This window comes from Nitrosospira multiformis (genome assembly GCF_900111585.1).
Classification (GTDB): domain Bacteria; phylum Pseudomonadota; class Gammaproteobacteria; order Burkholderiales; family Nitrosomonadaceae; genus Nitrosospira; species Nitrosospira multiformis_B.
This window is the reverse complement of record NZ_FOHI01000007.1, coordinates 115343-173013: the sequence shown is the minus strand read 5'-3', so window position 1 is coordinate 173013 and position 57671 is coordinate 115343. Positions and strand designations below refer to the sequence as shown.

The following is a 57671-nucleotide window of genomic DNA, read 5'->3' as shown; positions in this document are numbered from 1 at the left end:
CAGGCGGTGAGGGAGATTACACCCTTGAGACAGTCGAGAAATCTGGGCGCGGCACCGAGGTGACCTTGCATTTGCGCGAAGGAGAGGATGAACTGCTCAATGGATGGCGGCTGCGCTCCATCATCCGCAAGTACTCGGACCATATTACCCTTCCCATCGTGATGAAAAAAGAGGAATGGTCGCAGGAAAAAAATGAAAATACCGTCACGGAAGAAGACGAAACCATCAACCAGGCAAGTGCCTTGTGGGCGCGGCCGAAAAACGAGATCAGCGAAGAGCAGTACAACGAATTCTACAAGCATGTCGCGCACGATTTCGAACCTCCGCTGGCGTATGTGCATGCCAGGGTAGAGGGCAAGCAGGAATATACACAACTGCTCTACATTCCCTCCCGCGCTCCGTTCGATCTGTATGATCGCGAATCCCGCCACGGCATCAAACTGTATGTCAGAAGAGTATTCATCATGGATGATGCCAAACAGTTGCTGCCCAATTACCTGCGTTTCGTACGAGGAATAATAGATTCGAATGATCTGCCGCTGAATGTTTCCCGCGAGATATTGCAGGAATCGAAGGACATTGAAGCCATGCGGGCCGGCTCGGTGAAAAAGGTGCTGGGATTACTCGACGACCTGGCGCAAAGCGAAACCGACGAAGAGAAGGCCAAATTCAAGACCTTCTGGAAGGAATTCGGACAGGTGATGAAAGAGGGGGTGGCGGAAGACTATGCCAACCGCGAGCGCATTGCCAAGCTGCTGCGCTTTGTTTCTACCCATTCCGATTCGGAAGAGCAGGACGTCTCCCTGAGCGATTATGTGGGGCGCATGAAGGATGGGCAGGAGAAGATCTACTATGTCACGGCCGACAGTCTCACGGCGGCTAAAAGCAGTCCGCACCTCGAAATTTTCCGCAAGAAAGACATTGAAGTCATTCTGCTGTTCGAGCGCGTGGATGAGTGGCTGGTTGCAAATCTGCCTGAGTTCGAGGGTAAACATCTGCAGTCCGTAGCAAAGGGCAGTCTCGATCTGGGTAAACTGGAGGACGAGGCGGAGAAAAAGGAACAGGAAAAAGAAGCGGGTGAATACAAGGAACTCACCGAGAAAATAAAGGAAGTGCTTGGCGAGCAAGTAAAGGATGTGCGGATCACCTTGCGTCTGACCGAATCTCCTGCCTGCCTGGTGACGGAAACTCATGACATGAGCGGAAACCTGGAGCGCCTGCTTAAGTCTGCCGGGCAGAAGGTCACGCATACCAAACCTATCCTGGAAATCAATCCGTACCATCCGATGGTAGAGCGCCTGAAATCGGAGGAGACTCATTTCGCCGACTGGAGCCATATTTTGTTCGACCAGGCGCTGTTGGCCGAGGGCGGGCAATTGGATGATCCTGCCAGTTTCGTCAAGCGTATCAATCAGTTGTTCCTGAGCACCGGGAGCAAGGAATAATTGGCAGGATATTTCCGAGTCCTGACGGGTGGTTTGCGGCATCTTGCCCCTGCTTCGCGCCAATAGTCCCGGCTATTGATCTGGCGTGGGATACGCAAATCTACTCCCAAAACACCTTGCCATTCTCTCGTGTTCCCGGTGAAATATCCGGGTCAGGAGGCAGCGAGGGTTGCGAATAGTTCCCGGTGGGCTGTATCGTTGATGGCGACGACGGCGGGGTGCGTAAGACGGCGTTCCAGGGAAATGGCGTAAAACTGTTCGGTAACCTCGTCGGTGCGGCCGACAACAACAACGCCATGTTCACGCTGCACCTCATCGGCTATGACGGATGGGGCAATGAAAATGCCGATCCCCGCCTGGCCGAATGCCTGCATCAGTGCGCTGTCGTCGAACTCTCCCACGATGTGGGGGCGGAGTTGGTGAATGTCGAACCACCGCATCAATGGGGTCCGTATAGCAGCGTCTTTACCGGGAATGAGTAAGGGTGCCGCGTCAAGAAGGTGGGGCCACTTTTGCCTCAGTGTATTTGCAAGAGGAGGTGCGGCAAAAAATGTGATGCCGCAGTTTCCCAGCTTATGGCTGTAGCCTTTCACATTTGCTTCATCCGGCATGGGTCGGTCGGCCAGTACTAGGTCGATTCGCTGGATTGCCAGTTCTACCAGCAGACGTACCAGTTTGTCCTCGCGGCAGACAATGCGTACGGGCGAAGCAAGTTCCATGGCGGGCGTTAACAACCGGTAGGCGATGGACTTGGGGACCGCATCGTCGACGCCCACCCGGAATGGAATGGCGTGACGTTCCGGGCGCGCGCGCAATGCTTCTTCCAGTTCGTTTCCGATCTGAAAGATTTCATCGGCGTATGATAGAGTGAGGCGGCCTGTCTCGGTCAGTTCGAGGCGCCTTCCCACTCGTAAAAAAAGTGGCGCCCCCAGCGCGTCTTCCAATAATCCGATCTGCCCGCTCAGAGTCTGGGGCGTGAGATTCAAACGTTCGCTGGCGCGGACAATGCTGCCTGCTTTGGCCACTGCCCAAAAATAGTGCAATTGCTTGTAATTAAGCATCAATGTGCAGACAAACTTGATACTTCGTGAAAACCGATTATATCATCAACGAGATACTACTTTTCTTGATGCAATTTCTCATCTAGACTAATTTGGATGAGCTTTGCCGTGTCATCCGTCGCGTGTATCGTGCGTTCATATTTATATGCTGTTCCTTTGGTCGCTCCAACTGGCAGCAAAGCTGCTGCCGTCGCTGTTGTTAAGATCTTCTTTTCGGGGGTCTTAATGGGTCCAGTGCGATTGATCAGGCATCGCTCCGAAGATTTCAACGGGTAGCACATGTATATATCACGTCTTTGCCGTATCTTGCCGGCCCTGATTCTTGTTTTGCCACTCGCGCCGGCCTCGGCTCTGGAGCCTTCAACGATTCCTGCCATTACACCGCCTCCGGCGCTTCCGCCGGCCGCAGCGCCCGCTCCTGCTCCCCCCGTCGCCCCCGCGCCACGGGCGCCGGGAATGCCGCCGGCCACCACGCCAGGCCCTACCGTGCCGGGATCGGCAACGGGAAGGTTACCTGGCTTGCTGGCTCCTGCCGCACCTGGTCCAACCATGCCTACGCCAGCTGCACCGCCTTCCCAGGTCCTCACCATTGAGGAATTGCAGCGGCTTGGCCTGAAGGCCAATGGCCTGGTGCAGGCGGCGCATTTTCAAATAAGAGCTGCAGAAGCGGGTGTCGTAGGCGCCTCGGCTTACCCCAATCCGCAATTGACCTTCATGGCAGGCCCGCAGCATGCCCGAGTCGTGCCGCAGGCCTTGCCTGCAAACAGCCACCGTCAATTTACTGTATCTCAGACAATTGAGAATCCGTTCCTGCGGAGTGCGCGCATCGACTCAGCGGAAGCAGGGGTGGATGCCAGTCATGCGGGCCTGGAACAGGTGAGGGCGGATCTGGCGGCGCAGTTGCGTGTCGCTGCCTACGAACTGATCTTGCGGCAGGAAGTGGCGCGGGTGGAGGCAAGCGTTTCCGATCTGATGGAGGAAATACGCCGTCGCGTCAAGGTGCGGGTCGATGTCGGAGAGGCGCCACGCTTCGAACTGATCAGGGCCGAAACGGAAGTTCTGGCCGCAGCTTCGCGTAAGGAAGCGGCACAGTTGAATGCGCAAAGGGCTCGCATAGCCCTCATTCAGCTTACCGCTGGTGCTTTGCAGCCTGATTTCCAGATAATGGGATCGCTGGCAGAGTCCGTAAGCCTTCCTCCTCTCGAAGAGCTGCGTGAAACTGTACCGGCGGTCAACCCCGAGGTGACGCGCCTGGAGGCTGAATGGAACCGGGCGCGGCGACGCATTGATCAGGAACGCGCAGCCGTACTGCCATCGTTAACGGTATTACTCAGCAATTTTCAGGAGGCGCAATACACCTCGAATCTTGCAGGTCTGAACGTGACCATCCCATTGTTTTATCAGCGTCGCGGCGAAATCAACGCTGCTGTCGCGGATTCGGAGCGGGCGCGCGGGATATTGGAGTTTCGGCGCTTTGAAATAGGGCAGCTACTTGAATCTGCCTGGCAGGCTAAGCAGATCGCCCAGCGCAGAGTGGATATGTTCGAAGGTGGATTGGTCAAGGAAGCCGAAAAGGCGCTGGAAATTGCTCAGGCAGCATATCGCTTCGGCGAGCGTGGCCTGATCGAAGTGCTCGATACCCAGCGCGTGCTTCGCGGGGTGCTTTCGGATCTCCTGCAGGCGCGGTTCGATTTGCAGGCCGCGGTTGCCGAGATTGACCGCCTCCGAGCCTATTACCCCAAGGAAGGCTTCGAATGAAAATCACCGTGCCGCTAATCGGCATCATGCTTGTATTGCTTGTCTCCGGGTGCGGTGGTGGCAAGCCGGCAGTCAAAGAGGAAGTTGTGGCGAAAGAGCCGGAAAACGCGAATCTCGTCACGCTGGAGCCCGAAAAGATGCATCACGTCAAGGTTGGGAAACCTACCTTGATCAATATCGCCGACAAGCTGCAGGCGCCGAGCCAGGTGGAGGTGGATGAGCACAGGCTGGTCCGTGTCGGGGCCAATGTTACCGGCCGGATTATTGATGTGTACGCCATGCTGGGCGATAACGTCGAGGCGGGTGCGGAGCTCGCCCGTATTTCCAGCCCCGAACTGACCCAGGCACAACTGGCTTATCTGCGGGCATTCTCGCTTGAGACCTTGGCGGAAAAAGCGGCCGAGCGAGCCCGTCATTTGCTCGCTGCGGATGTCATCAGTGTCGCGGAAATGCAGCGGCGCGAGTCCGAACTGCAGGTTTCACAGGCAGAGCTGGGTGCAGCGGCGGATCAATTGCGCCTGCTGGGCATGGGCAGCAGAGCCATAAACAAGCTTGGGAAAGAGGGAACCATCATGCCTTCGGTAGCCATCCAGACCTCCAAGCCGGGCATCGTTATCGAGCGGAATGTCGCGATTGGGCAGGTAGTCCAACCCTCGGATCTGTTGTTTCAGGTTGCCGATCTCTCTTCTGTGTGGGTCGTGGGTGATGTGCCGGAGCAGATTGCCCGCCATGTGCAGGTTGGCCAGCATGTGGAGATTCACGTTCCGGCGCTGGGGAATATCAGTTTCGATGGATTGATCATCTTTGTGGCCGATACTGTGAATCCGTTGACGAGGACAGTGATGGTGCGGACTATTGTAGAAAATCCGCGGAGGAAGCTCAAGCCTGCCATGCTCGCCAGCATGCATATTCTTGACAACCCGGTTGAAAGCCTGGTAGTGCCGGAGACAGCGGTGGTGCGCGAAAACAATCGGGACTATGTATTTCTTGTCCAAGGTGACAACCGGTTCCTTCGCGTTCCGATTGAATTGGGTCCGGAAGTAGGGGATATGCGACCTGTGCTGAAAGGACTTTCCGGCGACCAGACCATCGTTGTCGACGGCGCATTTCATCTGGAAAACGAGCGCAAGCTCGCCGAACTGGAATAACCCATGCTGGCGTCGATCGTTCGTGCGATGCTCAAGCAACGCCTGATAGTGGTGGTAGTTGCGCTCGGCTTGATGGCTGCCGGCATGCACGCTTCAACCAAGTTGTCGGTCGATGCCTTTCCAGACGTGACCAACGTGCAGGTGCAGGTTGCTACCGAAGCACCAGGTCGGAGTCCCGAAGAGATCGAACGGATTGTCACCGTACCGGTGGAAATTGCGATGACGGGCCTGCCCGGGCTGGTGGAAATGCGGTCCCTGAACAAGAGCGGAATATCGCTTATCACGCTGGTTTTCACGGACCAGACGGATGTTTATTTTGCGCGCCAGTTGGTGATGGAGCGATTGCTTGGGGTTGCCAGCAAGATGCCGCCCGGTATTACACCGGTACTTGGTCCTGTCACTACCGGCCTCGGGGAAGTCTACCAATACACCCTGGAGCATCCCGATGACGGCAAGCAAGCGCTTTCGGTGGAGGAGCTGACGCGGCGACGCACCATACAGGACTGGGTAGTGCGACCGCTGCTGCGTTCCGTGCAGGGCGTGGCCGAAATCAATTCGCAGGGGGGTTACGTCAAGCAATACCATGTGCTGGTCAACCCTGACCGCCTGCGCCACTACGATCTGACCTTGGCGCAGGTGGATCGAGCCATTGCGAGCAATAACGCCAACTCGAGCGGCAACATATTGCCCCTGCACGCCGAGCAGTACCTGATCAGGGGCGTGGGACTGATCCAGTCGTTGGACGACATCAGAAACATTGTTCTGAAAGAAGTCGACGGTGTTCCTGTGTTCGTACGGGATGTCGCCGAGGTGAAATTCGGGGCGGAAGTGCGGCAGGGCGCAAGCATCAAAGGCGGATATACCGAATCCGTCGCGGGTATTGTGATGATGCTGCGTGGCGGGAACGCGAAGGAAATTGTCGGGCGAGTAAAGGCAAAGGTTGCCGAAATCAATGATCGCAAGCTGTTACCAGGGGGTCTTCAGATCGTTCCATTCTATGATCGTACCGACCTCGTGGATGCTGCATTGTGGACGGTAAGCAAGGTCCTGATGGAAGGCATTTTTCTGGTTGTGGTCGTGTTGTTCATATTTCTGGGGGATGTCCGCTCCAGCCTGATCGTCGTCGCGACACTGATCATCACACCGCTGGTCACCTTTATGGTGATGAATCAGCAGCAGATTTCCGCCAACCTGATGTCGCTCGGAGGGCTTGCCATCGCCATTGGTTTGATGGTCGATTCTACCGTGGTAGTGGTGGAAAATGTCTATCATCGCCTTGGACACGCGAGCGGCCCACGCGAGTCCAGGCTGCAAACCATCCTCGATGCCGTCGTCGAGGTGGGAACACCAGTGATTTTCGGGATCTGCATCATCATCCTGGTGTTTCTTCCACTTATGGCGTTGCAGGGCATGGAGGGCAAGACGTTCAGTCCGCTTGCATTCACCATCGCGATCGCGCTAGCGGTGTCGTTGGTCGTATCGTTGACGCTTTCACCCGTGCTCTGTGCCTACATTCTCAAAGGCGGCGCCGATAAGGACACCAAAATCATAGCCTTTCTCAAATCGAGCTATCACCGGCTGCTGAATTCCGCTCTGGCGCACGAGAAAACCACGATCCTCACTGCCATCGGTCTGCTCGCATTATCGTTTTCGTTGTTCCCGCTCCTCGGTAAATCCTTCATCCCGACCATGCAGGAGGGTTCCATTACGCCTGTCATCATCCGTGTGCCCTCAATCTCGCTGGACGAGGCTATCGAGATTGAATCGGAGGCGATGGCGCTGATTGCGGCAGTGCCGGGTGTCAAGACCGTGGTATCGAAGCTTGGCCGCGGAGAGTCTCCCGCTGACCCGGCCTCTCAGAACGAGTCTGATCCTATTGCTGCGCTGGATCCCGAATCCGATCGAACCCAGGCGGAAGTCGAGGAGGATATTCGCAAGGCCCTGGCTGTCTTACCCGGTGTATCTATTGTGTTGTCCCAACCTATCGCCCAACGCGTTGACGAGATGGTAACCGGTGTACGCTCGGAGGTTGCCCTCAAAATTTTCGGCGATGATCTGGAAAAGTTGCGCGAATTGTCTGAACAGGTGGCGCGTATCCTGAAATCTGTACGGGGCGCCCGCGATCTCCGCATCGAGCGATTATCGGGACAGCAATCCCTTACCATCGATATCAACCGTTATGCGATAGCGCGGCATGGTCTCAACGTTGCCGACGTGAATGAACTGATCCAGACGGCCATCGGGGGAAAGGCGGTGACGACCGTATTCGAACGTGAACGACGCATCTCCCTCCTTCTGCGCTTTCCGGAGCGGTTTCGCGACGACGTGGAGTCGATTCGCGATCTCCTGCTGCGGCAACCGGGCGTCCGTGGTTCGGACGGCGTCCTGGCAAATGGAGGCGTCCTGGTGCCGCTGAGTGCTGTTGCAGATATTCGTGTTGTCGATGGGCCGGCGCAGGTATCCCGCGAATATGCGAAACGACGGGTGGTGGTAGGAGTCAACGTGCATGAACGCGATCTCGGAGGCTTTGTTGAAGAAGTGCAGCAGCGCATCGCGAAGGAAGTGCAGCTTCCGACAGGTTATTACTTTGTCTGGGGGGGCCAGTTCGAGAACATGGAACGTGCAATGGAAACGCTTTCGATAATAGTACCGCTTACCATCGCTGCGATTTTCTTCTTACTGTTTGTATTGTTCAATTCGATCAAACTCGCCGGACTCATCATCCTCGTGCTGCCATTTGCTTCCATCGGCGGAGTCATTGGACTTTTTGTCACCGGAGAATATCTTTCAGTGCCAGCCTCCGTGGGCTTTATCGCGTTATGGGGTATCGCAGTGCTGAATGGAGTCGTGCTGATTTCCTATATCCGGAAACTGCGCGAACAGGGAGCAAGCGTTGCAGAATCGGTTATCAAGGGCTGTGAGCAACGCTTCCGCCCGGTACTGATGACGGCAACAGTTGCGATGCTTGGCTTGATACCGTTTCTCTTCGCGACCGGTCCCGGTTCGGAAGTGCAGCGTCCCCTCGCCGTAGTGGTCATTGGTGGATTGATTACTTCAACCCTGCTGACACTGGTTGTATTGCCGACGTTATACCGCTGGTTCGACGAGAAGCCGGTAGAAATCTGAGGAGAGAGCAAGATGAAGGAAATCCGCGCGATATGCCGACCGGATCGGCTATATGGATTGCGGCGGGCGTTGCGCGCTATTCCAGGCTTTCCCGGCCTGACAGTGCTTGAAGCAAAGGGATTCTCCGCTCCTGTACTCATCGATAACCCAAGTCTGAAGGAGGCGCTCACCGATTTCACCGGAAAGGTCATGCTTTGCACCCTTGTCGCTGATGACATGGTCGATAGCATTACCGATGTGATCATGCGTGAAGGTCGTACAGGTCAGATTGGCGACGGCCTTATCTGGGTCTTGCCAGTTGAATTCGCTCGCCGTATTCGCGATGGAAGCAATCTCTGAGATGGTCTCCTATGTCATGTTAATGCTGTCGAGAGGGTCGAATTTTTGAAGCCCGGCGGCGCGCTACTCAAGGTAAAATAGCGCAAAAAGTTTCCTCAGGTAAGACATGCTGCCATCTCAACCTTCCTCACAAGACAAAGCAAAAATTCTGGCCGAGGCGCTGCCCTATATCCAGCGCTTTCACGGGAGAACCATCGTCATCAAGTATGGTGGCAACGCCATGACGGAGGAAAATCTCAAAAAGTGTTTCGCTCATGACGTAGCACTGCTGAAAGTGGTGGGCATGAACCCGGTAATCGTTCATGGGGGAGGTCCCCAGATCAACGATATGTTGAAGCGGGTCGGCAAGCAGGGCGCCTTCATTCAGGGAATGCGCGTTACCGATGCGGAAACCATGGATGTCGTCGAGATGGTGCTGGGGCTGATCAATAAGGAAATCGTCAATCTCATCAATCAGCACGGTGGCCGCGCAGTCGGCCTGACAGGCAAGGACGGCAGCTTTATCCGCGCAAAAAAAATGCTGCTGCGCGACAAGGAGAGAGCGCACGAATGGGTCGATCTTGGCCAGGTTGGAGAAATCGAGGGCATCGATCCCGCCCTGATCGAGTTGCTCGAAACCCGGGATTTCATCCCGGTAATCGCCCCGGTCGGGGTGGGCAGCCGCGGCGAATCCTATAACATCAACGCTGACTTGGTCGCCGGGGGGCTGGCGCTGGTTTTGAACGCTGAAAAACTGATACTGCTTACCAACACACCGGGCGTGCTGGACAAGGATGGAAGTTTACTGACGGGGTTGACTGCACAGGAAGTGGATGAGCTAATTGCCAATGGCACCATTTCAGGGGGAATGATTCCCAAGATCAGTTCTGCCTTGGACGCAGTCAAAAGCGGTGTCAAAACGTGCCACATCATCGATGGACGCGTCGAACATGGATTATTGCTCGAAGTGCTGACAGATGAGGGAGTTGGAACACTCATAAAGGCGAACTGATTTACTGCTTCATGGCAATCCGGCAGGCAAACTGTTGCCCCTGGCAAATATTTCGCCAAGATCCTTATGGATTCCCTCGAGGGAGGGAGTTGCTGGACATTGCCCATCCATGTCGCGCGGTAGTTATGGTAGTTATAATAGGTGGCAGAGCTTGAAATTCGGTATTGAAGCGAGGAATCAATGACGGGCAGGCCTGGGGAAAGAAAAGATCAGATTCTGCAGGTTCTGGCAGAGATGCTGGAAGAGCCTAGGGCAGGTAAAATTACCACAGCGGCGCTGGCGGCAAAGCTGGATGTTTCCGAGGCCGCGCTTTACCGTCATTTCGCCAGCAAAGCACAAATGTTTGACAGTTTGATCGAGTTCATAGAAAAGACCCTGTTCACCTTCATCAATAAGATGGTAGCGGAAGAAAAAAGTGGCATCAGGCAGATCGAAGGCATTCTTGCCCTATTGCTTGGTTTTGCAAAGAAAAATCCTGGAATGACCAGGGTGTTGATCGGGGATGCCTTGATAAACGAGAATGAGCGTTTGCAAAATCGCGTCACCCAACTGCACGACCGTCTGGAGGCGACGCTCAAGCAGGCGTTACGTTTTGCAGTAAGCCAGCGGGAAATAGTAGAGGATCTGGACGTATCCGCTCACGCAAATATGCTGCTATGTTATGTTGTGGGCCGTTGGCACCAGTTTGCCAAAAGCGGTTTCAAACGCGATCCGATGGAATATTGGGAAGCACAGTTTAGAGAGATAGTTTCCAGCAATTCCTTCGGGCAGGTGGTTTCGTAGCAATGCTGAATGCTCATGCTCGAAAGATAAAGATGTATGAGTAATTCGATAGACACCCGTCGATAGGTGTAGTTAACCCATGAGCCGATCCCAATAGGTCGCACGTGGATCGCTATTTGATTGCGATTGGGTTAAACATCTGGTCACGCAGATTTCCGCAAACCTCGCACCCTGGATCCTTTCTCAGTTCGGACGATTTCCATTTCATGGCAAGACCGTCCAGCGTAAGCAGGCGGCCGTTCAAGGTTTGGCCGGTGTTGGTGAGAATTTTCAGTGTTTCTGCAGCCTGCATGCAGCCAATGATTCCTACCAGCGGTGCAAGCACGCCCATCACTGCGCAGCGCATGTCCTGATCTTCGCCACCTGCTGGAAACAAGCAGTGATAGCATGGACTGGCTGGGTGCCTGAGATCGAATACCGCGACTTGCCCCTCAAAACGCACGGCTGCGCCTGATACGAGCGGCTTGCGGAGAAGGACACAAGAACGATTGATAGCGTAACGGGTGGGAAAGTTATCGCTCGCGTCCACGATCACATCGGCGTCTCCGACCAGTTGCAGCAATCTTTTTTCATCCATACGTTCGTCGAGTTCGATCACTTCGACTTCAGGATTGATTTTCGCAAGAGTCTTTCTGGCAGAGTGTGTTTTCGGTGCGCCAATGTCGTCTGTACCGTGAATGATCTGGCGCTGGAGGTTGGTCAGGTCAACTCTGTCATTGTCACAGATAGTGAGCTTGCCGACTCCGCTTGAGGCAAGGTACATGGTGGCAGGGGAGCCGAGTCCCCCCGCCCCGACTACCAGTACATGCGACCGGATCAAGGTTTCCTGACCCTGTATTCCTATCTCCGGCAACAGGATGTGACGGCTGTAACGCAGCAACTGATCGTCATTCATTTGGAAAATGTTTCGCCGCCGTCTGAGAGTGATACTGGATATCGCCCTTTTTCAGAAGAAGGGCGTAGGGAACATCGTTGATGCGTGTCAACTAATGGATGGGCTACCGATGTGAACTTCCCTGGATGAGGATAAAAGCGGGAACGCAACGAGCCAGGCGGATATTAAGCGAAGCGTGCTTGACTAATGCACGACATCTGTGAAATTCGCAGGGATGCAGGCAGCGAAAGAATTATGGCATTTTGCCTCGATTCTTCCGCTGCCTGATGTTCAGGAGTTGCCTCAGTTTTCTACTTTTGCAGTTGCGCGCTTGCTGGCATTTTCCTTGATATAGCTGATCGCCTGAACTAGCAGCAGATCATCGCTGGAACCAAACTCAGCAGGTGATTCACGCTTCTTGTTCTTGTCTTCTTCGTTCTCGGACTTGACCGGCTTGACTCCCGGTTTTGGCGCCACCTTTGCCTCAGGCGCTACCTTCGCTTCCGTCTCCCGTTTCTGCTCCTCAGCCTTGCCATTGGATAGATGACGATCGAGATCAGCTTCACGCAGGCGCTCGACTTCATCCTTTGCCAATTCGTCCATGACATCAGGCGTAATTCCCTTGGCCTGGATGGATTGTCCATTTGGCGTATAGTACCGTGCCGTGGTCAATTTGATGGCTGTGTTGTTCCCCAGCGGTAAAATGGTTTGCACCGAACCTTTACCGAAGGTTTGCGTTCCCATCACGATCGACCGTTTATGATCCTGCAATGCGCCGGCGACGATTTCTGAAGCTGAAGCCGAGCCGCCATTTACGAGTGTCACCATCGGTACGGTCTTGATACCCGGGGGGAGCCGCTTGACGTAGTCGTTCTTCGTATCGCGCAGATAGAACTCAGGACTGGCCTTGAGTTTCATCTTCGCATCTTCGCTACGGCCATCAGTATAGACAACCAGAGAATCGTCCGGTAAAAAGGCCGCAGATACTGCCACTGCTCCATTCAGCAGGCCGCCCGGGTCATTACGCAGGTCCAGCACCAGTCCCTTCATCGACCCGCCGCTTTCCTTGAAAAGCTTATCTATCGCCTTCGCCAGGTTTTCCCCCGTCTGTTCCTGAAACTGGGTGATACGAATATATCCGTAGCCAGGCTCGATCATTTTTGACTTCACGCTTTGTATCCTGATGACGGCGCGAACCAGCGGGAACACAATCGGCTTGGCCTCACCCTTGCGCACGACGGTAAGGGTAATAGGCGTATCGGGCTTGCCGCGCATGCGCTTGATGGCATCCGTAAGCGAGAGCCCCTTGACCGCCGTATCGTCCAGCTTGATGATAAGATCTCCAGGTTTTATCCCGGCGCGGAAGGCGGGCGTATCCTCGATAGGAGAAATGACCTTGACAAACCCGTCTTCCATGCTCACTTCGATGCCTAGACCCCCGAACTCACCCTGGGTGCCAATCTGCAGCTCCTTGAAAGCATCTGCATCCAGATAGGCGGAATGGGGATCGAGGCCTGTCAGCATGCCATTGATGGCTTCAGTGATGAGTTTTTTGTCTTCTACCGGTTCAACGTAATCATTTTTTATCCGCCCGAACACTTCTGTGAAGGCGCGAAGCTCCTCCACTGGAAGGGGATGCAGGACCCCCTGCGGTTCCTTATCGGCAACAGCAGAAAAATTGAGGCTCAGCATCACGCCGGCGATTGCACCGAAAATGACGAGGCCGAACTGCCGCATTTTGTCGCCCATTAAATATTCTCCAAACAAGTCAAATTGTTGCTTAGATCATTTTATTCTGACCCAGTTCAAAGGGTCAAACGGTTTGCCCTGATGGCGCAATTCAAAGTATAGGCCGGTATCGGAATTTCCACTGCTATTGCCTACTGTGGCTATCGTCTCTCCGGCATTGATCACGTCTCCCACCCGCTTATGGACCGCTTCATTATTTCCATAAAGACTCATATAGCTGTCGCCGTGGTCTAGAATCATCAGATTGCCGAACCCTCTGAGCCAGTCGGCGAATACGACGCGTCCATTTGCAATAGCCTTCACACTCTCGCCGCCAGCGGCGCGGATGAACAACCCTTTCCAGGTAACGCCACCATCTGCACGTGGACTCCCGAAGCGATTCGCAAGTTCCCCGCGCACTGGTGAATTCAGGTGGCCGCGGAGGGAGGAGAAGGACGTTCCATTCGTAAATGGCACCCCATTCTCCGATGAATCGGGGGAACTGCTGTTGCTGGCAGGAGCAGGGGGTGCACCTGGCTCGGAAGGTTTTTCAGATGCTTCGAATTTCTTTTTCTTCGCAAGCATCCTGGTAAGTTTTTCCACCAGCCTGGTGAGGCGGTCTTCATTGCGCCTGAGCCGGTTGATTTCGCGCCGCTGCTCTTCGGCTTGCAGTGATATTTCTGCCAGAAGCTTCGCGTGACCGTCTTTTTGTTGTTCGAGCTGTACTTTCTGCTCGGCGTGGCGTGCGTGCACACCCGAGATCTCGGTACTTTTTTCCCGGCTGGCGAGGCTGAGCTTATTGAGCTTCTCAAGATTCGCACGCAGGCCATCGATACCTTCCTTGCGAGCGCGTGAGAAATATTCGTAATAGTGGAGATTGCGGGCTATTTCATTAGGATTCCGCTGACTCAGCAAGAGACTCAAGTACTCTTTTCGTCCGCCTCCGGCGATATAGAGTCCGTAAAGCAGGTTCCTCAACTGCAGTTGCTGCGCCGCTATTTCCTTCTTGATCTGGGCAGCCTGCGCTTTCAGCTGGCCAAGCTTGCTGTTCGCGGCACGCCGCTGCTTGGCGAGTTCCGCAAGCCGCCGGTTAGCGGCATCGATCGCTTTTTCCGATTCGCGCAGCGCTCCCGCCGCTTCGGACCTGTATCCTTCCGTATCCGTGAGTTCCTTTTCCAGCGTCTCGATCTTGTTTCTCAGTTGTTTCAACTCTTCACTATCGGATGGCTCCGCGGCCACAGGCGCTTGCCAGATTAACAGCGCGCAGGCAGGGATAAGCGTGCGGCAGACCTTGAGCCAGAGACGAATACGGATTGAGGCTGAAATTTTCAAACGTATCGAGCGTGAGCAGATCCTACGCCATCGAGCAGTGGGATGAGAAGGAAAAGGCAGCCGGATCAGAAGTCAGAGAGTATGCGTATAAAGAACAGACGCGGCAAGTACGGCAATAGGAAAAACAGAGATTAAACCAAAAGTTAAAGGTTGGGCAGAATTTTTCCCTGATTCGCGACGACCTGCATGGCCTGCTCGATTTTTGCCTGGTCTCCGAGATAATAGCTGCGGACTGGTTTCAGGCTGTCGTCAAGCTCATATACGAGCGGAATGCCGGTCGGAATATTGAGCTCCATGATTTCCTGTTCGGAAAGGTTGTCAAGATACATGACGAGAGCCCGGAGCGAATTTCCATGCGCGGTGATGAGCACGCTTTTGTCACTTTTGACCTGCGGGGCAATGCTTTCACACCAGTAGGGCAGAAACCGTGACACGGTATCCCGGAGGCACTCGGTAAGGGGAATATCCTGCTTTGGCAAGTTCCGGTAGCGAGGGTCGGATCCGGGATAACGGGGATCATCGGGAGTGAGGGCAGGCGGGCGAATATCGTAACTCCGCCGCCAGATCAACACCTGTTCTTCACCATATGCAACTGCTGTTTCAAGTTTGTTCAGGCCTTGCAACGCGCCATAATGACGCTCATTCAGCCGCCACGATAATTCGACGGGAATCCACATCTGATCCATTTCATCCAGCACGATCCATAATGTGCGAATGGCGCGCTTCAGTACCGAAGTGTAGGCGATATCGAAAGTGAATCCGGCTTCCCGCAACAGGCGTCCGGAATTGTGGGCCTCCTCCGCTCCTTTTGGAGTCAAGTCCACGTCTGTCCAGCCCGTAAAGCGATTCTCCTTGTTCCAAGTGCTTTCTCCATGCCGCAGGAGAACGAGTTTTTTCATGTTCTTGAGTAGATAAGATTTTCCGCGACGGGAAAACTTTAAATTTTACCGTATTTTCGATACTACCGCAGCAGCCTGAGCAACTGACCAGCTGTCACCTTTACAGGACAACTCGCCTGCATCTCTGCCGTGGAGGGATTCTTCCACACCTGTTCGGGGATGGAGCCGCAAACGTGAACAAGACTGAAAAAAGGAACGGAGCGGGAGAATTCCGTACGCCTTCTGTCTCTGATAGAATAGTTAGTTACGAAAGTCAAGGAAACCAGAGACTAAAGAAGGGATTTTTAGGAGACTTAGTGTGTCATCATTCTTGCAGAATAACATTATGCTGATTGTTGCTGCTGTGGCGAGCGGTATCCTGCTGTTATGGCCGGTGGTTTCGCGGCGTGGCAAGGAAGTAGATACGATGGTAGCGGTGCAGCTCATCAATTATAAGGAGGCGCTGGTGCTGGATGTACGCGAAGGGAGCGAATATGCGTCGGGGCACGTTCCCAATTCAAAGCATATTCCAGCCGACAAGCTCGAACAGCGGTTGCAGGAATTGGATAAGTTCAAGGACAAGCCGGTGATATTGATCCATCGCAGTGGGGCCAATACCACCGGCAAGGCGAGTTCCCTTCTGCGGAACCAGGGTTTCCAGCACGTGCACAACCTTACGGGTGGTTTTGATGCCTGGCAGCAGGCCAATTTGCCGGTAATAAAAAAATGAGCGAGGGGTCTGCAAAGGTATTGATGTATTCCACCGGTTTCTGCCCGTATTGCGTCATGGCGGAACGGTTGTTGCGAGCCAGGGGGGTGGAGGAAATAGAAAAGATACGAGTGGATCTTGAACCCGCACGCCGGGCGGAGATGATGGAGAAAACCGGACGTCGCACGGTTCCCCAGATCTATATTGGCGATACGCATGTAGGCGGTTACGACGATCTGGCGAAGCTCGACCGCAATGAAGGGCTGGCAAAGCTCCTTGCAACGTGAGCTGACTCTCGAAAAGGGCGAGGCAGCGAGGAGGGTCGCAGCAAATTTGAGCAGGATGGGAATACCTTTTGTGAACAGTTTTTATTTCCGGGGATGATGGTTTCGGATTAATGTTCACTTGATTCATAGTTTTATCATTCTTTGGAACCCGACATGAGCAACGAGCAGCAGCAACCGGTTTTCAGCATCGAAAAGATCTATGTCAAAGATCTTTCTGTTGAAATACCAAACGCGCCCCGAATATACCTGGAGCGCGAGACGCCTGAAGTGAACATCCAACTGCACAGCAAGAGCGAGCGCATCGATGAAACCTTGTATGAGGTCGTGTTGACAACGACCGTCACCGCAAAAATCAAGGACAAGACGATGTTTCTGGTGGAGATACAGCAAGGTGGTGTTTTTCAGATTCGTCATGTTCCGGAAGCTGAAATGGAGCTTGTGCTCGGCATTGCATGCCCAAATATTCTCTTCCCCTACCTGCGCGAGGCAGTTTCGGATACTGTAACGCGCGCGGGATTCCATCCGGTCATTTTGAATCCAGTGAATTTCGAGGCACTTTACTACCAGAGAAAGCAGCAGACGGAGAATCCGGCGGCGTCGCAGACTCCAGAGACACAGCAAATCACGCATTAAAATAAAAATGGGGCATGTGCGCGGTTCATCGCTGAAAATATCATCCTTGCTGAGCCGGGGGCTAGCCATTCTCGGAATGGTAGTGTCGATGTTTCCATCGCTCGCCATTGCGGCGCTGGAGTTTTATTCGATCAATGACAACGGGGTCATCATGTATGACGCGCCGTCACTCAAGGCGGGGAAGTTATATGTGGCCAGCCGGAATCTGCCCGTTGAGGCTATTGTAAAAGTCGACGGATGGGTAAAGGTTCGCGACAGTGAAGGAGCGCTTGCCTGGGTAGAAGAAAAAGCCCTGAGTGAGAAGCGCCATATCATCGTTACCTCACCGCTGGTGGACGTCTATCAGGTGGCAACTACCAATTCACCCCTGATGTTCCAGGTACAGCAAGGTGTAATCCTGGAGTGGCTTGAGCCTCCGGCCAACGGGTGGGTGAGGGTGAGACATCGTGACGGTCAGACCGGGTACGTCAGGACCAGCCAGGTCTGGGGCTCATGAGAATAGCGGTGATGGGAGCCGGTGCATGGGGCACCGCGCTGGCTCTCAGCCTTTGTGCAAGCACCGCCTCTTCCCACCAAGTGACATTGTGGACCCGCAGCCGCCAGCATCTGGCTGATCTTGTTTCACAGCGTATCAATCGCCGCTATTTTCCCGCTTTTTCTTTACCGGCATCATTGCGGTTGACCGCAGGGCTCGAAGAGGCTGTCGAGGACGCCGAACTCGCCCTGATCGTTGTGCCGGTTTCGGGTTTGCGCGAAACTTTGCGGGAAATTGCAGCAAGCGGCAAAAAGGTTCCTGTAATTTGGGGATGCAAGGGATTTGAATCGCAATCGGCAAAGCTGCCTCATCAGGTGGCCGAGGAGGAATATGCCGGAGCCGCGCCATATGGCGTCCTATCAGGGCCGAGTTTTGCACTTGAAGTCGCGCAAGGCTTGCCCGCGGCCTTGACTCTGGCCTCCAAGGATGGGGAATTCGCACGAGAGGTTGCCGCGCAACTGCACGCCCCGCGGCTGCGGGTTTATTCCTGTACCGATGTAGTGGGTGTGGAAACGGGGGGCGCAGTCAAGAACGTCATATCGATTGCCGCAGGTATTTGCGACGGCATGGGATTCGGGTACAACGCCCGGGCGGCCTTGATTACCCGTGGCCTGGCGGAAATTACCCGGTTGGGTTTAAAACTGGGGGGACGCCTGGAAACCTTCCTGGGTTTGACCGGGGTGGGTGATCTGATATTGACCTGCACAGGGGATTTGTCGCGCAATCGCCGGGTTGGACTGGCACTCGCCGCGGGCCGCTCCCTCCCCGATATTCTGCAGGAACTGGGGCATATCGCCGAAGGCGTCAACACCGCCCGGGAGGTATTGCGATTAAGTCACCTGATGGGCATTGAAATGCCGATCACAAAGGGGGTTTGCAGTATACTGGATGACGGTGTTCCGGCTGGGCAGGCAGTAGAAGCGCTGCTCAATCGTGAACCGAAATCAGAAATCTATTGAGCGGATCAAAAGACAATAGAGAAGACAGTACCTCAACTCATTCAACTCATCCCGGCGCTACGCGAATCCCATCTGGCGCCATGCTTCATAGACTATCACTGCAACGGCATTCGACAGATTGAGACTGCGGCTTCCTGCTGCCATCGGTACGCGAAGACGGTGCTGCTCTGGGAAATTTTCCAGTAGATCAGCTGGCAGGCCGCGGCTTTCAGGGCCGAAAAGAAAGGCGTCACCAGGCGAATAGGTAACAAGGTCATAGCGTTGTTTTCCTTTGGTGGAAATCGCAAAAAAGCGTCTGTCCCTATCCCCGAGTTCGTCCATACATTCTACCCAGTTTGCATGCACCCTGATACTCGCAAACTCGTGATAATCCAGCCCCGCACGAAGCAGTTGTTTGTCTTCCAGCGTAAAGCCGAGGGGCTTGACCAGATGTAAGCGAACGCCTGTATTGGCGCAAAGGCGAATGATATTGCCGGTATTGGGTGGAATCTCGGGTTGATACAGAATTACATCGAACATATTGATTCTGTCTTACACGTCTTTATGGAGTGCCGGGAAGCGTGCGTGCGACTACCCACGCGCTGATATGAACCGCACCGCATTTACGCAGCACTCTGGCCAACTCGTTCAATGTTGCGCCCGTGGTCATTACATCATCGACGATTGCAATACGCTTTCCATCTAAGTTTCCCTCGCAGTCAAACGCATTTCGAATATTTTTTTCTCGCTCCTTCCATGGAAGCCCAGTCTGGGAAGCCGTATCCCTGACGCGACGGCATAGGGTGGGCAGCAGGGGAATATCCGATTTTTTCGATATCTGCCGACTGATCTCCATCGCCTGGTTGAAACCCCGTTCCCGCAATCGTACCGCGTGTAACGGCATCGGAATGATGAAATCCGGTAATACAGCCTTGTCGATCTGCGCCAGCAGCAAATCTGCCAGGACGGGTGCCAAGGCAAGATTAGTCCGGTATTTGAATGAGTGGAGAAGCGCATCGATCGGAAAGGCATAATTCACAGCGGCGAGCGTACGATCAAAGGCCGGGGGATGGGCAAGGCAAGTACCGCAGATACGGGTTTCCTCCATCGGTAACGCGCAGATCGGGCAGTGATGGCCTGAAATATGAGGCAGGCTGTCTCGGCAAGGCGCACAAAGGTCTTCCGTAGTGGCGTTTCCACAGAGAAGGCAGTTTCTCCCGAATAAAGACTGCACTATTTTTAAGCTATAGTTCAAAAAAATGGAGAAAAAAATTGACAACAACGGCGCAATTTGTGATTATGCCATTCGCTACTGACGACGAGGCGGGAAAATGAGAGCCATTTGGCTTTCATTTCGTCTATCGTGAACGGGGTTCAGACAAATCGATTGTCAAACATTGAAGGGTAGGGTATGAGCCAATCAGCTTCCGGCATCGTTGACATGGAAACGCCTTCGGGCGCAGCAGTCGACAGTTTCGCTGACAAACTTTCCGGCATCAGCGCTGATTTTCGGCGGTGGGACGTTCGCCGCGTCGAAGCGCTGCTCGATCTGCCGTTCAGCGATCTGATTCATCGGGCGCAACTGGTTCATCGTCAATATCACGATCCCAATGGAGTGCAACTTTCCACACTGATTTCCGTCAAGACCGGGGGGTGTCCCGAGGATTGCGGATATTGTCCGCAGGCAGCACGCTATCATACGAATGTGGAAAATCGGGACATGCTTACGGTTGAAGATGTGATAGCAGCAGCGGCAGCGGCTAAAGCGCAGGGGGCCACGCGGTTTTGCATGGGCGCAGCGTGGCGCGGTCCCAAGGAGCGGGATATGAAAAGCGTGGTGGAAATGGTGAGAGCTGTAAAAGCGTTAGGACTTGAAGCGTGCACGACATTAGGTATGTTGAAGCCAGGACAGGCGGAACAGCTCCAAGAGGCGGGTCTCGACTATTACAACCATAACCTCGATACGTCACCCGAATTTTACGGGGAGATCATTACAACCCGCGATTACGAGGACCGGCTCGACACTTTGCAAAAGGTTCGTCATGCGGGTATCAACGTGTGTTGTGGAGGCATTGTAGGCATGGGCGAATCGCGTGGCGCCCGCGCCGGACTAATCGCCCAGTTGGCCAATCTCGATCCTTATCCCGAATCCGTTCCCATCAACCATCTGGTGCAGGTCGAAGGCACGCCGCTTCACGGGACAGAGGCGCTGGACCCTCTGGAATTCGTGCGCACGATTGCGGCTGCGCGCATTACCATGCCGAAGGCAATGGTAAGGTTATCAGCCGGAAGGAGAGAAATGCCGGATGCAGTGCAGGCACTGTGTTTTCTCGCTGGCGCCAATTCCATTTTTTACGGCGATAAGCTGCTTACTACCGGCAATCCTGAAGCCGAACGGGATAAAGCGTTATTTGACAGACTGGGACTGCATTCCATATAGCAACTTTTCACCCCGATCTCCTTTATTTTCCACTACTCTGCGGCAAGATCTTATCGGGCAACCTCTGCTCGTATGCTCAACGACTCGGATTCAATCCATCAACCGGATGAAGGGCTGCGCGAATACCTGCGCAGCCGTGAAAACCGGAGCCTGTATCGTTATCGCCTGACACTTGAGAGTCCTCAGGCCCCTCGGGTAACGGTAAGCGGTCGTGAATACCTGACATTTTGCAGTAATGATTATCTCGGTCTTGCCAATCATCCCGAACTGATTGCAGCGCTTTGTGAAGGCGCAACACAGTATGGCGTGGGAGCAGGTGCGTCGCATCTTGTCAGCGGGCATTCGCGGGCACACCATCTGCTGGAGGAAGCTCTGGCATCCTTTACCCGGCTCCCCCGGGCATTGCTATTTTCCACAGGATACATGGCAAACGCAGGCGTAGTAACAGCGTTGACCGGCCGGGGTGATGCCGTATTCGCGGACAAACTCAATCATGCCTCGCTCAACGATGCAGCGCTTCTATCGCACGCAAGGTTGAGTCGTTATCCCCATCTGGATCTGGTGGTTCTGGAGCGGCAGCTTGCCGCATCTCAGGCCAGACGCAAACTCGTGGTATCGGATGCGGTATTCAGCATGGATGGAGATATCGTACCGCTTCCAAAGTTGCTGGAGTTGTGTGAAAGATACGACGCCTGGCTGTTGCTCGACGATGCGCACGGGTTTGGAGTGTTGGGCGATCAGGGGAGGGGGAGCCTGGCGCACTTCAATATCGGTTCGCCGCGCATTATCTACATGGGGACACTTGGCAAAGCAGCAGGTGTATTTGGGGCTTTCGTAGCCGCTCAGGAAGAAATCATCGAAATGCTCATTCAGTGCGCACGAAGCTACATCTATACCACTGCGACTCCGCCGTTCCTGTCTCATGCCTTGCTGAAAAGCCTGGAGCTGATTGTAAGCGGTGCATGGCGACGTGAAAAACTGGCGCAACTCACCAAGCTGCTCAAACAGGAATGCCATCCGCTAAGCTGGAAACTGCTGCCGTCGGATACTCCCATCCAGCCGCTGGTCGTGGGAGAGAATTCCAAAGCTCTGCAGGTCAGCGAAGCGTTGCGCCAGAAAAATATTCTGGTAACCGCCATTCGACCGCCTACCGTGCCCGAGGGGACAGCGCGTCTGCGTATCTCGTTATCCAGTTCGCATGATATCGAGGATGTTATGGAACTGGGAGCAGCATTGCGGGAAATCGACCGGGATATGGAATGATTATGGAATGACTTAGCACCTTTACACCGGATATGACATTCGTCTTGTAAAGGCGATGCTCGCGGATACAATGTGGAATGCTGGATGGGCCAGGTAAGCCTTTACGTCGAATCTCTGGGTGAAGGTCCCGATCTCGTTCTGCTGCATGGGTGGGCCATGCACAGCGGAATGTGGGGTAGCACCCTGCACTCATTGGCTCAGCATTTCCGCTTGCATCTCATTGATTTACCGGGTCATGGATTCAGCCGGGGAGCCTCCCCTTACAAAACGGGAGAGAAAACCGGTGCCAGCGAGGACATGGTCGAGAGGGTGGTGGAGGTTCTACCTTCCAGTTGTGTAATTTGTGGATGGTCGTTGGGGGGACAACTCGCAATCGAACTCGCATTGCGCGAACCGGTGCGCGTGAAGAAAATCATATTGACTTCCACCACGCCCAGCTTCGTCAAACGCGAGGACTGGCAATGGGGAATGGAGGAATTGACATTGAAGGCGTTTGCGGAAAATCTCAAACGAGACTTCGGTACTACCATGAAGCGATTTCTTACCCTGCAGGTGAGTGGGGGGGGAGATGCGGGGAAGGTATTGCCCGAGATGCGGAGACTTTTGTTCGAGCGCAGTGCGCCGGAGCCGGAGGCATTGGAAGCGGGGTTACAGATCGTGCTTGCGAACGATCTTCGCGGAAAGCTGCGAAACATCGTTCAACCCGCTTTGCTGATACACGGCGAGAACGATGTCATTGCCCATCCCGAGGCAGCGGGATGGATGAAGCAGCAATTTCAGGATGTCGAGCTGGCCATGCTACCGAATTGCAGTCATGTACCTTTCTTGTCCTATCCTGATAAATTCGTTGCGAATATCATTCGCTTCGCCAGATGAGTTCAAATGAGTCTGCAGTGAATCACGATCACTTCATCGATAAGCGCCGGGTACGTAAGGCGTTTGAACGGGCTGCACCTTTATATGACCAGGCTGCGATCCTTCAGCGTGAAGTGTGCGACCGGATGCTGTCCCGCCTTGAATACATCAAATATACGCCCGATGTTGTTCTCGATGCCGGAAGCGGCACCGGCTATGGCACGTGCAAGCTGCTTGAACGTTATCCGGACGCCTCCATATTCGCCATCGATATTGCGACCGGCATGCATTGGCAAGCCCGGCATCGAGTGAATTCCACAATCCCGCGCTGGCGTCAGTTGTTCGGGATGGGTCGCAATCAGCGTACAAGCCGGATCCGTTATGTTGTAGGTGATATTGAGCAACTACCGTTGGAAGATTCCTGCACCGGCCTTGTCTGGTCCAATCTGGCGCTGCAATGGTGTAATGATCTCAAGAAAACCTTTGACGAGATACGGCGTGTCCTGAAAAACGATGGCTTGTTCATGTTCAGTACTTTCGGGCCGGATACGCTGAAAGAGTTGCGACAGGCTTTTCGCCATGCGGATGATTACAGTCATATCAATCGCTTTACGGATATGCACGACATAGGCGACATGCTGGTGCATAGTGGCTTTGCAACACCGGTTATGGATATGGAATATATTACCCTGACCTATGACGAAGTTATCGGCGTGATGCGCGATCTCAAGGCCATCGGCGCCCATAATGCCACAGGGGCGCGTCACCGCGGGTTGACCGGAAAAAATGCGTGGCAAAAAGCTATCGGCTATTACGAGACGCTGCGCACAGGGGGAAAATTGCCAGCGACTTTTGAAGTGGTGTATGGCCATGCCTGGAAACCGGCGCCTCGAACGTCCATTCTTACACCGGAAACACGCCACCACATCGGTCTGGAATAAGGATATTTCGCTTCATGGGAATGGGAAACGGATATTTCGTCACCGGGACAGATACTGGCGTGGGTAAAACGCGCGTGAGCTGCGCCCTGCTGCATGCCTTTGCTGCCGCCGGAAAAACTGTGGTGGGCATGAAGCCTGTCGCAGCCGGATGCGAAAACGGGACGTGGCCTGATGTCGAATTACTGGCTGCGGCAAGCAGCGTTTCCGTGGAACGCGAGCATATCAATCCTTATGCGCTGGTTCCTCCGATTGCTCCACACATTGCTGCAGATAGGGCAGGTATTGAAATCGATCTCGAAGTCATTCGTCAGGCACACCTTGAGCTGAGAAAAAAAGCGGATGTCGTGATCGTGGAAGGAGCAGGAGGATTTCTGGTTCCCTTGAACGACCATGAGGACAGCGTTGCCCTAGTGCAAGCTTTGGCTCTACCGGTCCTGCTGGTAGTGGGAATGCGGCTCGGCTGTATCAACCACGCACTGTTGACGGCCCATGCCGTTCGAGCAGCCCAAGTTCCGCTGGCGGGATGGGTGGCAAACCGGGTTGATCCGGAAATGGCGGTTTTCGAGGAGAACGTACTGGCCCTGGAGCGGCGGCTTGACTGTCCACTGCTTGGTGTATTGCCTTACGATCAGAGCCATGATGCCAGGGATTTATCACCCTTGCTGGATATTGCAAGAATCGGGATGAGCTTCCAATAGGAGTGCGTTTCGCGAGGCTCTGCTCAGAATGCATCCTCAAGGCACCGCCAATTATGCCTTGTGGGCCTGCCTGGCCCAGGCAGAAATCCTGAGGGCAAAGTCGTCAAGATAGCGGATGGAGACACCCTGATCATCCTCGATCAGATTTCAGGGAAGCGTTGTTACTTCGCGCTATCCTGAACAAATACCTTGATGTGGAATACATCGACGAACCCAAGTCAGGCTTCAAGGCAGCAAAAACCAAATGATCAAATAGCCCAGCATTCGGCAGTGCTTCAGTCACTCAACCTGACACTTCTTCTCATTCTTCAAGAATATTCAAAATTAACATGAAGCCCTACCAGATCGCCCTAGCCATTGCTCTTGCTCTGCTATAGCAGACTATATTTCAAATGATGACTTTAAAGAGCTGCTGAAGAAGAGGCCCATATGGTCCAGGATCTCGATGCCAACGGGACATGTAATGCAGTCATACACTATTACGGCTCGATCACGGGTGATTCGATTCCTGCTTCGGAGTACACGCTTCTCAGCCATCCGAGCTTCTTACTGATGAAACTGAAGACTTCCAGCCCGGCTAAATTCAATGAATCATAGCTTCTCCATCAGCGTCTTACACTCAGTCAATCGCTCTCAGGTAACTTGAACCGTCCTTGTAATACAACCGAATAGCTGCGCATTTCAGCCTGCCGTTGCGTGCATCCTTCAGGAGATTGTTGAGTGTGTCCGTTACCTTTCGCTGTTGCTTTTTTCATCCAGATCGGCAGTTTCTGTAGACGATGTATCATCGTTCATAAAAACATTTCTTTTGACAAGGGACTTATTTCTTTGAGTTCTTCGAGCTTCCTGACCACGGCCTGTCCCACGTTTTTGGCGCTTTTGGGATTCTGGCCTGTGATCAAAAGGCCGTTCTCCACAACATGAGAGCTAAACGGCATCATTGCCTTGCTGTATCGGCCCCCTCGCTTTTGTAGTTCTTCCTCCAGATTGAACGGAACCGCTTCATCGCGGTTTGCCAATTTCTCTTCCTTCCAAGAGAAGCCTGTTACGTCCTTACCACTCACAAGATACGTACCATCACTCAATTTCACTTCCAGCAGACCGCAAGGTCCGTGGCACACGGCCGAAACAATCTTGCCGGATTCATAGAATCTGGCAGTCAATTTCGCCAATGATGTGCTTTTTGGGAAGTCGAACATGACGCCGTGCCCGCCCGTCATATAAATGGCATCGTACGCAACCGGATCCACGTCCGACACTTTCAATGTGTTGTCCAGCAGACTCATGAAGGCCTTGTCCTCGTAGCGCCTGGAAAGACTCCCCTTGAGGCCGATGGCATTACCCATTTCGGTGATGAGCAGGCTTTCGGGATCAAGGGGGGCTTTGCCGCCCGACGGACTGGCAATATCCATCTTATAGCCTGCTTCTTCAGCAATATCCCAAAATTCCACAAGTTCGCTAAGCCACAGTCCCGTTCTGTATCCTACCTTTTCAAACAAGTCAGAGTTGGTCACGATGATAAGAATCTGGTTGGTCACAATCATTTTTTGCTCCTATGTGTAATGGCTACCCATCAGTTGGTGCGATAGCCAAGTTTATTCAATACCACGAGTCTTAAGACTGATCTGCTCGGTTATCAACATAGTTCAGTAAAATGTTTGCAAATTGATGTTGAAGCCGCTAATGACTTGCATCCACGTCTAGTTAATCCAATGAGGTTTTCCCCTGTTGCCGGGGATAGACCGGGGATAGGATTGTGGATAAGTTTATTAAGTCTCTGTTTCAGCTAGATCTACTGGGATTGCTCAGATTTGTTGCAGCATTGTTTCAACTGCGCGAGGACAGAACGTGTTCTCCCGGACAACCTCGCGCGCATCGACTCGTCTTTATCTTCGAGCGGAACAACCCGTATAGATGGCGGAGCCTGTGACAGCAGGTCCAGCGCGAGTGATGACGCGATTGGAGACAGTCTCGATCCGAGTCAATCGGGTTGAGGAAAGTTATCGTGAGGTACTGGACGCCGTCATATGTCCCTGGGGATTTGCTGAAGCTGCAGGTGTACGGTCACCTGAACGGGGTGCGATTGAGGCATGATCGAGCGGGAAACGAGATGCAGCATAGAGTGATGTAGCCGGTAAACTGCGTTTGGCCGAACTACCAGACACTGCCGATTTTCGTCGGGATCATGGGTAAGCCATACTGGAGCGTAGAAGCTCCGGCGGATAATGGAGAATGATGAGGTTAAACAACGGCTTCGGAATCTGAAATATTACTGACTATAGCTTTTTCCCGCTCTTGTTTGGATTGAGTAATTCTGCAATGGACTACAGATGATGCCGTTTGTCCCTGACATAAAATCTTTAAGCAGATTGAATGTTTGATGCTTGCTTGCCCTTCGGGCCGTTCGTAATCTCAAATGTTACTTTTTGACCTTCCTGGAGCGTTTTGAATCCGGCGGTGTTTCCAAAGATGTTGATTGCGGAGAAGTGAGCGAATAAATCCTCATTGCCCTCATCAGAGGTAATAAAACCAAAACCTTTTGTTCCATTAAACCATTTTACTGTACCAGTTGCCATTTTTACCTCCTCAAAAAAGTAAGCGGAAACCCCGGAAACATGTCAGTCAAAAGAGAGATTACATGTGCAACGCGCTCAATTGTCCCCCCTGGACTCCGAATATAGGGGGCAGACTTGCTAAGAGGTCTAATGCTTTTGACGAAAGAGTAAAGCAGATGTTACGGCCTCTATTCTAGTAGCAGGCATGTTTCTTTTTTATGAACGTGAGCAATCTCCGCTTTCTGCTGCAGGGATTGAAAGAAAGCCTGAAGAAATTCGTGGATGCGCAGATTACGCAAGGTCGCTATGCAGCGTGAGCGAATACATATCCGATAGCATTACCCGTAACTTCACCGAATCGAGAGTGGCACGCACTTCCTCAGCGCCACGGTCTTCATGAAAGGACAGGATATAAACTTTCAATGTCTTGAAAGCCCTTCAAAAAAACCGCTGTGTTAGCGGGCGTCTTGAAAAGCCAGAGATCAGGTGGCAGTGCGCATTTCGCGGAGCCTGCGGCGCGGAAGTTTGCGAGTTTCATCTTCATAAGCTGCAAAAACAGTGGCCATGTCTAACTCTGACCTGGATTTTCCGGCAGAGCGAAGCTTTTTGTTAATGCCTCTTTCCAGCCAGCGATCAAACTCATCCGATGTATAACCGTATAGGTCGGTGTATCTTCGTTTCTTCATAACGTTTCTTCAGAGGTGAGAAAACATATCAGCTAAAAAAGCTCTCATTTCAGGGCCGGGTGGATTTTTACAATCTTTAAGGGGAGGAGTATGTTCGGTATCGTACCGAACATTCTACGTAATCAGGCTTGACGGTCCGTCTGGTGGAAACCAGTTGGCTGGCACCTTAGGCTCTGACCCACCGATAAGGCGGGGGATTGCGATCAGCAGAGTGAGAAGGAGGGTTAATGGGGGCTATGCCTACGCTGGGCCCCGTACTTTTTTTCCAGTGCACTACCGATTCAGGAAAACCCACGAGCTCTTCTTCGTACACATAGGGGGCTAAAGAACCATAAGTTTCTTTCGGATCGCAGGCTAGATTAGAAATAATGTTATTCATGCGCTCGATATAACCCTCTTTAGTCCTTATATACACAGCGTATTTAAACACTATTCACTCTTGTGCGGATTTGGTTTGCATATCGTACTGCGGGTTTGTTACGATATTTTTAAGGGCCTGGGAACTAGCTCATGAGAGACAGCCGAGATGATTTCTTAGGAATCAGTCTTCAGCAAGGGACAGTCTAAGAACATCGGTCTTCGTTTTTCTGGATCAACGAGGTTGATGGCTAAAATCCTGTTTTCGCACGTGCGAAAATCCCCTTGGGGTTCCCGTTCCTGCTTGTCACAGGCCACGCCACCGCTGGCTTGACCTGTCATGGCCTGTGAGCCTGCTGCAGTTCACTTGAACTCCCCTTCTGCCAGCAGGTCCAGCAGCTTTCCGCGACCACCCCTCAGCAAGCCCCGATCCCTCACGAGGGGACTTGTGGGGGATGGTCGCGGAAAGCTTCAGCTCCACTTATTGCCTATCTTTCTACCCTACCCATTTCCAACCCTTGCCCGTGAGGGCAAGAGTCATCTCCCCACTTCCGTCGCCCCCAGGGGCGAGGCAAGGAGAGTCCGAGCGAGAGGATCAGTTTTCAGAGCCTCTCTTTCTTCAAACTCATACGGGAGACTTTCATGAATCAAGCAGCGCAAGAATTACACGAGAAAAAGTGGCTTATCCGCTTTTCCTGCTCGGCCAGGTGATAGCAACAGGAGGAACGATGGGCATTGGCGATCTGTCATTGCTCAACCGCTGTCTCAACCGCCATATGCTTGGCGACTGGCTCTGTATTTGCGAAGAAGACGCGAAGATCAACAGCGAGGCAGTGAGGCGGGATGGCGCATCCTGCCCGCTTATCTTGTCGCCCCTGAATATCTGCAAGAAACCGGGAACCGGGATCGAGGAACTGGCTGCTTTGACTGTTTCGCAAGGCTGATTCACAACTTGGTTGTCGCGAGCAGATAAAGAAAGGCAAGAAATCCAGTAAATATAAATTGTTGCCGGAGGACGAAGGCTTGCTGCGTTGAATTTTCTAATAGCCGGGACGCCAACTGGCCATACCACCTGAAGAATACGCACAACTCAGCCTGGGCCAGATCTACTACCGGAAGATGCACGTCGGAGGGTTGGGCTACTACTACAACTGGAGGTCAAAGTGGGGGAAATAGGGAGAAGTACAATAGCTAATCATTGAGTAAAAATCTATGCTGGCTGGGGGCATGCCAACATTCCCACCATCCCGCATCTACGATCACCGTAAGACACGACCGAAGGAAGTTCGACATTCAAGGTGAGTTATTGATGGAACAAAATGGCAAGGATCATCCCCGAACTCGAGGATGTTGCTCATGTAGTTGTCACCTCTGCGCTCTTCTTGCGTCGCGATGACATTTACGGTCTACACATTCGAGGTCGTGGCAGGCCAGGAATGGATATTCCCGGTCGATGAAGACCATTTCGAGATGTTCTTCGCTATGAATGGAAAGGTTATCTCGAATTGGAATCCACCTGTCATGAAGATCAATCACGAGGAAAGGTTCTATTCCGACTTCCCTTGGCTGGGTGAGCATGTGCCGTTTTTGAGAAAGCCGGCGGTAGAGGCTCTAGGGCACATCTTGCTGAAGTATGGACAGCTTCTGCCCGTTCGAGGAGAAGAGGTTTGGCTCTTCAACGCAACGACCGCGCTCGACGCGCTTGATCATGAGCGCTCCCAGATCGTGTACTTCGATGACGGCAATATTCTGGCAATCGAACGCCATGTTTTCGACAGAGGCAGGATCGGAACGGCGGAGGTCTTCAAGCTCTCGATGAGGGCGTCACCCGTTTTTGTAACTGATAGTTTTGTCGAACAGGTACGAAGTGCCGGGCTTCGCGGCGTCTCTTTCAAGGCGTTGTGGAACTCCGCCGATCTTTGACCGCACTCATTGCGTAGCCATGGAATGGCTGCCTTCGCTTAGCGCCATTTGAGGATGCGGCGGCTCTGAAAACGCTTCAGTTCAATAATTGTTCATTAAACCAGTATCAAACCAAAATTGGTTTATTGCTCTCAGATCATCACGCCTTTTTGCTGAGTGGGTATCTCGAAATAATTTTCTTCGGATTGAAATACCATCGTGCCGATGAATAGGCTGACAATTGTGACAACGATACTCGCAAAAAAGGCAGTCCAGAATCCAGAAATCCTGAATCCGGGCACGAGTGCCGATACCAGCATCATCATAAGAGCATTGATAACCAGCAAAAAAAAGCCGAAGGTGATCAATGTCAGGGGGATGGTCAGAATGATGATGACTGGTTTCACGACAGCATTGACCAGGCCCAACAGCAAAGCGGATATGAGCAGGGATTTTTTACTGCTGAATGAAATCCCATGAAACATCAGGCACGCTACCCATAGCGAGAGCGATGTAACGCCCCAATGAGCCAGAAATGCCATCATGTTATCCAGCATTTTTCAGTCCTGATTTCCCTGGTCATATTTAATTGGTATATTAGCAGCTATGGACAGGCGGGCGCAGAGAGTTTCGCATGATAGTACATTTGCCTTCAGGGGTATCGGTAAATTTTACAGTGGTTTCACTATCGTTTGGGAAGAATGGCTCTTCAGGCGAGGCCAAGGGGATGGCACAGATCCTGCTTGTTTTTAAAGTATGGCGTTTAGGTATCGGCTCTGGTGTATTGCGCATCCCGCGGTATTTTCAGCTTCCACGGATATTGTAGGGTGGGGTGAACAGGATTATGATGCGGCGTCTTCGCCCCCAATCTAAATAAGGGATAAATCCGGGTAATCAATCGGCACGCAAGCGGATGAGATTCTTTCCGCTTTCATACTGAGCTGGAAGCGGAACAAAAATTTATTAGCCATGGACTGCGCCAGCGTTAAACAGGTATTAAAACGGAAAATTCGATGACCTCTTCTTCCGATATTCTTAATGCCCGGATTTTAGTGGTCGACGACCGGAAAGGTAATGTCGAGCTCCTTCACGGCATGCTTTCGAGCGCAGGTTATACTTCAATCGCCTGCACCATGAATCCCCGGGAAGTATGCGATCTTCATCGCACCAATCGGTACGATCTCATCCTCCTCGATCTGATGATGCCGGGAATGGATGGATTTCAGGTGATGGAATGTTTGAGAGAAATAGAATCGGAAGCGGGATATGAAAGCGGGTTTCAGGTTCAATCTCAAGGTGAGCGCACGGCTCTTCCCGTCCTGGTAATCACTGCCCAGCCGCAGCATAAGGAGAGAGCCTTGCAGGCAGGGGCCAAAGGTTTTATTACCAAGCCTTTTGACCGTCTGCAGATGTTGACCCATATTCATGACGTGCTTGAAATCAGGCAGCTGCAGAAACAGCTGCAGAAATTTGCTGTACGCAGTGAAGGCGTGCCAGAGGAGAAAATTTTTCCCCGGGAAACGGGAGATTTGTTTGATCAGCTTGCGGGTAATCTTCCCCAAGTGTTCTGGATCTGGGATGTCCATGACAAAACCTTTCGCTATATTAACCCTGAGTGGGAGAAAATGACAGGGCAGCGGGTTGGCCGGGGAGATAGGCTGGAAACGATTTTCGAACCTGTGCACCCGGAAGACATGGAACGTGTCCTGCGCGAAGCGGCAGATCTGCCGCTGGGGGGCGTGGACCATGATTACCGCTTGCTATTACCAGATATGTCGATACGCTGGGTCCATTTGCGCACTTTCCCGATCAAGGATTCAGCCGGCGTGCATCGAATCGTAGGCGTAATGGATGACATCACCCAGCGCAAGCAAGCTGATCAGCAGTTGCTGCAGGTTTCCCATTATGACGCGCTCACGCATCTTCCCAACCGTGTCCTGTTTTATGAGTCACTCCGCAAGGTAATCAAACAATCTGAAATGAATCATCGAATCGTTTCAGTATTGTTTCTCGATATCGATAACTTTAAAAATATAAATGATACGCTGGGTTTCGCACTGGGAGATGAACTGCTGCGTGAGTTCAGTCTTCGTTTGCTGGAATGCTTGCGTGTAACCGATATCGTCGCGCGCATCGGAGGAGATGAATTCGGTTGCATTCTTGTCAGTGCTGACGATTTGGGGAATGCAGGCTTGGTGGCAAGCAAGATCAGGGAAGCATTGCGCCAACCCTTCGATTTACAGGGTCACCAGGTCACGGTAACAGCGAGTATCGGAATCAGTGTGTACCCTATAGATTCGGTCGATGCCGATACGCTCGTAAAAAATGGGGATACTGCGATGTATCGGTCCAAGACAGCAGGCAGGGATACCTATCGCTTCTTTACACCGGAAATGAATGTCCGGGCCATCGAGAAACTCGATCAGGAAAATGCTTTGCGGAAGGCGCTTGATCGGGACGAGTTTGTCTTGCATTATCAGCCGAAGGTGGATCTCTCCGGCGGATGGGTCACCGGCATGGAAGCTCTCCTGAGATGGAAGCGGCCCGAACATGGCGTGGTGGGGCCGCTGGAATTCATTCCGGCACTCGAACAGACCGGATTGATAACCCAAGTCGGCGCTTGGGTTATAGAGAGCGTATGCAGACAGATTGCGGAGTGGCGGCATGCGGGGATAGGAGAAATCCCGGTTTCGGTCAATGTCTCGGGAAGACAGTTTTCGCGGGGCACCTTGAACCAGGATGTTATTCGGGCAACTCAGGCCAACGGCATCCAGCCCGCACTCCTCGAATTCGAATTGCAGACGGAAAGAGCATTGCGGGAAAACAGCATCGATTCCGATCTGCTGGAACTGGAGCTGACGGAAAGCTCTTTGATGACGCATGCAAAGAAGACAGTAAGTATTCTGCAGAGATTGAAGGTGCTCGGAATCCAGATCTCGATCGATGACTTCGGAACCGGTTATTCAAGCCTGTCATACGTAAAACGGTTTCCAATAGATGTGCTGAAGATCGACCGTTCTTTTATCCAGGAGATCACTACAAATTCCGCCGATGCCGCCATTACGACTGCAATCATCGATATGGCGCACAGCCTTCATGTGAGAGTGGTAGCGGAGGGTGTGGAAACCGCCGAACAATTTGATTTTCTGAAAGGAAGAGGGTGCGACGAAGTACAGGGTTTCTACTTGTCACCTCCGCTCCCGGCAAACGAAATATCCCAATTGCTATTGAGCGGAAATCGGCGACTTAAACCCACTCTATGCCGGCCCAATGCCGGCGAATCTGCCTGTAGTTCTTGAGATTGAATCTGGCAGATTTCTCCGTCACCTCCCGCTGGAATTTCAACATGCTTCGCATAGAGAATTTCCCAAGAATATGAGCTGTCGAGAGGACTTGAGGAACTCCTGAACAAATTCTCCGCAGGTACGGCGGATTTGTTCAGGGGTTCCTTAGCATCTGCATCGAGTGTTGCGACGGGCGCTAATCGCGCGCTACGCCCAAGCCGAGCGGAAGGAGAAAAGGAGAAGAGGGGATAATAAATTCGGGATCAGGACGGAGAGCATTACTGTTGGGGCCTGGAACGGGTAAAATATATACCCATGTCTTCTGTCACTTTCTTTTATCTCTCATAATTTCTCTTGTTCATGAGCATGCGCTTTGCCTGTTTGGGAAGTGGTTCGCAGGGCAACGCTCTGGTAGTCGAGGCGGGGAACACCCGGTTGTTACTGGATTGTGGTTTTACGCTCCGGGAAACCGTTATTCGCCTCACCCGACTTGGTCTCGAACCGGACACGATAGATGCGGTTGTCGTAACCCATGAGCATAGCGATCATATTTGCGGTGTTGCCCGGTTTGCACGCAAGTTCGGTATCCCTGTCTGGTTGACCCATGGCACGTTGCGCAGTGCGGGGAAAGCGTTGGGGAAACTGCCAGCAGTCAACATCATAGAAGGTTACCAGCGTTTTTCCATCGGGGACATTGAAGTAGAACCTTACCCGGTTCCGCATGATGCACAGGAACCTGCGCAATTCGTGTTTGGAAACGGTTCGCTGCGATTGGGCGTATTGACTGATACAGGTTGCTCGACTCCCCATATCGAAGTGGTCCTGAGTGACTGTGACGCTCTTGTGCTGGAATGCAACCATGATGCTCGGATGCTGGCAAACAGCGATTACCCGGAAAGCCTGAAGCGAAGGGTGGGAGGGCGTTTCGGTCATCTTGAGAATGCTGCTTCGGCAAGTCTTCTCGCCAGACTCAATTGCAACCGCCTGCAGCATGTCATAGCAGCCCATCTGAGCCAGAAGAACAATACACCTCTGCTTGTGCAGGGAATGCTGAGCGATGCTTTAAACTGCGAAGCAGCCTGGATTGGCGTAGCTACCCAGAGCGAGGGTTTTGAATGGCGCCAGTTGTTCTGACAGGAACAGCAAAACAGAAAACCAATAAAACAACAAAAAGCCGTCCTGGGACGGCTTCGTTTATTACGTTAAAAAGCGTTTTACTTTACTTGCCAGCTTCGCCGGAAGAAGTGTCGGATCCGACAGCAGGCTGATCCGGGGTTGAGGATTCTTGCGACATGATCTTCGAGTAGTTTTGCTTTTCCTGCTCGGGAAGCGCCTGGTTGGGTTTGCCACAAGCAGCCATTGTCAGTACTACTGTGGCAGCCAGGAGCGAAAGTCTTATCATTTATTCCCTCTTGATAGTTGATTATGAAATCAACATTCTACATCGGAATGCCTTTGTCCTTCAAGAGACAAGGAGAATAAGGAGGATAGGATCGCTGATGATCGGTGCGGGAGGTAGCAGGTCATCAGGCAAGTGCCGTTCGCCTGCTCCTGTCATCCGGGGATCTCGAGTATTTGGCAAAAAAAAAACCATCCGAAAGGATGGCTTTTTTTTGCCTGGGACCGAGGCTTAGTGTCCTTCCGGTATTGCGCTTTTTCCCTCTGGAAGGGGGTTGCCATTCCCGTCGAGTTTATGTCCAGGGAGAACAGCTTGGCCGGAGTATTCATCATCCGGGCTTGTGCCAGCGGCTGAAGCGGTTGAATCACCGGCTGGAGCAGCTGAACTCTTGTCGCCACCAGCGCCACGCTCTTGATCCAAAGTCGTACCCTCTTCAGTCCGGGTTCCATACGATGTCGAATTCGCAGGCAAAGCCTGTTCCGGTCTTTTACATGCGGAAAGAGCGAGTGCTGCCATCAAAGCTGCGGCGATAAGTGAAAGTTTCATTGTCGAGCGTCCTTAATAAAAATGAAATGATATGACGGGAATCATATTATATAGTAAAAAATTTCCGTTCAATCGAAATTTGCTATCTCAACATTGATCTGGCTGATTCGCAATTATTGACTGACGAAAATGCTTTGCCTTTTATGCTATTGCGTCGGAGCCTGCTTGGCGCCATCTCCGGTAGCTCCTGAAGCATTGCCCGGAGCTTCTTCCTTATCAAGTTCGCTGAAATCGGGTGCCGAATCGCGTTCAGCCATCGCGGAGGGAGGCGGTTTATCCATAGGATGTTTTTTGTATTCACAAGCAGACAGCGCAGCGGCTGCCACCATAATGGCAAGGAGTGAGTATTTCATTATTCAATCATCCTATAGAGTACAAAAACGATAGTGTAACAGAAGCGTTTGAGGATTCAAATCCCCTTGCTCCGGTCCTTCTCACCCTGTAACGGAGCCTAGGCTGGGTCATAAAAAAGAAAAGGCCGTCCCGGGGGACGGCCTTTTTTAAAGCTTGGTTAGGCGTATTGTTACTTTGCCTCGTCTTTCGGTGGTTCATCTTTCTTTGTCTCCGTCCCGGCACCTTCTTTCTGGGCCGCTTCAATATCCGCATCGCTAAGTTGCCCTTCACGTTTCTCCCAGAGGCTGGGTGGATATTGGCCGGGTTTTCCTTCTCCCGCCTTGTGCTCCTTCATTTGATCACATGCGGAAAATGTCAGTGTTACCAACGCGGCAGCGAGGAGCGAGTACTTCATTTTTTTAATCTCCTTATAAGGTTTTATAACAAATCATGGGTAAGTTACAAGAGCGTTTCGGCCATTCAAATCTGAGCGGACCACCAACTAGCAGCGCCTATCGTAATAGCAGAATTGCCATTACTTTAATAGCAGAATTAGGAAATATTGTCTAGTCGTTGTATTTTACGCCATTCCACTATATGTGGTTTTGGTTTCATTGAAGGTTGGTTGAGGTATCCATTTTTTACTGGAACGAGACTCGGAGAACCCGCGGATTGCATTTCTATTTCTTTATCCTGGGAGAAATGCTTAATGCCCAAGGATGGCCATATCCCTGGCAGAGGGGGCGCATAAAGGATGCGGATAACGTGAAAGTCGTTGATTTCGCTCTTTCATTAGGGCGAGAAGGTTGCGCTTGATTGCAATGCGCCTCATGTGGTCCTCGCGGCTGCTCCTGGAGGCGCCTTGATTGACTTCCATCTCCGCCAGTTGTGCTAGAGGAATCCGACTCTTTCCAATGAGATGGTGGGGGTAAGGTGATGGTGAGCCAGATGTTGCTCTCATCCAGTTGAGGCATGAATTCCGTTCCGATCAGCGGTCATGTACACAATGATCCTGTGAATCACTGTTTGCCTTCTCTGGCTTGCCGCTCTGTCTTTTGCTCGGCGCGCAGCATCAAGGCGCCGTTCACCACGAGCCGTTCACCCGGCTCTAGGCCGGAAAGGATGACCGCGCGGTCCTTGAGGCGCAGGCCTACTTTGACCCGGCGCAATTGATAGTGATAGTCCCCTGCGTTCACATATACCCAATCGGATTCATCCTCGACAAACAGGGCGTCCAGCGGAACGATGATCGATAAATCATCAATATTGCTCAGTACCGTGACGCGGGCAAACATCGCGGGCAAAAGCTTTCTTTCCAGATTGGGCACAATGCATCGCACTTTTACCGTTCGCGTGGTTTCATCCACCACCTTGCTGATATAGCCGACTGTCGCTTTAAATTCCTCTCCCGGATAGGCCGGAACTTCCAGCAACACCGTGGTGCCGACATGAATCAATCCGATATCCTTTTCAAAAATATCCATCTGGGCCCACAATTGATCCAGGTCGGAAATGACGAATAGGGGTGTGGGCAGATCGGGTCTTACTTCCATGCCGGGGTTGATATTTCGCTCGGTAACTATGCCTGAAATCGGCGAATGTAAAACGAAGCGGTTATCGAGGCGCAGATTATTCGCACCGAGATTGGCCAGTTTGAGGCGCGCCCGTTCTGCTTCACTGCGTGCATGGATCAATTTGTCCTCCATCAGCTCCCACTCCTTGCGCGGGGCGATGTCGTTGTCAAACAGCTCCTTCGTGCGCTCGTAGTTGAGTTTCGCCAGTTTGAGATCGGCTACCGCATCCCTGTAGGCGGATTGAGCCTGTCCCAGCTCCGGGCTGTCGATCTCTACCAAGGTGTCGCCACTGTGGATTTGATCGCCCAGCGCGGCAATTGCGCCTGTCACTCTGCCGGAAACAGGGGAGGAAATACGTGCGGTATTGCTCTCGTCGTAAACTATTTTGCCCGTGACGGGCTCCATCAGCGGGCGTTGGACTGATTCGAGGATTTTGTCCTTGATGTACGCGCGTTTCGGGGAATCGCCGCCAAGTATCACTTCATCATTCGTGGAGGTCTGCCTCGATTCTGGCGGCTCATGACTGGATCGACAGGCCGGTAGAAACAGGCTCAATAACCCGACGGCTAAACAGATAAGGTAACGGAATCCGGAATCCATGGATCTACTCACCTGTCAGTTGGTTTGATGATTTCAGGTTACTTCTTTTCTATTATCGATTCCTGGATTTCATCAATCTACCTCGGTATCTTCAACATAAACGTAACCATCGAGGTGCCACTGATATAGCAGCGCCTGTGTTTCGGCATCGATATCCCTCACCGGGGATAAGGCAAGGCGATCGGCCAGTTCTCCTAATATCCGTTGTGCGGTTTTTCCTACTTCATATACGTCTCCGTTTAGGAAAATCCTGTTTCCCCTGAAGAGCATGCGGCTTTTCAGATCCAGTTGCAATTTCCCTTTTCTTATCCGGCGCGCGAATTCCCGTTGGGATATCGGCTTCTGGGGAGGCGTAAAAAAAACGTGAGGTTTGGGTTCGGTTAAATACATACCGATAAACCGTTCCACTTCAACGTTGTCCCACTCGATTTTGTCGAGCGCCGCGTTGATCTGATCCAGCATCGCGGAACTGATTCGTCCGGGATGGGTTTGAATCCTGAGCTCCGGATCCTCGTAGATACCCGCTATTTCACAGCTATCCTGGAGATGAACGAGAAACTGCGTCGCGAGCTCCTGATAGGTGGGCGCGCGAAAACCGATGGAATAGGTCATGCAGGGTTCCACCGCAACCCCATCATGCGCGTAGCCGGGCGGCAAATACAGCATATCGCCCGGTTCCAGTACCCATTCCTGCTCTGGCCTGAAATCCTGCAGAATCTTGAGCGGCGCGGCGGCCACCAGCGTTCTGTCCTTCTGGCTCGATATCTGCCAGCGTCTGCGGCCTGTTCCTTGCAGCAGAAAAACATCGTAGGAGTCAAAGTGCGGCCCCACGCCTCCGTCTTCGGGAGCATAGCTGACCATCAGATCGTCGAGCCGGGAATGCGGAATGAAGTTGAATTTCAGCAGCAGTTCACGCGCCGCCGGGAGGAAGTGATTGACATCCTGCACCAGCAGAGTCCAGCCTTTCTGCGGCAGCCGTGCGAAAGCGCGAGGCGCGAAGGGACCATGCCTCACCTCCCACCGGCCGTTTCTGCGGGTAACCAGACGCGATTGCGCATCCTCCTGACAGGCCAGGTCGATAAGCTCATTGGCATCCAGCAGTCCTCTGAAATCCGGCAAGGCTTTGCGTATCAGCAAAGGTTTTTTCTGCCAATGATCCCGCAGGAAGTCGCTTGGCGAGATGCCGCCTAAAAGCTGGATTTTCGTCATGGGATCAGGTAACAACGACTGCACGACAGACAGAGGCAGGTGCAGTGGGGTAACGGTGCAATCATTTCGGACCTTCCCGGCGATAACCGGATGCAAGCCATTCTCTTATCTGCCACGCATGAACATCTTATCCAGATCAGTACGGCTGATCTCAAACCATGTCGGCCTGCCGTGATTACACTGGCCGGAACGTTCGGTAATTTCCATTTCCCGCAGCAGTGCATTCATTTCTGGAATGCTCAGGCTACGGTTAGCCCGAACCGCTCCGTGACAGGCCATGGTGGAGAGGAGTTCGTTTCGCCTGCCGACGAGTACCTGGCTCCCTCCAAATTCCCGGATTTCGTTCAACACGTCGCGTGCGAGCGTTACCACGTCGGCATCCTTGAGCGCGGCAGGTACGGCCCGTACCGCGAGCATCGCCGGTGAGAACGGGGAGATCTCGAATCCAATTTCACGCAGAACAGCGCTGTTTTCTTCTGCCGTAGCGATATCCTGGCTATCTGCCCGGAATGCGGCCGGAATCAGCAAGGGCTGCATGGAGAGCGTATGGTTGTCGAGTGCCGACTTGAGTTTCTCGTACAGGATGCGTTCGTGTGCGGCGTGCATATCCACGATAAGCAGGCCTCTTTCATTCTGCGACAGGATATAGACACCGAGAAGCTGCGCCAGCGCAAATCCCAAGGGCGGGATTTCCGGTTCCCGAATAGCCCCTTCCGGCTCCATGGAGGCAGATTGCCCATTGAACCCAGTCTGGCGAGCGCTGGCATCGGAACCGGAATCCGAACCGAAAAGTACCTGGTAGAACGCCTGCGGTTGAGCCGCTTTTATCTGAGGCAGCGCCGAGGCAAAAGGAATCGCGTCCTGCCGGGAATAAGCGGGAGGCGCACCGGACACTTCTCCGGCTGCCTTCCGGGTGAATTCAGGAAGTTTCCCGGCTACAGGTACTGCTGCTCCATTCGTCAGGTGTGGCATGGCCAGAGCCTTGTCAACCGTATGAAAGATGAATTGATGGAGCGCACGCGGGTCGCGGAATCTCACCTCCGTTTTGCTTGGATGCACGTTAACATCCACACCGCCACCATTTATTTCCAGGAATAGTACAAACGCCGGATGCCGATCCAGATGGAGGATGTCGCGATAGGCCTCGCGCAGGGCGTGGGCAACGAGTTTGTCACGCACGAAACGCCCATTGACGAAGAAATATTGGGCATCACCAGAAGACCGGCTGTAGGCAGGGAGTGCGGCTATGCCCCATAATCGTAGATCCGCTGCCTGATCATCGACGAATACCGAGGCCTGCCTGAATTCATCTCCTAATACTGCTGCAATGCGTAGTCTTGCATCCGCTGTCCGCAAATGGCTGCGTACAGTGCCATTGTGCTGCAAGGTGAAACCGACGCCAGGCCGTGACAGGGCAATACGCTTGAACACGCTCTCGCAATGCGCAAATTCGGTAGCTTCTGTTTTCAGAAATTTCCGCCGGGCGGGAGTGTTGAAGTAGAGATCGCGCATTTCCACGGCTGTTCCCTGGGCGAACGCAGCAGGCTCAGGCGGGGTGAGTCGTCCTGCTTCCGCCTCTATCCGCCAGGCGTGTTTATCTCCCGCACTGCGGCTTATTAGAGTCAGGCGGGAAACGGAAGCGATGCTTGCAAGCGCTTCGCCGCGAAAACCCAGACTGGGCACATTCTGCAAATCCTCCAGAGTCCTTATCTTGCTGGTGGCGTGGCGGGCAAGGGCAAGGGGCAGGTCTTCTCCGGAAATTCCCGCCCCATTGTCTGCCACCCGCACAAGCTTGACACCGCCCTGGAAAAGCTGCACCGTTACTTCGGTTGCCCCCGCATCGAGGCTGTTTTCCAGTAGTTCCTTAAGTGCCGAAGCGGGACGCTCAACGACTTCTCCTGCCGCAATCTGGCTGATGAGAAGATCGGGCAGTGGTTGGATTACATTCATGGCTGATCACGTTGGCAGAGCATTGCTTCATTATACTGCCCGGAGCCGGAAAGCCCTGAACAAGTCTCCGGCAGATTTTTGCCTGCTCCCTGTCCCGTGTGTCGCGTTGCCACGCTCCCCGTTCGCTTCAACTAAAGACGGCTGGCAAGGGGTGGCAGGAGAGGCGGACAAGCGGTTAACAGGAAGGTGAGGGGAGCGAAGAACCGACGAAAGGATCGGTGAAAAGGGAACGGTGAAACGCTGCTTCCGTTCGATACCATATGTGCCCTTATGTGCCTTATGCCCCCTATGCCCCCTATGGCCATTTAGCGTTTATGGACGTTCGGTCATGGCCGCCGCAACGGTTGCCCGGTCCAGATGGGGGGCAAACATTTCGATGAAATCATATACGTACTTGCGCAGATAACTGTTGCGGCTGATACCAATACGTGTCGTGCTGGGTTCGAACAGGTGGCTGGCGTCAATGGCTCTCAAATGCCTGTCGCGCGAAGGTTCAAACGCCATCTGCGCCAGTATCCCGATTCCCAGTCCCAGTTCCACATAGGTTTTAATGACGTCCGCATCAATCGCCGTGAGCACGACATTGGGGATCAGGCCTTTTGCATCGAATGCCTGATTGATCTTCGAGCGGCCCGTAAATGCAAAATCATAAGTGATGATCGGGTGCTCGGCGATTGCTTCCAGCGTCAATTCCTTGAGTTTGAGCAGCGGATGCCTGGGCGGAACAATTACACAGCGGTTCCACTGGTAGCAGGGCAGCATGACGAGTTCGCTGAATAGTTCGATTGCTTCCGTGGCAATCGCTATATCGGCCACTCCGGAGGTGACCAGTTCAGCGATCTGTGTCGGATTGCCCTGGCGTAAAACCAGTCGCACCTTGGGGTAGCGTGCAGTAAAATGCTGAATTGCGGAAGGCAGCGCATACCGCGCTTGTGTATGGGTCGTCGCGATCGTCAGAGAGCCGCTGGCTTCATTGGCAAATTCCTGCCCCACCTGCTTCAGGTTTTTTGCGTCTCTTAACATTCTTTCGGCAATTTCAAGAATCGCCCGGCCGGGTGGCGTAGTTTCAACCACCCGCTTGCCGTTCCGTACAAAGATATCCACCCCCAGTTCGTTTTCCAGCAGGCGGATCTGCTTGCTGATGCCGGGCTGGGAGGTATGGAGAATTTCCGCCGCCTTGGATAAGTTCAAGCCCTGGTTGGCGACTTCGCATAGATAACGTAATTGCTGCAATTTCATGAGTCGTGATCTAAATAATATTTGGTTATGTTAATCTAACATAATATTCTTTCACGATATATATGTTCATTGCTATTATCGCGTTTTCGATGCATCATGCGCGGTTTCCTGCTCCTCGCATGCGTAGGCGAAGCGGGGAGAGGTGATGGGATATGGCATACACAGTGGAATAGTGGAGGGTGTAAATGGGTTATCTGGATAACCTCGCAAATGACGGGGAAATAGCTTTGTACGATCAGTCGGTACAGGAGTACCGCGATCTGAAAATGGATGTTACACGCTTTACTGCCGGCCGCCTCCAAATGGGGATTTACGGCCAGCGGCAGGAAGGGGTCAACATGGTGCGTATCAAGCTGCCCGGCGGACGGGTATCCGCTCCGAAACTGAGAACGATCGCCTCCGCCCTGGAGAAATTCTCCCGGCACGATGTGGTCCATATCACCACGCGCCAGGATATCCAGATGCATTACGTGCCCCTGGAGCAGACACCGGCCACATTGCGCCACTTGGCGGAAGGGGGGTTGACCACCCGCGAGGCCTGCGGCAATACGATACGGAATATAACGACTTGTCCGCTTTCCGGGGTGTGTCCTCGCCAGCATACCGACGTCACCCATCACCTGGAGGGAACGGTGCGGCATATGCTGCGCAATCCTCTGACGCAGCAGATGCCGCGGAAGTTCAAGATCAGCTTGTCAGCGTGCGAGGCTGATTGTGCGCAGGGGATGATGCATGATCTCGGGGTCATCGCGGTACGCAATGGCAACCGTTTCGGCTTCAAGGTGGTTGCGGGCGGTGGGCTCGGACACAAGCCGCATGAAGCTATCGTTGTAGAAGAATTCATCGAGGAGAAGGACCTGCTAGCGGTGATGGAAGCAGTGATTCAACTGCACAACCGCTATTCGGATCGGACCAAACGCGCGAAATCGCGAATCAAGTTTCTGGTGGACAAATTCGGTCCTGAAGGGTTTGTCGAAAAATATCGCGAAGAGCTGGTGCGTACCAAATCGGCACTGGCAAACATTGATTACCCGAAAGGTGAATGGAGCCCCGGCAAGGATGGGGAGGCGCCGGGCATTGGCGCCCCGCGCCGTATTTTCCCGCAGAAACAGGCAGGCTACTATGTATTCCCCATCAGCGTGCCGATGGGCAACCTGAACGCAAGCCAATTGCGCGCCCTCGCCGATATCTGTGACACCTTCGAGTTGCCCGATATCCGCACCAGCCAGGATCAGAACATGTTCCTGTCAGACGTGCCCGAAGCCAAAATCGAGCCCCTGCGCGCTGCCCTTGCTGCATTGGGACTGGGAGTGCCGAAGGCGGGCGATGATGTGGTGGCCTGTCCGGGAACATCGACGTGCCGTTTGGGAATCACTTCCAGCACGATCGTGGGGCCTAAACTGAGCGGGGGTGAGCATGACCTGAAGATACGGGTATCAGGATGTCATAATGGCTGCGCGCAGCCGGAAGCGGGAGATATCGGCATCTACGGTGAAGGCAAGCGCATGCACGGCAAACTCGTGCCGCATTACCAGATGTATTTCGGCGGTAATGGGATGGCGCGCGGCGCGCTGGCGTTCAAAGGTCCATCGATACCGACAGCGCGTATCGAGGAGGCGGTGAAACGGGTGCAATCGGCTTTTTCAGCTACACGTGAGGCGGATGAGCCATTCTTTTCCTGGGCGCATCGGAAGGATAAAGCCTATTTCAATGATCTGCTGGCGGATCTGGTGGAGGTCAAGCCCGAACAAGTGGAATCTGTTCTACGCGATCATGGTCAGAAGGCTGATTTCAAGGTGTTGCAATTGGGCGGGGGTGAGTGTGCCGGCATAGTGCAGACAAGGACTGGTACGAGCTTTTTTGAAGCGGCACATGAGCGCAATTATCGGGATGCGCTCAAGTTTCAACTGAAATTTGCCGATTCTGTTGGGTGCGCCGAAGAGATTGCGCGCTTGCTCGCGCAAGGCACGCTGGAACTGATTGGCGGCGAGAAGCGCGACGATCTGTCGGGTTTAGCGGAGGAGTTCCGACGTTTGCTGCCCACCAAGCCGCAGCTGTCCCGGCAGTTGGCCAAATTTGCAGAAGATTTCGCGAGCCCTGCGGAAGAGTTGAATGACGCTCGCCTGACCGAGTGGTTTGCCGAATTGGATACATGGACGATGGAGGTCGCGCAGTTCTGCCTGGATTTCGACCGTGGGCTCGATCTGGAGGGTGCGCTGCCGAGGCCGCTTCCCGCGAAGTCCGCGTTGGGACGAGTGCCTTCATCGGCGACCGTCTGATTAACTCGATGAATGATTGGTTGGGAATAATTGGTTGAGGACATGAGCCTGGATCAAAAAATTGCAGAGGTGCGAACACTGCTTGAGAGAGTGCAGAAAGATTATTTGCCTGCCACTTTCGCAAACAGTTTCGGCGCTGAGGACATGGTGCTGACCGATCTCATTGCACGGCATTATCCGGATATCGAAATGTTCACATTGGATACTGGACGGCTTCCGCAGGAAACCTATGATCTCATGCAGCAGGTTACCGAGCGGTACGGCATCCGGATTCCAGTCTATTTTCCGGACGCTGCCGCAGTGGAAGCGTACGTGGCGCAGAACGGTCCCAATGCGTTTTACGACAGTGTGGATTTGCGCAAGAAATGTTGCCACATCCGCAAGGTCGAACCATTGAAACGCGCCTTGAGGGATAAGCGGGGATGGATTACTGGCCTGCGCCGGGATCAGGCGCCCACCCGGAAGGGGTTGGTCGAATCGGAGTTCGATGCCGAGAACGGCCTGCAAAAATTTAGCCCCTTGCTGGACTGGAGCCAGGCTGACGTGTGGACGTATCTCAAGCAGTTCGATGTGCCATACAACGCTCTGCACGACAAAGGTTACACGAGCATCGGGTGCGCTCCTTGCACTCGAGCCATTACCCCCGGTGAGGATGTTCGCGCGGGCCGTTGGTGGTGGGAGGATCCGGAAATCAAGGAATGTGGCCTGCACCCTGGCAAAAAACGCGGCCCCCATAATATCGCCAGCGCCACCACTGCCGATTTAGGCGTGGCAGTAAAGGATGTGGCTGTTTCAGATTGAATGCGGGGTCCCGGAGAGCGGGAATAAAAGACATCAGCGAGCACAGCAGGGATAGTAGAGACAAGGGAATTGCGTGGAGCGCCTCCTGAACTGAATGGGGATTGTTTGATGGACGTTATTTTGAATCAAATGGATGAACTTGCACCTGTTGCAGGACCGGTTGCAGGTCTTGTGATGAAGAATGAACCGGTGGTCATCAAGCGGCGTGTCGCGCGACAACTTAGCCACCTTGAAGCACTGGAAAGCGAAGCAATCCATATCATGCGCGAGGTCGCCGCCGAGTGTGCCAATCCAGCTCTACTCTTTTCCGGTGGCAAGGACTCGATTGTTCTTTTGCGTCTGGCGGAGAAGGCTTTTCGTCCAGGACGCTTCCCGTTTCCTTTGATGCATGTCGATACCGGCCATAATTTTCCGGAAGTGATCGAGTTTCGTGACCGCCGTGTCAAACAGCTCGGTGAGCGCTTAATTGTTGCCAGCATGGAAGACTCGATCAAGCAGGGAAGGGTGGTGCTGCGCTCAGAAAATCAGAGCCGTAATCCCTTTCAATCCGTGACGCTGCTGGATGCCATCGCCGAACACGGTTTCGATGCGTGTATTGGCGGCGCCCGGCGCGATGAGGAGAAAGCTCGGGCAAAGGAACGCATATTCTCCTTCCGGGATGAATTCGGTCAATGGGATCCGAAGAATCAGCGCCCGGAATTATGGGATCTTTACAATGCAAGAGTTCATCCGGGAGAAAATATTCGCGTATTTCCCATCAGCAACTGGACGGAACTCGATGTGTGGGAATACATTTCACGCGAGGGGCTGGAGGTGCCGCATATCTATTTCGCCCATAGGCGCGATGTCATCCGGCGCGGCAGCGGTCTTTTGCCGATATCTCACCTGGTTCAGCCAAAGGAAGGGGAAAAGGTTGAAAATCTCATGGTGCGCTTCCGGACGGTGGGTGACATGAGCTGTACCTGCCCAGTGGAGTCGGCAGCGGTCGGGATTGGGGAAATCATTGCAGAGACGGCGATTACACGAATTACTGAGCGGGGTGCAACGCGCATGGACGACCAGACATCGGAGGCTTCCATGGAGTTGCGCAAGAGAGAAGGATATTTCTGAGAGGCCTTGCCATCTCCCGGCGACTCCGGTTTTCCTTTTTAAGATGACAACTTCGGAAAGCAGGTAATCTCCGATCTTGTTCCATCTTTGTTTCAGTTTATAAAGTAACGGGGAAGCAGAATTTCAAGACGAGTGTTAAATGTCAGCTATTGAAAATATTTCTTTCGATCATTCGGAGTTATTGCGTTTCATTACCGCCGGTAGTGTGGATGACGGCAAAAGCACGCTGATCGGCCGCTTGCTGCATGACTCAAAATCGATTTTTGAAGATCAGTTGAGTGCGATCACCCATACTTCGCGCAAACGCGGGATGGAGGCTGTCGATCTGTCGCTGCTCACCGATGGCCTCCAGGCAGAGCGCGAACAAGGCATTACCATCGATGTGGCCTATCGTTACTTCGCCACGCCTAAGCGCAAGTTCATCATTGCTGACACGCCGGGCCATGAGCAATATACCCGCAACATGGTGACCGGCGCTTCCACCGCCAATCTTGCCATTATCCTGATCGACGCGCGCAAGGGTGTGCTCACGCAATCCCGTCGTCATGCCTACCTCGCCAGCCTCGTCGGTATTCCTCATCTGGTGGTGGCGGTCAACAAGATGGATCTGGTGGATTACTCCCGGGACGTATTTGAACGAATCTGCCAGGAATTTCACCGTTTCGTGGCCGGACTCAATCTGAAAAACATCGCCTATATTCCGATGTCCGCGCTGAACGGCGACATGGTGGTCGAGCGCGGCAACAACCTCGGCTGGTACGAAGGCATGACGTTGATGGATTTACTGGAAAAGGTTCCGGTTGACCATGACATCAACCTTGAAGATTTTCGCTTTCCCGTGCAATTGGTGTGCCGCCCGCAAACGGAGGAATGGCATGACTTCCGGGGCTACATGGGCCGTATCGAATCCGGTTCCATCAGTGTGGGTGAGGAGGTGCAGGTTCTGCCTTCCGGCTTGACTTCGCGCATCAAGGAGATTGTTACCTATGAAGGAAATGTCGAGGATGCGGTTGCGCCCCAGTCGGTAACGCTGACGATTGAAGATCATCTGGATATATCAAGGGGAGACATGCTGGTAAAAATTTCCCAGCTTCCCCAGGTTACAAAAGAATTTGATGCGATGCTGTGCTGGTTGTCTGAGCAGAGCCTCGATCCCCGACGCAAATACCTGATCAAGCACTCTACACGGTTGGTAAAAGCCGTCATATCCCGCATAGAGTATCGACTGGATATCAATACCCTGAAACATGAAGCCGCTGATATTCTCAAAATGAATGACATTGCGCGGGTATCGCTCAAGGTCCATCAACCTTTGGTATGGGATGCATACCAGCGTAACCACGCCACCGGCAGCTTCATCGTGATTGATGAGGTTACGAACAATACCGTGGCCGCAGGAATGATCTGTCCTTCAAAAGGTTAGGGTCGATAAGCCCGAGGGCTGTCAGGTAGTAGCAGTAGCGGGTGTTTTAGCGCTGCAGGGCTGGCAGCAACACGCAGTCCGGAAAGCTCAACAGGGCGTATGGGGAGATAAGGGCGGATAAGGGGAACAGGACCTTGCCGCTTTTGTATTTTTAAAGCGGGAAAAAGCACAAACTGAAAAGGGATATAAAACTTTTCGTACGTAATCAGTTTTGATAGCTGATGATTTTTGCCCCTTTTTGATTTCACTTATAACTTTTGAATGACTTTATCATGACAAGTTTACAATCGGCGCTTCACCCGGCACAGGCATCTGACGTTCCATCTCCGGCGCTGGGGTTTGGCATGGCTTTTGCCGACCTGTATCGTCGGGAAGGGCTGGTGAGACTGGATCAGGCATTCCTTGGTTTTCTCGATGAAGGAGAGCCGGGACTACGTGTTCGTCTGGAGCATGCGCGAATCCAACCCGATCATCTCGATCGCAAGGAAGAAGCTGCACTGCTGATTGAAGTCGCGCCCTGGATGGAGGATTTCATTGCCAAGCTATTCGGCATAGAGAAAGAAGCCGGAGCGCTTGCGGCACGTCATCATCAGCTCGCACCCCTTTATTCCTGCAAGAGGCTGTTCGTCCAGCGGCGCGCCATGAACAAGGTCAGTGAGGCGGATGCTGCCGCAGTGGATGGCGTTGCACTGGAAGCAAAACTGGCGGCCGAATTCGGCACTCCTTTCTCAGAGCTGGTTTTTGCAACAAAAGTGACGGAGTGGCTGCTGGACGAGAGCGCGAATGAAGATCGCCTCAAGGATGCCTTGCTGTATGCCGCCTGGGCGTTGAAGACTCCTGCCGGACGGAAGCGCAATGCAACTGGCGTATTGTTCAAGGCCCCCGCCAAGCTCGATTTCCTGCATCTATTGTCAACGGAAACGGACACGTCGGCAGGTTATACAATTCACAAGCTTCATCATATACGCCGCCGGGAAGGATTTTCCCTCACCGACCGGGGAACCGATCTGGTGGGAGCCCTGGATGAGGCGAATTACTGCATCTGGTGCCATGAACAGGGGAAGGATTCCTGTTCCAAGGGGATGAAAGAAAAACAAAAAACACCCGATGAGCCTGTTACCTTCAAGAAAAGCCAGCTTGGCGTGCTGCTGACAGGATGTCCTCTGGAAGAGCGCATTTCGGAATTTCACAAACTCAAGACGCAGGGCGTGGCGATAGGCGGCCTCGCGATGATTGTCATCGACAACCCCATGTGTGCCGGCACGGGTCATCGTATCTGCAACGACTGCATGAAATCCTGCATTTATCAGAAGCAGGAACCGGTCGATATCCCGCAGGCCGAGACGCGTACCCTCAAGGATGTCCTGGAACTGCCCTGGGGATTCGAGATATACAGCCTCCTGACTCGCTGGAATCCGCTCAATCTGCGTCGACCTGTGCCGAAGACACCGACGGGCCGCAAGGTGCTGGTGGTGGGCATGGGGCCAGCGGGATATACCCTGGCGCATCATTTGATGAATGACGGTCATACCGTGGTTGGAATCGATGGTCTCAAGATCGAGCCCCTGGAACCGGAACTCTCCGGCGTGAACAAGCAGGGGGAGCACGTTCCGTTCAGGGCCGTCCGCAATACGGATGAGCTGGCAGAGAATCTGGATGAGCGCATGCCTGGCGGTTTCGGCGGTGTTGCGGAATACGGCATCACTGTCCGCTGGGACAAGAACTTTCTCAAGCTGATCCGCCTGCTTCTGGAGCGGCGGGAAGAGTTTGCGCTTTTTGGCGGTGTCCGCTTCGGCGGAACACTCACTGCGGACGATGCGTTCGCCATGGGATTCGATCATGTAGCGCTCGCTGCAGGAGCAGGACGTCCTACCGTGCTTGATTTGCCCAATGGTCTGGCGCGGGGAGTTCGCGCTGCGTCCGATTTCCTGATGGCATTGCAGTTGACCGGCGCGGCTCAGAGCAACTCGGTTGCCAACATGCAGTTGCGCCTGCCGGTGGTGGTCATCGGCGGGGGGTTGACAGCCATCGATACCGCGACCGAAGCACTGGCATACTATCCCGTGCAAGTGGACAAGTTCCTGCGCCGCTATGAAATTCTTGTTGCCGTCCAGGGCGAAGCAGCGATCCGTGGGGCCTGGGATGAGGAAGAACGAGAAATTGCCGAGGAGTTTCTCAGCCATGCCCGCGCCATTCGGGCAGAGCGCAAGGAAGCGGAACGGGAAGGACGCGCCCCGCGAATACTTGAGTTGCTGCAATCCTGGGGAGGCGCGACGATCGCTTATCGAAAACGCCTCATCGACAGCCCTTCCTACACGCTCAACCATGAAGAAGTCGAAAAAGCCATGGAGGAGGGTATATGGTTTGCCGAAGGGCTCACTCCCGTCCGTGTGGATACCGATAGATGGGAGCATGCAAAGGCTGTGCATTTTGCGGTACAGGCGCTCGACGAAACCGGCTCCTGGCAGAAAACCGGGCAAGCCGTATTGCCTGCCCGCGCTGTTCTGGTCGCGGCGGGAACGCAGCCCAATACGGTGCTTGCGCGGGAGGACGATAAACATTTCAAGCTCCATGGACGCTATTTTGCCGCCTGCGATGAAAACGGCGATCCGGCAAATCCGGCACGCGGGAATCCCAAGCCTGAGCATCCCACCGTACTGCTGAGTCGTAACGAGGATGGGCGTTTCATCAGCTTCTTCGGCGACCTGCATCCGTCCTATTCGGGGAATGTGGTGAAAGCGATGTCCAGCGCCAAGCAGGGTTATCCCGTGGTCAGCCACGTGCTTGAACGCCTGGCACCCGCTTCCACGAAGCCGGCCTGGCTATTTTTTGCAGAGATCAATGGCAGGCTGCGCGCAACCGTGCACAAAGTCGAACGCCTCACGCCCAATATCGTGGAGGTCGTCGTGCATGCGCCGATGGCAGTGGAACGCTTTCATCCGGGCCAATTCTATCGCTTCCAGAATTTTGCAACGCTTGCCACAACAGCAGGCGATACCAAACTTGCGATGGAAGGCATTGCGCTTACCGGCGCCTCGGTGGATGTTTCCCGCGGGCTGGTTTCTCTCATTGCACTGGAGATGGGCGGGTCCGCGGATTTATGTGCAAGACTTAATCCGGGAGATCCTGTCGTTCTGATGGGCCCGACCGGCACGCCTACAGAAATTCTGCCGGATGAGACCGTGGCATTGGTGGGTGGCGGGCTCGGGAACGCCGTGCTGTTCTCCATCGGTGCTGCGGCACGGGCTGCGGGATCGAAAATCCTGTATTTTGCAGGGTACAAGAAGCTGATCGACCGTTACAAGGTGGCCGAAATCGAGGCTGCGGCCGACGTGGTGATCTGGTGCTGCGATGAAGCACCGGGTTTCACGCCTTCCAGGCCGGGCGATTATAGTTTTGTAGGAAACATCGTCGAGGCAATGGCTGCTTACGGAAGCGGCGCCCTGGGACCGCAGAAAATCCGTCTGGCGGATGCCGACCGCATCATTGCCATTGGTTCCGACAGAATGATGGCGGCTGTAGGCGCGGCCCGCCATACCCGGTTGAAACCCTACCTGAAAACGGATCACTTCGCGATCGGCTCCATCAACTCGCCTATGCAGTGCATGATGAAAGAAATCTGCGCTCAATGCCTGCAACCCCATAAGGACCCGAAGACCGGAGAAATTACATATGTGTTTTCGTGCTTCAACCAGGATCAACCGCTCGATCAGGTCGATTTCAGCGGATTGGCATCGCGTTTGCGCCAGAACAGCGTGCAGGAGAAATTGACCACCCGCTGGATCAGCCATTGCCTGAAAGAGACGAGCCAGCCGGAACTCGAAGTTTCTGCGGAGCCCGTCATTAAATAGGGAACATCGCCTTTCCAGAAAACGGGAATCCCGGTCTTTTCCAAATCAAAACAATTGCGGGCGGTTCTGCCGGACGATGAAAACGTTGTCGGCAGAGCTCGCCTCCACTTCTGCACTTCCATGAATTGTTATAACCAGAAGCGCGCAATTGAGATCTTTTCAAGTCCGCTGATCCCACTTACAAGAGAAAGGACTGGCGGAAAGTTGGAGAAAAGAATCGGTTTTCATTTGATCGAGCACTGCATTGTGCCCAGGTTCATTTATAATTCGGGGTTTTTGTTGGAATAGGGCTGTGCGATAGGTGCAAGGGGCTTTTCACCTCGCCACCGAGCGTGGCGCATACAAGAAAGATAAAGGGAGATATTCATGCATATAGGAATACCGGCAGAGACCCGTGGGGGAGAAACCCGGGTTGCCGCCACGCCGGAGACGGTCAAGAAATTTACCGCCAAAGGTTTGCATGTCGTTCTGGTACAGTCCGGCGCGGGTGCGGGCGCGAGCATACCGGACGCGGAATACCAGGCTGCCGGCGCAAGTATTGTGACCGATCCCGGCGAGCTGTATGGCCAATCTCAGATCATGCTCAAGGTGCGCGCGCCCGAAGCGTCTGAACTCGCATTGATGCGCAAGGATGCCGTATTGGTTGGACTGCTTTCTCCGCATCAGGCGGAGGGCATCGAGGCGCTCGCCGCTCACGGCATAACCGCTTTTTCGATGGAGAAACTGCCACGCATTTCGCGCGCCCAGAGTATGGATGTGCTGTCGTCACAGGCCAACATCGCCGGATATAAGGCGGTGATCATGGCGGCCAACATCTACCAGAAATTTTTCCCCATGCTGATGACAGCGGCCGGTACGGTAAAGGCGGCGAGAGTATTGGTTCTGGGCGCGGGGGTAGCGGGATTGCAGGCCATTGCGACCGCCAAACGGCTGGGGGCGGTAATCGAAGCATTCGATGTGCGCCCGGCAGCCAAGGAGCAGGTGGAAAGCCTGGGCGCCAAGTTTGTCGAGGTTGCGCTCAGCGACGAGGAAAAGGCGCAAGCGGAAACCGCGGGTGGATACGCGCGCGAAATGTCGGAGGATTACAAACGGCGCCAAGGCGAACTGGTGCACCAGCGCGCCGCTGCGGCCGACATCATTATTACGACGGCGCTGATTCCCGGCCGTCCGGCCCCCGTGCTGATCCGGGAAGAAACGGTGCAGGCGATGAAACCGGGTTCTGTTATTGTCGACCTGGCGGTTGAAGCCGGTGGCAACTGTCCCTTGTCTGAATTGAACAAGGTCGTCGTGAAACATGGCGTGCATCTTGTCGGCATTGCCAATCTGCCCGGACTGGTAGCCGCGGATTCCAGCGCCCTGTATGCACGCAACCTGATGAATTTTCTCAACCTGATGCTTGATGCAAAGACGGGTGAACTCAATATAAATCGTGAAGACGAAATCATCGCCGGAACCCTGGTGTGCGCCAACGGGGAAGTCATCGGGAAAACCTGAAGGAACATGCCCCCGGGCTGAAAAGCAGCGCCTGTGCTTTAACCGTTGCTTTTCCTCCCCCGGTTCGTGTCCTGGTAAAAAATTAACAGATTAGAAGGAGCGATCATGATTGGTGAAATTGACCCAACCATTATTAATCTCACTGTATTCGTGCTGGCCGTGTTCGTGGGTTATCACGTGGTCTGGAATGTGACCCCGGCCCTGCACACGCCATTGATGTCGGTGACCAACGCGATTTCCGGCATTATTCTCGTCGGCGCCATGCTCGCCGCCGGGCCGGCGGAAACCGACTGGGGGGTATGGCTGGGGGCTGCCGCGGTAACGCTGGCTGCGATCAACGTATTCGGGGGATTTCTTGTTACCCAGCGGATGCTGGAAATGTTCAGAAAAAAAGATAAAAAAGGAAGCTAGTCAATGTCGGCAAATACGGTCGCTCTCGCGTATCTTATCGCCTCGGTTTTCTTCATCCTGGCGCTAAAAGGTTTAAGCTCGCCGCTCTCCGCCCGACGCGGGAATCAGTTCGGGATCGTCGGGATGGTAATCGCGGTCATTACCACGCTTACCATCACCAAGAACTGGGCGTTGATCATCGTCTGTATCGGGCTGGGAGGCGCCATCGGCGCCGTTGTGGCGCGGCGTGTGCAAATGACCGCGATGCCGGAACTGGTCGCGTTCATGCACTCCCTCGTCGGTCTGGCGGCGGTATTCATCGCCATCGCCGCTGTCAATAATCCCGCTTCCTTTGGTTTGCCCGAGACATTGCCGATGGGCAGCAAGCTGGAACTGTTTCTTGGTACATTCATCGGCGCCATGACCTGGTCGGGTTCGGTGATAGCCTTCCTCAAATTGTCAGGCCGGATGAGTGGCGCACCCATCACTTTCGGCGGTCAGCATAGGGTCAACCTGGCCATGGCGATTATCATGATTGGATTCGGTCTGTGGTTTTTCTTCAGCGCCACCACGAACTGGACTGCCTTCGCCACCATGACCGCGATTGCGTTTGTGCTCGGTTTTCTCATCATCATTCCGATTGGCGGCGCTGACATGCCCGTGGTCATTTCCATGCTCAATTCCTACTCCGGGTGGGCAGCGGCCGGTATAGGGTTCTCACTTGGCAATCCCATGCTGATCATCGCGGGATCACTGGTGGGGAGTTCGGGCGCGATCCTGTCCTATATCATGTGCAAGGCGATGAACCGCCCATTCCTCTCCGTCATACTGGGCGGGTTCGGGAGTGAGGGGGGAGCCGCCGTGGTAGGGGACGGGACGCAAAAGACCTACCGCAGCGGCAGCGCGGACGATGCCGCTTTCATCATGGGAAATGCTGACAGCGTCATCATCGTGCCGGGCTACGGGTTGGCCGTGGCCAGGGCGCAGCATGCGGTGAAGGAACTGGCGGAAATGCTGCACAAGAAAGGTGTGAATGTGCGTTTTGCCATTCATCCTGTTGCAGGGCGCATGCCGGGGCACATGAACGTGCTGCTGGCCGAAGCCGAGATACCGTATGAGCAGGTGCTGGAGATGGATGAGATCAACAGCGATTTTTCCAATACCGACGTGGTGCTTGTGCTTGGCGCAAACGACGTGGTGAATCCAGCTGCAAATGTGCCGGGTAGTCCGATCTACGGCATGCCCATTCTGGATGCGTATAAAGCGCGTACGGTAATGGTGGTCAAACGCAGCATGGCTGCGGGTTATGCCGGGCTGGACAACGATCTCTTCTACATGGACAAGACCATGATGATATTCGGGGATGCCAAGAAGGTCGTCGAAGACATGGTCAAGGCCTTATAACGGCGAACATCGCCAGCAGCATCGGATGATGCCGGATGTAATGACGCAGTGAGCGCAATCAAGGGTTTTTCGGAAGAACTGTTCGCTGCGGACGGTTATACATTCCCGATTTTCCGGAAAGGTGGAGGGTACGGCGTTATCCTCCTGCACGAACTGCCGGGCCTTACTTCGGAGACTGTCGAGTTTGCGGAATGGCTGGCAGATCGAGGATTTCACGTCGTCATGCCACTTCTGTTCGGCAGGCCCCTCCAGTCTGTGGCGCTGGGCCTGCTGAAAGCGCCTTTCGTATGCATACGGAAGGAATTCAACACACTTGCGGCCGGTAAATCGAGCACTATCACCATACCGCTTCGGACTTTGTGCCGAAAAATACATGCCGAGTGCGGTGGTCCCGGCGTGGGCGCTATTGGCATGTGTTACACGGGCGGATTCGTTTTGGCCATGATGCTCGAGGCATCACTCCTCGCACCCGTCGCCGCACAGCCGAGTTTGCCGCTCTGTCAGCCCGAAGGGCTCGATGTCGAACCCGAAGCGCTGTCCTTCGCGTCCGGCCGCAGGGATACGATGTCGTTACTCGGACTCCGTTTCGAGGACGATGCGCTTTGTTCCGCGAGCCGATTCAAGCGGCTGGAAGCCTCACTTCAGCCTGCTCCAGAGTCACCTGTTCCGCGCTTTCACTCTGTTACGGTGCCGGGGAAAGCGCATTCCACTCTCACGCTGGATTATCCGACAGCTCTCAAAGGTGGAGTCGATACCCGTGAAGTTGTGCTTCAGCACTTGCGCAAACAATTGCTCGGTTCTCACCAGTCCGGATATTTCACCCAACCGGCCTGACAATTGTAGAAAGCGGTATGAACACGATATCTGATCAACCAAGGCTGAAATCCGGTCTATATCATCGGCCTTCACGGGCACTGACGGTGTTTTGGGGCATCTTCGCGCCCTCGCTTCGTGTCAATAGGCCCGACTATTGGCTTGGCGCGGGAACGCAAATCTACTCCCAAAACACTTCACCCCATTATCCCGTGATCCGGTGAAGTATTCGGGCTAGTTCTTACCGGTTGCGGCGCCGGTCGAATATTTTTTTCGAGTGATTTCACGTCGGTTGTATACTTGAAAGGAAGATGAGAGGCGGCTTTCCAGCAACATTTGCGCGCTGTCCCTGCTAACTTTTCCAGACTCAGTCATACACAAAAAACGTTTTCCTCATTTCCCAGTTACCCCAGTTATATATGCCCATGCTGATCGGATTGCCCAAAGAAACGAAAGACCATGAAAACAGAGTCGGCATGACTCCAAGCAACGTCAAAGCATTGACGCGGCGTGGTCACCGCGTACTAGTGCAAAGCGGAGCGGGAGAAGGCAGTTTTCTTTCGGACGATGAATATCGCTTGGCAGGGGCTACGGTTGTCCCCCGGGCGGAAGATGCGTGGGCAGCACAGCTCGTGGTCAAGGTCAAGGAACCGACTCCTGCAGAATACGCTTACCTGCATCGGGACATGATGCTTTTCACTTATCTTCATCTGGCCTCGGACCGCCCTCTTGTCGAGGCTTTGCTCGCGAGTGGCGTTACGGCTGTGGCTTACGAAACGGTGCAGACCGCAGATGGGAAATTGCCACTGCTGGCGCCCATGAGCGAGGTGGCGGGACGCATGGCTACTCAAATCGGTGCGACCTATCTGCAAAAAACACAAGGGGGACGAGGCGTGTTGATGGGCGGTGTTCCTGGCGTGGCCGCGGCCAACGTGGCCATTCTCGGTGCGGGCATCGTGGGAACGAACGCTGCCCGCGTGGCTGCGGGATGTGGCGCTCAGGTCACCGTGCTGGATGTGAGCCACGACCGTCTGAAATACCTGGATGACATATATCGCGGGCAATTGCAGACGCGCTTCAGCGATGAATACAATATCGAGGAAGCGGTCTACAACGCCGATCTTGTCATCGGTGCGGTTTTGATCCCGGGGGGACGAACCCCCTGGCTGGTAAGGGCGGATATGTTGCCGAAAATGCGAAGAGGATCGGTCATCGTCGATGTGGCGGTGGATCAGGGGGGATGCATTGAAACAAGCCGACCTACTACCCATAGCAATCCAACCTATGAGATCGACGGGGTGGTGCATTATTGTGTCGCGAACATGCCGAGCGCCGTTCCTCGTACCAGTACCTTCGCGCTTAGTATTCAGACGGCAATCTATGTCGTGCAGCTGGCGGATGAAGGTGTGGATGCGGTGAGAAAAAATCCGGCATTGAAATTCGGAATGAACACGCATCGCGGATCGGTCACTTATCCCGCTATTGCGCAGGAATTTGATATGCGATATGTCGATCCCTTGCAGGCGCTGGGGAACGCCTGATCAAAATCCTAACCTTGGAAATATCGGGAGGGTAAAATGAAATTTATCCACTCGACATTTCTCGTCATACTGTTCGCCCCGTTGTTCCTGGCAAGCCAGGCTCTGCCATTACCCCTGATCTGGGCAAATATTTTGCGGAATGAATCATGAAGCCATGAATGATATGGGC

Annotated in this window: 49 protein-coding genes (1 of these 49 cut by a window edge); 31 read left to right on the top strand and 18 right to left on the bottom strand. The window is 53.6% G+C overall.

Annotated features, from left to right (window positions below; genetic code table 11):
• On the top strand, nucleotides 1-1445 hold the 3' portion of the coding sequence (htpG, locus tag BMW46_RS11725; RefSeq protein WP_074708837.1) for a molecular chaperone HtpG. It extends 475 nt beyond the left edge of the window; the window shows 1445 of its 1920 coding nt (coding positions 476-1920); the start codon falls outside the window, past its left edge; it ends in the stop codon at nucleotides 1443-1445.
• A gap of 152 nt (nucleotides 1446-1597) precedes the next feature.
• On the opposite strand, the gene nhaR is transcribed toward htpG, so the two are convergent.
• Nucleotides 1598-2506 carry a transcriptional activator NhaR gene (nhaR, locus tag BMW46_RS11720; protein ID WP_074708763.1) on the bottom strand — a complete coding sequence of 303 codons (909 nt, stop codon included), beginning with the start codon at nucleotides 2504-2506 and terminating at the stop codon, nucleotides 1598-1600.
• A 279-nt stretch (nucleotides 2507-2785) separates the two neighbouring features.
• Between nhaR and BMW46_RS11710 the strand changes: the two genes are divergently transcribed.
• The 6 genes from BMW46_RS11710 (at nucleotide 2786) to slmA (ending at nucleotide 10651) form a co-directional block, all read left to right on the top strand.
• Entirely contained in the window at nucleotides 2786-4264 is a 1479-nt protein-coding gene (locus BMW46_RS11710; protein WP_081355782.1) for a TolC family protein, read from the top strand.
• On the top strand, nucleotides 4261-5412 hold the full coding sequence (locus BMW46_RS11705) for an efflux RND transporter periplasmic adaptor subunit (protein ID WP_074708757.1): 1152 nt from the start codon (nucleotides 4261-4263) through the stop codon (nucleotides 5410-5412). Before BMW46_RS11710 ends, BMW46_RS11705 begins: the two co-directional genes overlap by 4 nt.
• Nucleotides 5413-5415: 3 nt before the next feature.
• Nucleotides 5416-8538, top strand: a complete 3123-nt coding sequence (locus BMW46_RS11700; protein ID WP_074708755.1) for an efflux RND transporter permease subunit — start codon at nucleotides 5416-5418, stop codon at nucleotides 8536-8538.
• 12 nt (nucleotides 8539-8550) lie between these two features.
• On the top strand, nucleotides 8551-8877 hold the full coding sequence (locus tag BMW46_RS11695; RefSeq protein ID WP_074708753.1) for a P-II family nitrogen regulator: 327 nt from the start codon (nucleotides 8551-8553) through the stop codon (nucleotides 8875-8877).
• A 106-nt stretch (nucleotides 8878-8983) separates the two neighbouring features.
• Complete coding sequence (argB, locus tag BMW46_RS11690; protein ID WP_371113510.1) at nucleotides 8984-9868, top strand: acetylglutamate kinase; 885 nt, start codon at nucleotides 8984-8986, stop codon at nucleotides 9866-9868.
• 180 nt (nucleotides 9869-10048) lie between these two features.
• A complete protein-coding gene (gene slmA / locus BMW46_RS11685) occupies nucleotides 10049-10651 on the top strand; it encodes a nucleoid occlusion factor SlmA (RefSeq protein WP_011380461.1) in 603 nt (200 codons plus the stop codon).
• A 112-nt stretch (nucleotides 10652-10763) separates the two neighbouring features.
• Here slmA and BMW46_RS11680 read toward each other — a convergent pair whose 3' ends face one another.
• From BMW46_RS11680 to gpmA, 4 genes are all read right to left on the bottom strand, one after another.
• On the bottom strand, nucleotides 10764-11546 hold the full coding sequence (locus BMW46_RS11680) for a HesA/MoeB/ThiF family protein (RefSeq protein ID WP_074708751.1): 783 nt from the start codon (nucleotides 11544-11546) through the stop codon (nucleotides 10764-10766).
• A gap of 282 nt (nucleotides 11547-11828) precedes the next feature.
• Nucleotides 11829-13274, bottom strand: a complete 1446-nt coding sequence (locus tag BMW46_RS11675) for a S41 family peptidase (protein WP_074708749.1) — start codon at nucleotides 13272-13274, stop codon at nucleotides 11829-11831.
• 36 nt (nucleotides 13275-13310) lie between these two features.
• Nucleotides 13311-14585, bottom strand: coding sequence for a murein hydrolase activator EnvC family protein (locus tag BMW46_RS11670; protein WP_256377052.1), 1275 nt, complete (start codon nucleotides 14583-14585; stop codon nucleotides 13311-13313).
• A 143-nt stretch (nucleotides 14586-14728) separates the two neighbouring features.
• Nucleotides 14729-15484 (bottom strand): 2,3-diphosphoglycerate-dependent phosphoglycerate mutase, encoded by a 756-nt coding sequence (gene gpmA, locus BMW46_RS11665; RefSeq protein WP_074708746.1) that lies wholly within the window; start codon nucleotides 15482-15484, stop codon nucleotides 14729-14731.
• Between the two features lie 298 nt (nucleotides 15485-15782).
• Here gpmA and BMW46_RS11660 point away from each other — a divergent pair, with 298 nt between their 5' ends.
• From BMW46_RS11660 to BMW46_RS11640, 5 genes are all read left to right on the top strand, one after another.
• Nucleotides 15783-16193, top strand: a complete 411-nt coding sequence (locus BMW46_RS11660) for a rhodanese-like domain-containing protein (RefSeq protein WP_371113509.1) — start codon at nucleotides 15783-15785, stop codon at nucleotides 16191-16193.
• Entirely contained in the window at nucleotides 16190-16459 is a 270-nt protein-coding gene (gene grxC / locus BMW46_RS11655) for a glutaredoxin 3 (RefSeq protein WP_074708742.1), read from the top strand. The genes BMW46_RS11660 and grxC overlap by 4 nt, the downstream gene beginning before the upstream one ends.
• 153 nt (nucleotides 16460-16612) lie before the next feature.
• Nucleotides 16613-17092: a protein-export chaperone SecB gene (gene secB / locus BMW46_RS11650; protein WP_074708740.1), complete on the top strand. Its 480-nt coding sequence runs from the start codon at nucleotides 16613-16615 to the stop codon at nucleotides 17090-17092.
• Between the two features lie 76 nt (nucleotides 17093-17168).
• Complete coding sequence (locus tag BMW46_RS11645) at nucleotides 17169-17588, top strand: SH3 domain-containing protein (RefSeq protein ID WP_256377051.1); 420 nt, start codon at nucleotides 17169-17171, stop codon at nucleotides 17586-17588.
• Nucleotides 17585-18586 (top strand): NAD(P)H-dependent glycerol-3-phosphate dehydrogenase, encoded by a 1002-nt coding sequence (locus tag BMW46_RS11640; RefSeq protein WP_074708736.1) that lies wholly within the window; start codon nucleotides 17585-17587, stop codon nucleotides 18584-18586. Before BMW46_RS11645 ends, BMW46_RS11640 begins: the two co-directional genes overlap by 4 nt.
• Before the next feature lie 57 nt (nucleotides 18587-18643).
• On the opposite strand, the gene BMW46_RS11635 is transcribed toward BMW46_RS11640, so the two are convergent.
• Together BMW46_RS11635 and BMW46_RS11630 are read right to left on the bottom strand one after the other, a co-directional pair.
• The gene (locus BMW46_RS11635; RefSeq protein ID WP_074708734.1) at nucleotides 18644-19105 is read right to left on the bottom strand and encodes a tRNA (cytidine(34)-2'-O)-methyltransferase; all 462 of its coding nucleotides are present in this window, start codon (nucleotides 19103-19105) and stop codon (nucleotides 18644-18646) included.
• Nucleotides 19106-19127: 22 nt separating this feature from the next.
• Nucleotides 19128-19799, bottom strand: coding sequence for a double zinc ribbon domain-containing protein (locus tag BMW46_RS11630; RefSeq protein ID WP_371113508.1), 672 nt, complete (start codon nucleotides 19797-19799; stop codon nucleotides 19128-19130).
• Nucleotides 19800-19976: 177 nt separating this feature from the next.
• Here BMW46_RS11630 and bioB point away from each other — a divergent pair, with 177 nt between their 5' ends.
• The 5 genes from bioB to bioD all read left to right on the top strand — a co-directional run bounded on the left by bioB (nucleotide 19977) and on the right by bioD (nucleotide 24762).
• A complete protein-coding gene (gene bioB / locus BMW46_RS11625) occupies nucleotides 19977-21005 on the top strand; it encodes a biotin synthase BioB (protein ID WP_074708730.1) in 1029 nt (342 codons plus the stop codon).
• Between the two features lie 72 nt (nucleotides 21006-21077).
• Nucleotides 21078-22268 carry an 8-amino-7-oxononanoate synthase gene (gene bioF / locus BMW46_RS11620; protein ID WP_074708728.1) on the top strand — a complete coding sequence of 397 codons (1191 nt, stop codon included), beginning with the start codon at nucleotides 21078-21080 and terminating at the stop codon, nucleotides 22266-22268.
• A gap of 84 nt (nucleotides 22269-22352) precedes the next feature.
• Nucleotides 22353-23144 (top strand): pimeloyl-ACP methyl ester esterase BioH, encoded by a 792-nt coding sequence (gene bioH / locus BMW46_RS11615; RefSeq protein ID WP_074708726.1) that lies wholly within the window; start codon nucleotides 22353-22355, stop codon nucleotides 23142-23144.
• The gene (gene bioC / locus BMW46_RS11610; RefSeq protein WP_074708724.1) at nucleotides 23141-24064 is read left to right on the top strand and encodes a malonyl-ACP O-methyltransferase BioC; all 924 of its coding nucleotides are present in this window, start codon (nucleotides 23141-23143) and stop codon (nucleotides 24062-24064) included. Before bioH ends, bioC begins: the two co-directional genes overlap by 4 nt.
• A gap of 14 nt (nucleotides 24065-24078) precedes the next feature.
• Nucleotides 24079-24762, top strand: a complete 684-nt coding sequence (gene bioD, locus BMW46_RS11605) for a dethiobiotin synthase (RefSeq protein ID WP_074708722.1) — start codon at nucleotides 24079-24081, stop codon at nucleotides 24760-24762.
• 791 nt (nucleotides 24763-25553) lie between these two features.
• Here bioD and BMW46_RS11600 read toward each other — a convergent pair.
• Both BMW46_RS11600 and BMW46_RS11595 read right to left on the bottom strand, forming a co-directional pair.
• Nucleotides 25554-26306, bottom strand: coding sequence for a type 1 glutamine amidotransferase domain-containing protein (locus BMW46_RS11600; protein WP_074708720.1), 753 nt, complete (start codon nucleotides 26304-26306; stop codon nucleotides 25554-25556).
• An 816-nt stretch (nucleotides 26307-27122) separates the two neighbouring features.
• Nucleotides 27123-27338: a cold-shock protein gene (locus BMW46_RS11595; protein WP_074708718.1), complete on the bottom strand. Its 216-nt coding sequence runs from the start codon at nucleotides 27336-27338 to the stop codon at nucleotides 27123-27125.
• 1699 nt (nucleotides 27339-29037) lie between these two features.
• Between BMW46_RS11595 and BMW46_RS11585 the strand changes: the two genes are divergently transcribed.
• Nucleotides 29038-29304: a hypothetical protein gene (locus BMW46_RS11585; RefSeq protein WP_074708714.1), complete on the top strand. Its 267-nt coding sequence runs from the start codon at nucleotides 29038-29040 to the stop codon at nucleotides 29302-29304.
• 448 nt (nucleotides 29305-29752) lie between these two features.
• Nucleotides 29753-30283, top strand: coding sequence for an imm11 family protein (locus tag BMW46_RS11580; RefSeq protein ID WP_074708712.1), 531 nt, complete (start codon nucleotides 29753-29755; stop codon nucleotides 30281-30283).
• Between the two features lie 131 nt (nucleotides 30284-30414).
• Here the strand turns inward: BMW46_RS11580 and BMW46_RS11575 are convergent, their stop codons facing one another.
• Nucleotides 30415-30819: a phage holin family protein gene (locus BMW46_RS11575; protein ID WP_074708710.1), complete on the bottom strand. Its 405-nt coding sequence runs from the start codon at nucleotides 30817-30819 to the stop codon at nucleotides 30415-30417.
• A gap of 456 nt (nucleotides 30820-31275) precedes the next feature.
• Between BMW46_RS11575 and BMW46_RS11570 the strand changes: the two genes are divergently transcribed.
• Nucleotides 31276-33561: an EAL domain-containing response regulator gene (locus BMW46_RS11570; protein ID WP_074708708.1), complete on the top strand. Its 2286-nt coding sequence runs from the start codon at nucleotides 31276-31278 to the stop codon at nucleotides 33559-33561.
• A 351-nt stretch (nucleotides 33562-33912) separates the two neighbouring features.
• Nucleotides 33913-34680, top strand: coding sequence for an MBL fold metallo-hydrolase (locus BMW46_RS11565; RefSeq protein ID WP_074708706.1), 768 nt, complete (start codon nucleotides 33913-33915; stop codon nucleotides 34678-34680).
• A gap of 85 nt (nucleotides 34681-34765) precedes the next feature.
• On the opposite strand, the gene BMW46_RS11560 is transcribed toward BMW46_RS11565, so the two are convergent.
• The 8 genes from BMW46_RS11560 to cysB form a co-directional block, all read right to left on the bottom strand.
• Nucleotides 34766-34948, bottom strand: coding sequence for a hypothetical protein (locus BMW46_RS11560; protein WP_074708704.1), 183 nt, complete (start codon nucleotides 34946-34948; stop codon nucleotides 34766-34768).
• Between the two features lie 228 nt (nucleotides 34949-35176).
• Nucleotides 35177-35491: a hypothetical protein gene (locus BMW46_RS11555; RefSeq protein WP_074708702.1), complete on the bottom strand. Its 315-nt coding sequence runs from the start codon at nucleotides 35489-35491 to the stop codon at nucleotides 35177-35179.
• Between the two features lie 146 nt (nucleotides 35492-35637).
• The gene (locus BMW46_RS11550; protein WP_256377050.1) at nucleotides 35638-35844 is read right to left on the bottom strand and encodes a hypothetical protein; all 207 of its coding nucleotides are present in this window, start codon (nucleotides 35842-35844) and stop codon (nucleotides 35638-35640) included.
• Between the two features lie 170 nt (nucleotides 35845-36014).
• Nucleotides 36015-36239, bottom strand: coding sequence for a hypothetical protein (locus tag BMW46_RS11545; RefSeq protein ID WP_074708697.1), 225 nt, complete (start codon nucleotides 36237-36239; stop codon nucleotides 36015-36017).
• 604 nt (nucleotides 36240-36843) lie between these two features.
• The gene (locus BMW46_RS11540; protein WP_074708696.1) at nucleotides 36844-37998 is read right to left on the bottom strand and encodes an efflux RND transporter periplasmic adaptor subunit; all 1155 of its coding nucleotides are present in this window, start codon (nucleotides 37996-37998) and stop codon (nucleotides 36844-36846) included.
• Between the two features lie 72 nt (nucleotides 37999-38070).
• A complete protein-coding gene (locus tag BMW46_RS11535; protein ID WP_371113507.1) occupies nucleotides 38071-39303 on the bottom strand; it encodes a cupin domain-containing protein in 1233 nt (410 codons plus the stop codon).
• Nucleotides 39304-39312: 9 nt separating this feature from the next.
• Nucleotides 39313-41157: a DNA mismatch repair endonuclease MutL gene (gene mutL, locus BMW46_RS11530; RefSeq protein ID WP_074708692.1), complete on the bottom strand. Its 1845-nt coding sequence runs from the start codon at nucleotides 41155-41157 to the stop codon at nucleotides 39313-39315.
• 312 nt (nucleotides 41158-41469) lie between these two features.
• Entirely contained in the window at nucleotides 41470-42396 is a 927-nt protein-coding gene (gene cysB, locus BMW46_RS11525; protein ID WP_074708690.1) for an HTH-type transcriptional regulator CysB, read from the bottom strand.
• Between the two features lie 185 nt (nucleotides 42397-42581).
• Between cysB and BMW46_RS11520 the strand changes: the two genes are divergently transcribed.
• From BMW46_RS11520 to ald, 10 genes are all read left to right on the top strand, one after another.
• Entirely contained in the window at nucleotides 42582-44675 is a 2094-nt protein-coding gene (locus BMW46_RS11520) for a nitrite/sulfite reductase (RefSeq protein ID WP_074708688.1), read from the top strand.
• Between the two features lie 42 nt (nucleotides 44676-44717).
• Nucleotides 44718-45476 (top strand): phosphoadenylyl-sulfate reductase, encoded by a 759-nt coding sequence (locus BMW46_RS11515; RefSeq protein WP_074708686.1) that lies wholly within the window; start codon nucleotides 44718-44720, stop codon nucleotides 45474-45476.
• 174 nt (nucleotides 45477-45650) lie between these two features.
• Complete coding sequence (gene cysD, locus BMW46_RS11510) at nucleotides 45651-46586, top strand: sulfate adenylyltransferase subunit CysD (RefSeq protein ID WP_074708831.1); 936 nt, start codon at nucleotides 45651-45653, stop codon at nucleotides 46584-46586.
• 139 nt (nucleotides 46587-46725) lie between these two features.
• Nucleotides 46726-48009, top strand: a complete 1284-nt coding sequence (cysN, locus tag BMW46_RS11505) for a sulfate adenylyltransferase subunit CysN (protein ID WP_074708684.1) — start codon at nucleotides 46726-46728, stop codon at nucleotides 48007-48009.
• Between the two features lie 272 nt (nucleotides 48010-48281).
• Complete coding sequence (locus BMW46_RS11500; protein ID WP_074708682.1) at nucleotides 48282-51860, top strand: FAD-dependent oxidoreductase; 3579 nt, start codon at nucleotides 48282-48284, stop codon at nucleotides 51858-51860.
• Between the two features lie 366 nt (nucleotides 51861-52226).
• On the top strand, nucleotides 52227-53354 hold the full coding sequence (locus tag BMW46_RS11490) for a Re/Si-specific NAD(P)(+) transhydrogenase subunit alpha (protein ID WP_074708678.1): 1128 nt from the start codon (nucleotides 52227-52229) through the stop codon (nucleotides 53352-53354).
• Nucleotides 53355-53459: 105 nt separating this feature from the next.
• Nucleotides 53460-53765 carry an NAD(P) transhydrogenase subunit alpha part 2 gene (locus BMW46_RS11485; RefSeq protein ID WP_011380496.1) on the top strand — a complete coding sequence of 102 codons (306 nt, stop codon included), beginning with the start codon at nucleotides 53460-53462 and terminating at the stop codon, nucleotides 53763-53765.
• A gap of 3 nt (nucleotides 53766-53768) precedes the next feature.
• Nucleotides 53769-55148, top strand: a complete 1380-nt coding sequence (locus BMW46_RS11480) for an NAD(P)(+) transhydrogenase (Re/Si-specific) subunit beta (protein WP_074708676.1) — start codon at nucleotides 53769-53771, stop codon at nucleotides 55146-55148.
• A 48-nt stretch (nucleotides 55149-55196) separates the two neighbouring features.
• Nucleotides 55197-55982, top strand: a complete 786-nt coding sequence (locus BMW46_RS11475) for a dienelactone hydrolase family protein (protein WP_074708674.1) — start codon at nucleotides 55197-55199, stop codon at nucleotides 55980-55982.
• 398 nt (nucleotides 55983-56380) lie between these two features.
• Entirely contained in the window at nucleotides 56381-57502 is a 1122-nt protein-coding gene (ald, locus tag BMW46_RS11470; protein ID WP_371113506.1) for an alanine dehydrogenase, read from the top strand.
• The last annotated feature ends 169 nt before the right edge of the window (nucleotides 57503-57671 follow it).

Bases quoted from the DNA above. Each gene is read 5' to 3' on its own strand.
- nhaR (WP_074708763.1), bottom strand. From the start codon at position 2,506: ATGCTTAATTACAAGCAATTGCACTATTTTTGGGCAGTGGCCAAAGCA.
- BMW46_RS11710 (WP_081355782.1), top strand. From the start codon at position 2,786: ATGTATATATCACGTCTTTGCCGTATCTTGCCGGCCCTGATTCTTGTT.
- BMW46_RS11705 (WP_074708757.1), top strand. From the start codon at position 4,261: ATGAAAATCACCGTGCCGCTAATCGGCATCATGCTTGTATTGCTTGTC.
- BMW46_RS11700 (WP_074708755.1), top strand. From the start codon at position 5,416: ATGCTGGCGTCGATCGTTCGTGCGATGCTCAAGCAACGCCTGATAGTG.
- BMW46_RS11695 (WP_074708753.1), top strand. From the start codon at position 8,551: ATGAAGGAAATCCGCGCGATATGCCGACCGGATCGGCTATATGGATTG.
- argB (WP_371113510.1), top strand. From the start codon at position 8,984: ATGCTGCCATCTCAACCTTCCTCACAAGACAAAGCAAAAATTCTGGCC.
- slmA (WP_011380461.1), top strand. From the start codon at position 10,049: ATGACGGGCAGGCCTGGGGAAAGAAAAGATCAGATTCTGCAGGTTCTG.
- BMW46_RS11680 (WP_074708751.1), bottom strand. From the start codon at position 11,546: ATGAATGACGATCAGTTGCTGCGTTACAGCCGTCACATCCTGTTGCCG.
- BMW46_RS11675 (WP_074708749.1), bottom strand. From the start codon at position 13,274: ATGGGCGACAAAATGCGGCAGTTCGGCCTCGTCATTTTCGGTGCAATC.
- gpmA (WP_074708746.1), bottom strand. From the start codon at position 15,484: ATGAAAAAACTCGTTCTCCTGCGGCATGGAGAAAGCACTTGGAACAAG.
- grxC (WP_074708742.1), top strand. From the start codon at position 16,190: ATGAGCGAGGGGTCTGCAAAGGTATTGATGTATTCCACCGGTTTCTGC.
- secB (WP_074708740.1), top strand. From the start codon at position 16,613: ATGAGCAACGAGCAGCAGCAACCGGTTTTCAGCATCGAAAAGATCTAT.
- BMW46_RS11645 (WP_256377051.1), top strand. From the start codon at position 17,169: ATGGTAGTGTCGATGTTTCCATCGCTCGCCATTGCGGCGCTGGAGTTT.
- BMW46_RS11640 (WP_074708736.1), top strand. From the start codon at position 17,585: ATGAGAATAGCGGTGATGGGAGCCGGTGCATGGGGCACCGCGCTGGCT.
- BMW46_RS11635 (WP_074708734.1), bottom strand. From the start codon at position 19,105: ATGTTCGATGTAATTCTGTATCAACCCGAGATTCCACCCAATACCGGC.
- bioB (WP_074708730.1), top strand. From the start codon at position 19,977: ATGAGCCAATCAGCTTCCGGCATCGTTGACATGGAAACGCCTTCGGGC.
- bioF (WP_074708728.1), top strand. From the start codon at position 21,078: ATGCTCAACGACTCGGATTCAATCCATCAACCGGATGAAGGGCTGCGC.
- bioH (WP_074708726.1), top strand. From the start codon at position 22,353: ATGGGCCAGGTAAGCCTTTACGTCGAATCTCTGGGTGAAGGTCCCGAT.
- bioC (WP_074708724.1), top strand. From the start codon at position 23,141: ATGAGTTCAAATGAGTCTGCAGTGAATCACGATCACTTCATCGATAAG.
- bioD (WP_074708722.1), top strand. From the start codon at position 24,079: ATGGGAATGGGAAACGGATATTTCGTCACCGGGACAGATACTGGCGTG.
- BMW46_RS11600 (WP_074708720.1), bottom strand. From the start codon at position 26,306: ATGATTGTGACCAACCAGATTCTTATCATCGTGACCAACTCTGACTTG.
- BMW46_RS11595 (WP_074708718.1), bottom strand. From the start codon at position 27,338: ATGGCAACTGGTACAGTAAAATGGTTTAATGGAACAAAAGGTTTTGGT.
- BMW46_RS11580 (WP_074708712.1), top strand. From the start codon at position 29,753: ATGACATTTACGGTCTACACATTCGAGGTCGTGGCAGGCCAGGAATGG.
- BMW46_RS11575 (WP_074708710.1), bottom strand. From the start codon at position 30,819: ATGCTGGATAACATGATGGCATTTCTGGCTCATTGGGGCGTTACATCG.
- BMW46_RS11570 (WP_074708708.1), top strand. From the start codon at position 31,276: ATGACCTCTTCTTCCGATATTCTTAATGCCCGGATTTTAGTGGTCGAC.
- BMW46_RS11565 (WP_074708706.1), top strand. From the start codon at position 33,913: ATGCGCTTTGCCTGTTTGGGAAGTGGTTCGCAGGGCAACGCTCTGGTA.
- BMW46_RS11560 (WP_074708704.1), bottom strand. From the start codon at position 34,948: ATGATAAGACTTTCGCTCCTGGCTGCCACAGTAGTACTGACAATGGCT.
- BMW46_RS11555 (WP_074708702.1), bottom strand. From the start codon at position 35,491: ATGAAACTTTCACTTATCGCCGCAGCTTTGATGGCAGCACTCGCTCTT.
- BMW46_RS11550 (WP_256377050.1), bottom strand. From the start codon at position 35,844: ATGAAATACTCACTCCTTGCCATTATGGTGGCAGCCGCTGCGCTGTCT.
- BMW46_RS11545 (WP_074708697.1), bottom strand. From the start codon at position 36,239: ATGAAGTACTCGCTCCTCGCTGCCGCGTTGGTAACACTGACATTTTCC.
- BMW46_RS11540 (WP_074708696.1), bottom strand. From the start codon at position 37,998: ATGGATTCCGGATTCCGTTACCTTATCTGTTTAGCCGTCGGGTTATTG.
- mutL (WP_074708692.1), bottom strand. From the start codon at position 41,157: ATGAATGTAATCCAACCACTGCCCGATCTTCTCATCAGCCAGATTGCG.
- cysB (WP_074708690.1), bottom strand. From the start codon at position 42,396: ATGAAATTGCAGCAATTACGTTATCTATGCGAAGTCGCCAACCAGGGC.
- BMW46_RS11520 (WP_074708688.1), top strand. From the start codon at position 42,582: ATGGGTTATCTGGATAACCTCGCAAATGACGGGGAAATAGCTTTGTAC.
- BMW46_RS11515 (WP_074708686.1), top strand. From the start codon at position 44,718: ATGAGCCTGGATCAAAAAATTGCAGAGGTGCGAACACTGCTTGAGAGA.
- cysD (WP_074708831.1), top strand. From the start codon at position 45,651: ATGAAGAATGAACCGGTGGTCATCAAGCGGCGTGTCGCGCGACAACTT.
- cysN (WP_074708684.1), top strand. From the start codon at position 46,726: ATGTCAGCTATTGAAAATATTTCTTTCGATCATTCGGAGTTATTGCGT.
- BMW46_RS11500 (WP_074708682.1), top strand. From the start codon at position 48,282: ATGACAAGTTTACAATCGGCGCTTCACCCGGCACAGGCATCTGACGTT.
- BMW46_RS11490 (WP_074708678.1), top strand. From the start codon at position 52,227: ATGCATATAGGAATACCGGCAGAGACCCGTGGGGGAGAAACCCGGGTT.
- BMW46_RS11485 (WP_011380496.1), top strand. From the start codon at position 53,460: ATGATTGGTGAAATTGACCCAACCATTATTAATCTCACTGTATTCGTG.
- BMW46_RS11480 (WP_074708676.1), top strand. From the start codon at position 53,769: ATGTCGGCAAATACGGTCGCTCTCGCGTATCTTATCGCCTCGGTTTTC.
- ald (WP_371113506.1), top strand. From the start codon at position 56,381: ATGCCCATGCTGATCGGATTGCCCAAAGAAACGAAAGACCATGAAAAC.